The organism is Georgenia subflava (assembly GCF_009193155.1).
Lineage (GTDB): Bacteria > Actinomycetota > Actinomycetes > Actinomycetales > Actinomycetaceae > Georgenia > Georgenia subflava.
This window is the reverse complement of record NZ_VUKD01000002.1, coordinates 1-55982: the sequence shown is the minus strand read 5'-3', so window position 1 is coordinate 55982 and position 55982 is coordinate 1. Positions and strand designations below refer to the sequence as shown.

56 protein-coding genes and 1 riboswitch (1 of these 57 running past the window's edge) are annotated in these 55982 nt (G+C 73.2%); of the genes, 31 read left to right on the top strand and 25 right to left on the bottom strand.

The annotated features are described in order from the left end of the window. From GD748_RS06785 to GD748_RS19830, 3 genes are all read left to right on the top strand, one after another. A protein-coding gene (locus GD748_RS06785; RefSeq protein WP_152194476.1) for an N-acetylmuramoyl-L-alanine amidase crosses the window boundary here: on the top strand, positions 1-1813 show its 3' portion. The gene continues 323 nt to the left of window position 1, outside the view; the window shows 1813 of its 2136 coding nt (coding positions 324-2136); the start codon falls outside the window, past its left edge; the stop codon is at positions 1811-1813. Positions 1814-2020: 207 nt separating this feature from the next. Next, the gene (locus GD748_RS06780; RefSeq protein ID WP_152194475.1) at positions 2021-2260 is read left to right on the top strand and encodes a hypothetical protein; all 240 of its coding nucleotides are present in this window, start codon (positions 2021-2023) and stop codon (positions 2258-2260) included. A 136-nt stretch (positions 2261-2396) separates the two neighbouring features. Then, positions 2397-2801, top strand: coding sequence for an antitoxin (locus GD748_RS19830; protein WP_226920907.1), 405 nt, complete (start codon positions 2397-2399; stop codon positions 2799-2801). A gap of 177 nt (positions 2802-2978) precedes the next feature. Here the strand turns inward: GD748_RS19830 and GD748_RS06770 are convergent, their stop codons facing one another. Continuing rightward, positions 2979-4421 (bottom strand): amidase, encoded by a 1443-nt coding sequence (locus tag GD748_RS06770; RefSeq protein ID WP_152194474.1) that lies wholly within the window; start codon positions 4419-4421, stop codon positions 2979-2981. Positions 4422-4586: 165 nt separating this feature from the next. Between GD748_RS06770 and GD748_RS06765 the strand changes: the two genes are divergently transcribed. The 17 genes from GD748_RS06765 (at position 4587) to GD748_RS06685 (ending at position 21906) form a co-directional block, all read left to right on the top strand. Continuing rightward, complete coding sequence (locus GD748_RS06765; RefSeq protein ID WP_152194473.1) at positions 4587-4769, top strand: antitoxin; 183 nt, start codon at positions 4587-4589, stop codon at positions 4767-4769. Between the two features lie 175 nt (positions 4770-4944). Then, a complete protein-coding gene (locus GD748_RS06760) occupies positions 4945-5961 on the top strand; it encodes a DMT family transporter (protein ID WP_152195017.1) in 1017 nt (338 codons plus the stop codon). Positions 5962-6333: 372 nt separating this feature from the next. Further along, positions 6334-7575 (top strand): substrate-binding domain-containing protein, encoded by a 1242-nt coding sequence (locus GD748_RS06755; protein ID WP_152194472.1) that lies wholly within the window; start codon positions 6334-6336, stop codon positions 7573-7575. A 95-nt stretch (positions 7576-7670) separates the two neighbouring features. Further along, the gene (locus GD748_RS06750; RefSeq protein WP_152194471.1) at positions 7671-8432 is read left to right on the top strand and encodes an ABC transporter ATP-binding protein; all 762 of its coding nucleotides are present in this window, start codon (positions 7671-7673) and stop codon (positions 8430-8432) included. After that, positions 8429-9157, top strand: coding sequence for an ABC transporter ATP-binding protein (locus GD748_RS06745; RefSeq protein ID WP_152194470.1), 729 nt, complete (start codon positions 8429-8431; stop codon positions 9155-9157). The genes GD748_RS06750 and GD748_RS06745 overlap by 4 nt, the downstream gene beginning before the upstream one ends. Next, the gene (locus tag GD748_RS06740; RefSeq protein ID WP_152194469.1) at positions 9154-10032 is read left to right on the top strand and encodes a branched-chain amino acid ABC transporter permease; all 879 of its coding nucleotides are present in this window, start codon (positions 9154-9156) and stop codon (positions 10030-10032) included. Before GD748_RS06745 ends, GD748_RS06740 begins: the two co-directional genes overlap by 4 nt. Beyond that, entirely contained in the window at positions 10029-11207 is a 1179-nt protein-coding gene (locus tag GD748_RS06735) for a branched-chain amino acid ABC transporter permease (RefSeq protein WP_152194468.1), read from the top strand. The genes GD748_RS06740 and GD748_RS06735 overlap by 4 nt, the downstream gene beginning before the upstream one ends. Continuing rightward, on the top strand, positions 11204-12766 hold the full coding sequence (locus GD748_RS06730; RefSeq protein ID WP_226920905.1) for an AMP-binding protein: 1563 nt from the start codon (positions 11204-11206) through the stop codon (positions 12764-12766). Before GD748_RS06735 ends, GD748_RS06730 begins: the two co-directional genes overlap by 4 nt. Further along, positions 12763-13398 (top strand): TetR/AcrR family transcriptional regulator, encoded by a 636-nt coding sequence (locus GD748_RS06725; RefSeq protein ID WP_152194467.1) that lies wholly within the window; start codon positions 12763-12765, stop codon positions 13396-13398. The genes GD748_RS06730 and GD748_RS06725 overlap by 4 nt, the downstream gene beginning before the upstream one ends. Beyond that, complete coding sequence (locus GD748_RS06720; protein WP_152194466.1) at positions 13395-14150, top strand: 3-hydroxybutyrate dehydrogenase; 756 nt, start codon at positions 13395-13397, stop codon at positions 14148-14150. The genes GD748_RS06725 and GD748_RS06720 overlap by 4 nt, the downstream gene beginning before the upstream one ends. Next, positions 14147-15055, top strand: a complete 909-nt coding sequence (locus GD748_RS06715) for an alpha/beta fold hydrolase (protein ID WP_152194465.1) — start codon at positions 14147-14149, stop codon at positions 15053-15055. The genes GD748_RS06720 and GD748_RS06715 overlap by 4 nt, the downstream gene beginning before the upstream one ends. Further along, entirely contained in the window at positions 15052-15864 is an 813-nt protein-coding gene (locus GD748_RS06710) for a CoA transferase subunit A (RefSeq protein ID WP_152194464.1), read from the top strand. The genes GD748_RS06715 and GD748_RS06710 overlap by 4 nt, the downstream gene beginning before the upstream one ends. Further along, entirely contained in the window at positions 15864-16526 is a 663-nt protein-coding gene (locus GD748_RS06705) for a CoA transferase subunit B (RefSeq protein WP_193312859.1), read from the top strand. The genes GD748_RS06710 and GD748_RS06705 overlap by 1 nt, the downstream gene beginning before the upstream one ends. Positions 16527-16606: 80 nt before the next feature. After that, on the top strand, positions 16607-17767 hold the full coding sequence (locus GD748_RS06700) for an acetyl-CoA C-acyltransferase (protein WP_226921083.1): 1161 nt from the start codon (positions 16607-16609) through the stop codon (positions 17765-17767). Positions 17768-17983: 216 nt separating this feature from the next. Beyond that, positions 17984-19072: an alpha/beta hydrolase gene (locus GD748_RS06695; RefSeq protein ID WP_152194462.1), complete on the top strand. Its 1089-nt coding sequence runs from the start codon at positions 17984-17986 to the stop codon at positions 19070-19072. 117 nt (positions 19073-19189) lie between these two features. Further along, the gene (locus tag GD748_RS06690; protein WP_152194461.1) at positions 19190-21331 is read left to right on the top strand and encodes a prolyl oligopeptidase family serine peptidase; all 2142 of its coding nucleotides are present in this window, start codon (positions 19190-19192) and stop codon (positions 21329-21331) included. 77 nt (positions 21332-21408) lie between these two features. After that, entirely contained in the window at positions 21409-21906 is a 498-nt protein-coding gene (locus GD748_RS06685) for an HIT family protein (protein ID WP_405002673.1), read from the top strand. Between the two features lie 370 nt (positions 21907-22276). Here the strand turns inward: GD748_RS06685 and GD748_RS06675 are convergent, their stop codons facing one another. The 4 genes from GD748_RS06675 to dnaK form a co-directional block, all read right to left on the bottom strand. Then, complete coding sequence (locus GD748_RS06675) at positions 22277-22705, bottom strand: heat shock protein transcriptional repressor HspR (protein ID WP_152194458.1); 429 nt, start codon at positions 22703-22705, stop codon at positions 22277-22279. A 91-nt stretch (positions 22706-22796) separates the two neighbouring features. Further along, positions 22797-23807 (bottom strand): DnaJ C-terminal domain-containing protein, encoded by a 1011-nt coding sequence (locus GD748_RS06670; RefSeq protein ID WP_152194457.1) that lies wholly within the window; start codon positions 23805-23807, stop codon positions 22797-22799. A 73-nt stretch (positions 23808-23880) separates the two neighbouring features. Further along, on the bottom strand, positions 23881-24528 hold the full coding sequence (locus tag GD748_RS06665; RefSeq protein WP_226920902.1) for a nucleotide exchange factor GrpE: 648 nt from the start codon (positions 24526-24528) through the stop codon (positions 23881-23883). Then, complete coding sequence (gene dnaK / locus GD748_RS06660) at positions 24525-26399, bottom strand: molecular chaperone DnaK (protein WP_152194456.1); 1875 nt, start codon at positions 26397-26399, stop codon at positions 24525-24527. The genes GD748_RS06665 and dnaK overlap by 4 nt, the downstream gene beginning before the upstream one ends. Before the next feature lie 237 nt (positions 26400-26636). Here dnaK and GD748_RS06655 point away from each other — a divergent pair, with 237 nt between their 5' ends. Together GD748_RS06655 and GD748_RS06650 are read left to right on the top strand one after the other, a co-directional pair. Beyond that, positions 26637-26870 carry a type II toxin-antitoxin system ParD family antitoxin gene (locus tag GD748_RS06655; protein WP_152194455.1) on the top strand — a complete coding sequence of 78 codons (234 nt, stop codon included), beginning with the start codon at positions 26637-26639 and terminating at the stop codon, positions 26868-26870. Then, positions 26867-27157 carry a type II toxin-antitoxin system RelE/ParE family toxin gene (locus tag GD748_RS06650; protein WP_152194454.1) on the top strand — a complete coding sequence of 97 codons (291 nt, stop codon included), beginning with the start codon at positions 26867-26869 and terminating at the stop codon, positions 27155-27157. Before GD748_RS06655 ends, GD748_RS06650 begins: the two co-directional genes overlap by 4 nt. Positions 27158-27240: 83 nt before the next feature. Here GD748_RS06650 and GD748_RS06645 read toward each other — a convergent pair whose 3' ends face one another. Then, positions 27241-28197 carry an HAD family hydrolase gene (locus GD748_RS06645; protein ID WP_193312858.1) on the bottom strand — a complete coding sequence of 319 codons (957 nt, stop codon included), beginning with the start codon at positions 28195-28197 and terminating at the stop codon, positions 27241-27243. Positions 28198-28579: 382 nt separating this feature from the next. On the opposite strand from GD748_RS06645, the gene GD748_RS06640 reads away from it, so the two are divergent. Further along, on the top strand, positions 28580-29107 hold the full coding sequence (locus GD748_RS06640) for a CarD family transcriptional regulator (RefSeq protein ID WP_193312857.1): 528 nt from the start codon (positions 28580-28582) through the stop codon (positions 29105-29107). Positions 29108-29141: 34 nt separating this feature from the next. Here the strand turns inward: GD748_RS06640 and GD748_RS06635 are convergent, their stop codons facing one another. Next, a complete protein-coding gene (locus GD748_RS06635; RefSeq protein WP_152815123.1) occupies positions 29142-32075 on the bottom strand; it encodes a helix-turn-helix transcriptional regulator in 2934 nt (977 codons plus the stop codon). A 163-nt stretch (positions 32076-32238) separates the two neighbouring features. Here GD748_RS06635 and GD748_RS06630 point away from each other — a divergent pair, with 163 nt between their 5' ends. Beyond that, positions 32239-32859, top strand: coding sequence for a flavodoxin family protein (locus tag GD748_RS06630; protein ID WP_152194450.1), 621 nt, complete (start codon positions 32239-32241; stop codon positions 32857-32859). A gap of 23 nt (positions 32860-32882) precedes the next feature. On the opposite strand, the gene GD748_RS06625 is transcribed toward GD748_RS06630, so the two are convergent. Then, positions 32883-33899, bottom strand: a complete 1017-nt coding sequence (locus GD748_RS06625) for an MsnO8 family LLM class oxidoreductase (RefSeq protein ID WP_152194449.1) — start codon at positions 33897-33899, stop codon at positions 32883-32885. Between the two features lie 239 nt (positions 33900-34138). Between GD748_RS06625 and GD748_RS06620 the strand changes: the two genes are divergently transcribed. Beyond that, positions 34139-34831, top strand: coding sequence for a rhomboid family intramembrane serine protease (locus tag GD748_RS06620; RefSeq protein ID WP_193312856.1), 693 nt, complete (start codon positions 34139-34141; stop codon positions 34829-34831). 4 nt (positions 34832-34835) lie between these two features. Here GD748_RS06620 and GD748_RS06615 read toward each other — a convergent pair whose 3' ends face one another. The 3 genes from GD748_RS06615 to sigJ form a co-directional block, all read right to left on the bottom strand. Further along, positions 34836-35852 carry a DNA glycosylase AlkZ-like family protein gene (locus GD748_RS06615; protein ID WP_152194447.1) on the bottom strand — a complete coding sequence of 339 codons (1017 nt, stop codon included), beginning with the start codon at positions 35850-35852 and terminating at the stop codon, positions 34836-34838. Further along, complete coding sequence (locus tag GD748_RS06610; protein WP_226920898.1) at positions 35849-36586, bottom strand: GNAT family N-acetyltransferase; 738 nt, start codon at positions 36584-36586, stop codon at positions 35849-35851. The genes GD748_RS06615 and GD748_RS06610 overlap by 4 nt, the downstream gene beginning before the upstream one ends. 81 nt (positions 36587-36667) lie before the next feature. Beyond that, positions 36668-37576, bottom strand: a complete 909-nt coding sequence (gene sigJ / locus GD748_RS06605) for an RNA polymerase sigma factor SigJ (protein WP_152194446.1) — start codon at positions 37574-37576, stop codon at positions 36668-36670. A 102-nt stretch (positions 37577-37678) separates the two neighbouring features. Here sigJ and GD748_RS06600 point away from each other — a divergent pair, with 102 nt between their 5' ends. Next, positions 37679-38569, top strand: coding sequence for an SDR family oxidoreductase (locus GD748_RS06600; protein WP_152194445.1), 891 nt, complete (start codon positions 37679-37681; stop codon positions 38567-38569). On the opposite strand, the gene GD748_RS06595 is transcribed toward GD748_RS06600, so the two are convergent. After that, positions 38514-39443 (bottom strand): pentapeptide repeat-containing protein, encoded by a 930-nt coding sequence (locus tag GD748_RS06595; protein WP_152194444.1) that lies wholly within the window; start codon positions 39441-39443, stop codon positions 38514-38516. The genes GD748_RS06600 and GD748_RS06595 overlap by 56 nt on opposite strands. Next, positions 39440-40825 carry a dihydrolipoyl dehydrogenase family protein gene (locus GD748_RS06590; RefSeq protein ID WP_152194443.1) on the bottom strand — a complete coding sequence of 462 codons (1386 nt, stop codon included), beginning with the start codon at positions 40823-40825 and terminating at the stop codon, positions 39440-39442. Before GD748_RS06590 ends, GD748_RS06595 begins: the two co-directional genes overlap by 4 nt. Positions 40826-40993: 168 nt before the next feature. Here GD748_RS06590 and GD748_RS06585 point away from each other — a divergent pair, with 168 nt between their 5' ends. Further along, positions 40994-41341, top strand: coding sequence for a cupin domain-containing protein (locus GD748_RS06585; protein ID WP_152194442.1), 348 nt, complete (start codon positions 40994-40996; stop codon positions 41339-41341). Between the two features lie 87 nt (positions 41342-41428). Here the strand turns inward: GD748_RS06585 and GD748_RS06580 are convergent, their stop codons facing one another. Both GD748_RS06580 and GD748_RS06575 read right to left on the bottom strand, forming a co-directional pair. After that, on the bottom strand, positions 41429-43354 hold the full coding sequence (locus tag GD748_RS06580; RefSeq protein ID WP_152194441.1) for a heavy metal translocating P-type ATPase: 1926 nt from the start codon (positions 43352-43354) through the stop codon (positions 41429-41431). 15 nt (positions 43355-43369) lie between these two features. Continuing rightward, on the bottom strand, positions 43370-43609 hold the full coding sequence (locus GD748_RS06575) for a heavy-metal-associated domain-containing protein (protein ID WP_152194440.1): 240 nt from the start codon (positions 43607-43609) through the stop codon (positions 43370-43372). 308 nt (positions 43610-43917) lie between these two features. Here GD748_RS06575 and GD748_RS06570 point away from each other — a divergent pair, with 308 nt between their 5' ends. Then, positions 43918-45360, top strand: a complete 1443-nt coding sequence (locus GD748_RS06570; RefSeq protein WP_152194439.1) for a lipase maturation factor family protein — start codon at positions 43918-43920, stop codon at positions 45358-45360. A 13-nt stretch (positions 45361-45373) separates the two neighbouring features. Here GD748_RS06570 and GD748_RS06565 read toward each other — a convergent pair whose 3' ends face one another. The 4 genes from GD748_RS06565 to GD748_RS06555 all read right to left on the bottom strand — a co-directional run bounded on the left by GD748_RS06565 (position 45374) and on the right by GD748_RS06555 (position 46920). Continuing rightward, positions 45374-45757, bottom strand: coding sequence for a type II toxin-antitoxin system VapC family toxin (locus GD748_RS06565; protein ID WP_193312855.1), 384 nt, complete (start codon positions 45755-45757; stop codon positions 45374-45376). Continuing rightward, on the bottom strand, positions 45754-46017 hold the full coding sequence (locus GD748_RS19460) for a hypothetical protein (RefSeq protein WP_193312854.1): 264 nt from the start codon (positions 46015-46017) through the stop codon (positions 45754-45756). Before GD748_RS19460 ends, GD748_RS06565 begins: the two co-directional genes overlap by 4 nt. 124 nt (positions 46018-46141) lie before the next feature. Further along, the gene (locus GD748_RS06560) at positions 46142-46597 is read right to left on the bottom strand and encodes a carboxymuconolactone decarboxylase family protein (protein WP_226920896.1); all 456 of its coding nucleotides are present in this window, start codon (positions 46595-46597) and stop codon (positions 46142-46144) included. Further along, positions 46594-46920 (bottom strand): GNAT family N-acetyltransferase, encoded by a 327-nt coding sequence (locus GD748_RS06555; RefSeq protein WP_152194437.1) that lies wholly within the window; start codon positions 46918-46920, stop codon positions 46594-46596. The genes GD748_RS06560 and GD748_RS06555 overlap by 4 nt, the downstream gene beginning before the upstream one ends. Before the next feature lie 292 nt (positions 46921-47212). Between GD748_RS06555 and GD748_RS06550 the strand changes: the two genes are divergently transcribed. Beyond that, on the top strand, positions 47213-47602 hold the full coding sequence (locus GD748_RS06550) for a VOC family protein (RefSeq protein WP_152194436.1): 390 nt from the start codon (positions 47213-47215) through the stop codon (positions 47600-47602). A 47-nt stretch (positions 47603-47649) separates the two neighbouring features. On the opposite strand, the gene GD748_RS06545 is transcribed toward GD748_RS06550, so the two are convergent. Next, positions 47650-48357, bottom strand: coding sequence for a type III secretion system chaperone family protein (locus tag GD748_RS06545; protein ID WP_152194435.1), 708 nt, complete (start codon positions 48355-48357; stop codon positions 47650-47652). Between the two features lie 226 nt (positions 48358-48583). Here GD748_RS06545 and GD748_RS06540 point away from each other — a divergent pair, with 226 nt between their 5' ends. Both GD748_RS06540 and GD748_RS06535 read left to right on the top strand, forming a co-directional pair. Then, on the top strand, positions 48584-48889 hold the full coding sequence (locus GD748_RS06540; RefSeq protein WP_152194434.1) for a putative quinol monooxygenase: 306 nt from the start codon (positions 48584-48586) through the stop codon (positions 48887-48889). A 63-nt stretch (positions 48890-48952) separates the two neighbouring features. Further along, positions 48953-50638: a bifunctional 3'-5' exonuclease/DNA polymerase gene (locus tag GD748_RS06535; RefSeq protein ID WP_152194433.1), complete on the top strand. Its 1686-nt coding sequence runs from the start codon at positions 48953-48955 to the stop codon at positions 50636-50638. A 60-nt stretch (positions 50639-50698) separates the two neighbouring features. Here the strand turns inward: GD748_RS06535 and GD748_RS06530 are convergent, their stop codons facing one another. The 5 genes from GD748_RS06530 to GD748_RS06510 all read right to left on the bottom strand — a co-directional run bounded on the left by GD748_RS06530 (position 50699) and on the right by GD748_RS06510 (position 55665). Continuing rightward, a complete protein-coding gene (locus GD748_RS06530; RefSeq protein WP_152194432.1) occupies positions 50699-51286 on the bottom strand; it encodes a GNAT family N-acetyltransferase in 588 nt (195 codons plus the stop codon). A gap of 81 nt (positions 51287-51367) precedes the next feature. Beyond that, positions 51368-52417 carry an ABC transporter ATP-binding protein gene (locus GD748_RS06525; protein ID WP_226920893.1) on the bottom strand — a complete coding sequence of 350 codons (1050 nt, stop codon included), beginning with the start codon at positions 52415-52417 and terminating at the stop codon, positions 51368-51370. Beyond that, positions 52411-54090 (bottom strand): ABC transporter permease, encoded by a 1680-nt coding sequence (locus tag GD748_RS06520; protein WP_152194430.1) that lies wholly within the window; start codon positions 54088-54090, stop codon positions 52411-52413. The genes GD748_RS06525 and GD748_RS06520 overlap by 7 nt, the downstream gene beginning before the upstream one ends. Further along, positions 54090-55208 carry a thiamine ABC transporter substrate-binding protein gene (locus GD748_RS06515; RefSeq protein ID WP_152194429.1) on the bottom strand — a complete coding sequence of 373 codons (1119 nt, stop codon included), beginning with the start codon at positions 55206-55208 and terminating at the stop codon, positions 54090-54092. The genes GD748_RS06520 and GD748_RS06515 overlap by 1 nt, the downstream gene beginning before the upstream one ends. 67 nt (positions 55209-55275) lie before the next feature. Continuing rightward, positions 55276-55381: riboswitch (TPP riboswitch) on the bottom strand. Positions 55382-55401: 20 nt separating this feature from the next. Beyond that, entirely contained in the window at positions 55402-55665 is a 264-nt protein-coding gene (locus GD748_RS06510; protein ID WP_152194428.1) for a DUF4235 domain-containing protein, read from the bottom strand. Between the last annotated feature and the right edge of the window lie 317 nt (positions 55666-55982).

The window sequence follows — 55982 nt, the reverse complement described above, 5'->3', positions numbered from 1 at the left end:
CGTCGCGGTCCTCACCCCACCGATGGCCACCGACGACTTCACCGTGGCCGCCCTGACCTGGGACGTGGACGACGCCCTGGCGGCCGATGCCCAGATGTACCTGCGGGTCCAGGACGCCGGAGCCTGGACGGACTGGGCCCCGCTCGAGGTCGACGACGCCAGGGGCGACGGCGTGGAGACGACGGCGGGGTCCGAGCCGTTCATCACCGGTGCCGGCAGCGCGGTGCAGGTCCAGATCACCGGTGCCGTGACCGATCTGCCCACGAACCTGCGCCTCGAGCTGATCCCGTCCAACGCCGCCACCGCCACCGAGGTGACCACCACCGCCGCCCCGCCCCCCGCGGTCGCACCGGCCGAGGAGATCGCCGCACCCGCCGTCGACGCCGCCACGCTGGGCAACCCCGTCGCCTTCTCCCCCGCGACGACCGCGACCGCGCCCGTGGCCGTCCCCACCGTCGTCGGGCCGGCCGGCCGGCCGTCGATCATCTCGCGGTCCGCCTGGCGCGCGGACGAGACGAAGATGCGGTGGAAGCCCTGGGAGGCGCCGCTGAAGGCGGCGGTCGTCCACCACACCGCTGGGTCGAACAGCTACACCAAGGCCCAGTCCGCCGGGATCGTGCGGGGCATCTACTACTTCCACGCCGTCACCCGAGGGTGGGGCGACATCGGCTACAACTTCCTCGTCGACAAGTACGGGCAGGTCTTCGAGGGGCGCAAGGGCTCCCTGACGGCGTCGGCGTCCCAGATGGTCGTCGGCGCCCACGCCGCGCCCGCCAACACCGGCACCGTCGGCGTGTCCCTGCTGGGCGACTACACCAAGGTCGACGCTCCCCAGGTGGGCCTGGACGCGATGACCGACGTGATCGCCTGGCGGTTCTCGCTCGCCGGGATCGATGCGACCACGAGGTCGGGCATGACCTCCACCGGCGGCACCTACGCCCGGTCCGGCTACGCCCTGCCGCGCATCTTCGGCCACGGGGCGGTCTCGTCGACCGCCTGCCCGGGTCTGGACATCCTGGACTACCTGCCGACGATGACCACCAAGGTCGCCGGGAAAGTGGCAGCCGGCGGGCCGACGACGCCGCCCGCCGTGCGGCCGTCGCCCCCTGCACCGACGTCGCCCGCGCTGCCGCTGGCGACGTTCTACCTGAACAACGCGTACACGACCCAGGCCGACGTCGTCTTCCAGTACGGCCACACCAAGACCTCCCCGTTCGTCGGGGACTGGGACGGTGACGGGGTGGACACGATCGCCGCCCGCGACGCCCAGGTGTTCTTCGTGCGCAACGCGAACAGGGTCGGCAACGCGGACACGGTCTTCGCGTACGGCAAGCCCGGCGACGTCGTCCTGGTCGGCGACTGGGACGGCGACGGGGTGGACACCCTGGCGGTGCGCCGAGGCCGGGAGTACCACATCAAGAACTCGGTGACCTCGGGCAAGGCCGACCAGGTGATCTTCTACGGCAGGCCCGGCGACGAGGTGCTGGTCGGCGACTGGGACGGCGACGGCCGTGACACGCTGACCGTGCGGCGCGGCCAGTTCTACTACGTGAAGAACTCGATCAGCACCGGCGTGGCCGACACGGTCGTCGCCTACGGCCGGCCGGCCGACGCGGTGCTCTCGGGCGACTGGGACGGCGACGGCACGGACACCTTCGCGGTGCGGCGCGGCGCCCAGTACTTGGTGAAGAACTCCATGGCCTCCGGGGTGGCGGACAAGACCCTGGTGTACGGGCGACCGACGGACTCCCCGCTCGTGGGCGACTGGGACGGCGACGGCGAGGACACGTTCGGGGTGCGTCGGATCGGGTGACGTTCGGGGACGCGCCGGATCGGACGACGTTCGGGCGCGCCGGATCGGACGACGTTCGGGGGCGCGCCGGATCGGGTGACGTTCGGGGACGCGCCGGATCGGGTGACGTTCGGGGACGCGCCGGATCGGTGACGTTCCGCGTGCGCCGCACGCCTGCGGGGGCGAGGATCGAGCCATGCAGCACGCCACCGACCGAGGGAGTTCGATGTGAGCACGCTCGACAGCACCGACCCGGACGAGCCGAGGAGCCCGGGCAACCCGGCGCACGCCCACCGGGCAGACACCTCGCCGATCTCGGCGGAGTCGCCGGACGAGCCCCGCAGCCCCGGGCCGCCGCCGGGATCCATCCCCGGGGACGACCCCACGGAGGCCGTGCGCTCGGCCGCGTCGCCGGAGGAGCCGACCAGCCCCGGCCCGGCGTCCGGATCGATCCCGCGCAACACCTGACGTCCGTCGCTGCCGTCCTGGCCCGACGTCCGGCACCCGCGACACTGCGCGACACCACGGCACAGCGGCACAGCTACGGCTCCACGGCACCACAACGCCGAGCACAGCCACGGCCCCGCCGGAGAGAGGAACGAGCATGGGACTGGACGACCTGGCACGCAAGGCCAAGGACGCCTGGCAGAACGAGAAGGTTCAGGACGCCCTCCGCTCGGAGAAGGCCGAGGGGGTGAGCGACTCCGTGCTGGACCGCGCGGCCGACGCCGCGGACCGCGTCACGGGCGGCAGGTACGCCGACAAGGTCTCCGGTGCTCGCGATGCGGCCGACGCCCGGATCGGCACCGATCAGCGGCCCGGCGCCGAGACCGAACCTCCGTCGACGCCGGACCCCTCCACCCCCGAGCCCGAGCCCGAGCGCAACCCGACGGCCCCGGACCAGCCGCCCGGGCCGCAGACGCCTGGCGCACCGACGGACCCGACGACGCCGCCGACCGCCCCGCCGACGACGCCACCGACGACCCCGGGCCCCGTCGGCGAACGCTGAGCGAACGCCGAGCGACACGGACCGGTCGCCCCACCAGCACCAGCACCGTGCAGAACGTGTCACTCGACACCCTCACCCGCCGAGCGACACGAACCGGTCGCCCCACCAGCACCAGCACCGTGCAGAACGTGTCACTCGGCCCACTCACCCGCCGAGCGAGCTCAGGTCCGCTTGCGCTCAGCCGGGCAGGCCCGGCGCGAACAGCGGCCACGGGTCGGCTGCCTCCAGCTGCGCCGCGAGGGCCAGGAGCGTCTCCTCCTGCCCCGGCCGCACCCCGCCGAGCATGACGCCGAACGGCAGCTCGACCTCGTCGACGGTCGCTCGGTGCAGCGGGACGGAGATGGCCGGCGAACCGGTGATGTTCCAGGTGGAGGTCCACGGCGTGAACGCCTTCTGCGCCGCGAAGTCGGCGGCGGGGTCGGTGTCGTCGCGCATGCTCCCGATCGGCACCGGCGGCTGCGCCAGCGTCGGCGTGAGGACGACGTCGAAGCGCGAGAAGGCGAGCGCGACCTTCCGGGTGATGTGCTGCAGGGCTGCGACGGCGTCGGCGTACTGCACGCCGGAGTAGCTCCGGCCGACCTCGCGCATCCACCGTGTCAGCGGCACGAGCTGCTGCTCCGCCTCCGGCGGGAGCGGTGCCTGGAGCGGTCCGACGGACCACACGGGCATGAAGGCGTCCCACTCCTGCGCGGCGTACGGCACCGGGGCGGCCGCGACGTCGTGCCCGAGCTCCTCGAGCAGGCGCGCCGCCCGGGCGACGGCGGCGAGCGCCTCGGGGTGGACCGGTGCGTCCGCGGCCGCGATCGGCTCCGTGAGCACCCCGACCCGGAGCCGTCCGGGGCCGCGGTCGCAGCTCTCGAGGTAGGTGGTGCGGGGGCCGGGCAGGAGGTAGGAGTCGCCGGGCCACGGCTGGGACAGCACGTCGAGGAACGCGGCGGTGTCCCGCACCGTGCGGGTGAGCACGCCGTCCACCGTCAGCCCGGCACCGTCCACCCCGTGCGGTCCCTTGGAGACGCGTCCGCGCGAGGGCTTCAGGCCCACCAGACCGCAGGCGGCGGCGGGGATCCGGATGGACCCGCCGCCGTCGTTCCCGTGCGCCGCGGGGACGATCCCGGCGGCGACGGCGGCAGCGGCCCCGCCGCTCGAGCCCCCGGCCGTGCGGGACAGGTCCCACGGGCTGCGTGCCGGCGGGGCGACGTCGGGCTCCGTGTACGGCGGCAGCCCGAGCTCCGGCGTCGTCGTCTTGCCCACCATGAGCGTGCCGGCGGCGCGCAGCAAGGTGGTCACGCCGTCGTCGACGGGGGCGACGTACCCGTGCATTGCGGCGCTGCCGCACTCGAAGGGCAGCCCGGCCACCATGGTGAGGTCCTTGACCGGCACGGGCACCCCCAGGAACGGCGGGAGGTCGGCGGTCGCGGAGCCGACGGCGTTGAGCTGCTCCGCCGCCTCACGTGCCTGGCTGCGGGCCCGCTCGTCGGCGACGTGCACGAAGGCACCCACCTCGGGACCGAGGCGATGGGCGCGCTCGAGGGTGTGCTCGGCGATCTCGACGGGACCGACCTCACCGGCCCGGACGGCGGCGGCAAGGTCGAGGGCGCTGAGCTCGTGGATCTCCGGCATGGACCGACCGTAACGGCACCTGCGGAGGCGGCGCACCGGTGCGGTCGCGAACGTCGGCGAGCCGTCGGTCCGGACGGTCCGCTCCGGTTGCCGGGCCGCCGGGGCGCCGCGAGACTCGATCTGGCAGTGCCGCATCTGGCGGCGCGTCGATCGGAGGAGACGACCATGGGTATCGGAGACCTCGGAGACAAGGCCAAGGACTTCGCGAACAGCGACAAGGGCGAGCAGATGAGCGACGACGCCCTGGAGAAGGGCTCGGACTTCGCCAGCGACAAGACCGGCGGCAAGTACGACGAGCACCTGGACAAGGGCACCGGCGCCGCCGACAAGAAGATCGGCGACGAGTAGCCCGGCCGGCCGGCAGGTCCGCGAAGGCGGCCGTCCCCGCGGGGTGGCCGCCTTCGTCGCGCCAGCGTGTCGAGCCGCCGCCTTCGTCGCACTCGCGTGTCGAGCCGCCTCCGCGCGAGCCGTCACGGTGGGTAGATTGATCGGTCTGATGAAGGGCGGGTCGACCGCCTCGGGCATGCTCAGTTCCCCTGGAGGCCGTCAGGTGAGAGGCACCCCCGGCGGCATCGCCGCCGTCCTGGCGGCCGCGGTCCTGTGGGGCACGACCGGCACCGCCGCGACGTTCGCCCCCGGCGCCGGCCCGCTGGCGATCGGCGCTGCGGCCCTCGGGGTGGGCGGGCTGCTGCAGGCGCTGATCGCCGTGCCCGCCCTGCGCCGTGCCCGTCGGGAGCTGCGCGCCCGTGCGGGTCTGGTGGCGGTCGGGGCGTCGGCGGTGGCGCTCTACCCGCTGGCGTTCTACAGCTCGATGCACCTGGCCGGGGTCGCCGTCGGCACCGTCGTCTCGCTCGCCTCGGCGCCGCTCGCCTCGGGCCTCCTCGAACGCGCGCTGGAGCGCAAGCCCCTCAGCGGGTGGTGGATGCTGGCGGCGACCCTCGGCGTGCTCGGCGCCGCGATGCTGTGCCTGTCCCGTGCCGGCGACGCGGCGGCGTCCGTCACGGCAACCGTGGCCGGGGTGGGTCTCGGCCTCGTGGCCGGCGCGACGTACGCGCTGTACTCCTGGGTGGTGCACCAGCTCATGCAGCACGGGGTGGGCCGGGCTGCGTCGATGGGTGCCGTCTTCGGGGCCGGCGGGGCCATGCTCATGCCGGTCCTGCTGCTCACCGGCGCACCCCTGCTCGCCACGGGCCAGTCGTTCGCCGTGGCTGCGTACATGGCCCTGGTGCCGATGTTCGGCGGGTACCTGCTGTTCGGCGTCGGGCTCGCCCGGGTGCGTCCGAGCACAGCGACCACCCTCACCCTCGCCGAGCCGGCCGTCGCCGCGCTGCTCGCGGTCGCCGTGGTGGGCGAACGGCTGAGCGCCGTCGGCTGGACCGGCCTGGCCGTCATCACCGCCGCGCTCGTCGTCCTGGCCCTCGCGCCGGCGAGCTCCGCCCACCTCCGGCCCGGGGCACCCGGCGCGGCACCGGCACCGGCCCCGGTCGGTGCCGGTGCCGAACCGGCCGCCGAGCTCCACCGCACCACACCCGGCGCCTGAAACGGCGCCGGCCGGCGCGCCGCCCCGGGCGCACACCGAGCAACACCCACGTGCGCACGCCGGACTTCTGATCGTGTCGACGCTCCCAGGAGTGCCCGGCACGTGGCGGTGCGCCTGGCCGCTCCGAGGCACCCTGGCCCGTCCGCGTGTGGCGAGACGCCTTGCCGTCCCGAGGCGCCCAGGCATGCCCGCGTCTGTCGGGACTTCTGGCCACCCCGACGCACCCAGCCACGCCGCACGGCGGGGACCCTCTGGCCCTCCCAGGCGACCACAACCGGGGGGAACCGCTTGACAGGGCGTGGCGTGCGCCACATGATTCCACTACCTGAATCACCTCTCAGGTTGAGAGGTTCAACCAAGAAAGGCGGTCTCATGCGAGTCACGAAGAAGTCCCTCGCCCTGACCTTCGGCGTCGCGACCATGATGGCCGTCGCCGCGTGCGCTCCCTCGACGGGCGGCGGGGAGGACACCACGTCCGAGTCCAGCGAGGGCTCGACCACCGAGGGGGCGGAGGAGCCGGCGGGCGACCCGATCGACGTCGCCCTCATCACCTCCACCACCGGGCCGCTCGCGGCCTACGGCGAGACCTTCATCGACGGCTTCGAGGCCGGCCTCGACCACGCCACCGACGGCACCGGCGAGGTCAACGGCAGCGAGATCGTCGTCGAGTTCATCGACGACGGCGGCGACACCGACCGCGCCGTCGCCCAGGCCCGCGACGTCATCGGCCAGGGCTACACCATCCTCACCGGCACGGCGTCCTCGGGCATCGCGCTCTCGCTGGCCGAGCAGGCCGAGCAGAACAAGGTCCTCTACGTCTCCGGCCCGGCGGCCGCCGACGCCGTGACCGGCATCAACGACTACACGTTCCGCTCCGGGCGCCAGTCGATGCAGGACGTCGCCACCGCCGGCTCGTTCATCGACGTCGAGGGCCAGCAGGTCCTCGTCTTCGCGCAGGACAACGCCTTCGGCCAGGGCAACCTCGCCGCCGTCGACGGCCTGCTCGGCGCGGCCGGCGCCGAGGTCACGTCCGTCATGGTCCCCGAGGACGTCACCGAGTTCACCCCCTTCGCCGCGCAGGTCCTCGACGCCGCACCCGAGATGGTCTTCGTGGCCTGGGCCGGCGCCACCTCCGGCGCCATGTGGCAGGCGCTCGACCAGCAGGGCGTCCTGGACGACATCACGGTCGTCACCGGCCTCGGCGACACCTCGACGTACAACGCCTACGGCGCGGCGTCGGACAAGATCGACTTCCTCAACCACTACTTCCCGGGCGCCGCGGACAACGAGATCAACGCCGCGATGATCGAGCACGTCGAGGCCAACGGCGGCACGCCGGACCTCTTCACCCCGGACGGCTTCACCGCCGCCCAGATGATCGTGCACGCGATCGAGGAGGCCGGCGGCGCCGACGACGTCGACGCGATGATCGCCGCGCTCGAGGGCTGGTCCTTCGACGGCCCCAAGGGCAGCTACACCATCCGCGAGTCCGACCACGCGCTCATCCAGCCGATGTACCAGGCCAAGCTCGTCTCCGACGGCTCCGGCGGCTGGGTGCCCGAGCTCGTCGGCGAGGTCGCCGGCGAGGACGTCGCCCCGCCCGAGGCCGGCTGACCCCGTCCGCTCGACCACCGCGACAGGCCCTGGCCCGGGCGCCCACCGGGTCCGCCCGGGCCGGGGCCTGTCGCACGCCCCACCGGAAGGCCACCATGTCTCCCAGCTCTGCCGCGCTGACCGTCGAGAAGCTCAGCTTCGCCGTCGGCGGCGCGAAGATCCTCACCGACGTCGACCTGGAGGTCCCGGCCGGCGAGATCATCGGCGTCATCGGTCCCAACGGGGCCGGCAAGACGACCCTGTTCAACATGGTCTCCGGGATCCACGCCCCCACCGCCGGCCGCATCCTCCTCGACGGCAAGGACATCACGCACGAGCCGATCCACCGACGCGCCCGTGCCGGCCTCGGCCGCACCTTCCAGACCTCCAACCTCTTCCCGGGCCTGAGCGTGCTCGAGAACGTGCGACTGTCCGCGCAACGCCGCCTGGGCGGCAACCTCTCCGTGCTGCGCTTCCCGCGCCGGAGCGACGACGCCACCCGCATCGCCCTGGCGCACCTCGACGAGGTCGGGCTCGTCCCCCTGGCCGACGCCACCGCCGGCGGGCTCAGCCACGGCGACAAGCGCAAGCTCGAGATCGCGGTCCTCCTGGCGATGGACCCGTCCGTGATCCTCCTCGACGAGCCGATGGCCGGCGTCGCCCGCGCCGACGTGCCGGGCCTGTCCGAGGTCATCCGCGGCATGCACCGCAACCACGGCTGCACCGTGCTCATGGTCGAGCACCACATCGACGTCGTCATGGACCTGGTCGACCGCGTCGCCGTCCTGCACCAGGGCACGATCCTGGCCCTGGACGAGCCGCAGAAGATCATGGCCGACCCGCTCGTGCAGAGCGCCTACCTGGGAGCCGCCGCATGAGCGCCATCCTGGAGGTCGAGCACCTCTCCGCCACCATCGACGGCCAGCTCGTCGTCGAGGACGTCACCTTCTCCGTCCCGGCGACCGGCGTCACCGCCGTCCTCGGCCGCAACGGCGTGGGCAAGACCTCCACGATGAAGGCGATCATGGGTCTGATCGGCCGGTCCGGCCGCGTCGAGTTCGCCGGCGAGCGCATCGACCGCGAGGACACCCACAAGATCGTCCGCCGCGGCATCGGCTACGTCCCGGAGGACCGCGAGGTCTTCGCCGGCCTCACCGTGGCGGAGAACCTCCGGCTGGCCGCCCGTGACGCCACGCCGCGTCGCGAGCTCGTCGACCAGCTCTTCCCCGACCTCGTCCGCCGCTCGGGGCAGAAGGCCGGCACGCTCTCGGGCGGTCAGCAGCAGATGCTGTCGCTGGCCCGTGCCCTGCTCAACACCAACCGGCTGCTGCTCGTGGACGAGCCCACCAAGGGGCTGGCGCCGAAGATCGTCACCGAGGTCGCCGAGGCGCTCGAGGAGGCGGCGCGCACGGTGCCGATCCTGCTCGTGGAGCAGAACCTGCCCGTGATCGAACGGCTCGCCGGGGACGTCGTCGTCATCGACGCCGGCACTGTCGTGCACACCGGTGACGCCCGCACCCTGCTCGACGACGACGAAGCCGTCCACCGCCTCCTCGGCGTGCACGCCGACACCGCCACCACCGCACCGGGGGGAACCCAGTGAGCACCGTCTTCCTGCTGCTCGTCACCGGCCTGGGGCTGGGGGCGCTGTACTTCCTCGTCGCCTCCGGCCTGTCGCTCATCTACGGCCTCATGGGCGTGCTGAACTTCGCCCACGGCGTCTTCCTCTCGCTCGGCGCCTTCGTCGGCTGGGAGGTCGCCCTTCGGCTCGGCCCGAGCACCTGGACCGGGTTCCTCGCCGCCATGCTCGTCGGCGCCCTCGCCGGTGCCCTCGTCGCCGCCCTGACCGAGCTCCTGCTCATCCGGCCGCTGTACAACCGGCACATCGAGCAGGTGCTGGTCACGGTCGGGCTCGGCCTCGTCGGCATCGCGCTCTTCGAGGGATTCTGGGGCACGGACGCCATCATCATCTCCGGCCCGGCGTGGATGGCCGGGACCACCGAGATCCTCGGGGCGCGCATCCCCAACAGCAACTTCCTCGCCATCGCGGTCGCCGCCGCCCTCCTCGGCGGCCTGGTCCTCTTCCTCAGGCACACCCGGTACGGCCTGATCATCCGGGCCGGCGTCGAGAACCGGTCGATGGTCACCGCGCTGGGCATCGACGTGCGCAGGTCCTTCACCCTGGTCTTCTCCATCGGCGGCGCCGCCGCCGGGCTCGGCGGCGTACTGGCCTCGCAGTACTACAACTACGTCTCCGCACACCTCGGCCAGACCCTGCTGATCTTCGCCTTCATCGTCACCGTCATCGGCGGCCTGGGCTCGATCGGCGGCGCGGCCGTCGCGGCGATGCTCGTGGCGATCCCGCAGCAGCTCGCCAACTACTACCTGTGGGGCTACGGCGACCTCATCGCCGTCCTCGCCCTCGCCGTCGTCCTGCTCCTGCGACCGACCGGACTGATGGGAGCGAAAGCAGCATGAGCACCCCCACCTCCACCCAGACCCCCGTCGAGACCGCCGCGCCGGCGCCCGCGCCCCGTTCCGCCCCGCGGCGGCGGGCCGTACCCGGCTGGCTCGTCGGCGTCGTCGCCGTCGTCGTCGCCGCGTGCCTGCCGCTGCTGAACATCCCGCTGCCGGGCATCCTCCCGGGACCGACCTACACGCCGGGCAGCCTGCACCTGATGGCGCTGTGCATGATCTTCGCCGCTCTCGCGCTGAGCTACCACCTGCTCTACGGCGTGGCGGGCATGCTCAGCTTCGGCCACGCCCTGTACTTCGCCGCCGGGGCGTACGGACTGGCCATCCTGCTCGAGCGCACCGGGCTGCCGCTGCTGGTCGCCGCCGCGATCTCCCTCGTCGCGGCGATCGTCCTGTCCACGCTGGTCGGGGCCGTCTCCCTGCGGGTCTCCGGCGTCTCCTTCGCCATGGTGACCCTCGCCTTCGCCCAGGCCGGCAACGTCATGGTCCGACGCGACCCCGGCGGCGCGACCGGTGGCGAGGAGGGCGTCGGCCTGACCACCACCCTCGTGCCCGACGCCCTCATCGGTGTCGTCAACACCCGGAACATGTTCTGGGTGGCGCTGGCAGCGTTGGTGCTCGTCTACGTCGTCGTCACGTGGACGCAGCGCTCCCGCGCCGGGCACGTCGTCGAGGCGACCCGCGAGAACGAGATGCGCGTGCGCGTCATCGGGCAGCCGCCGTACCTCATCCGGCTGCTCACGTTCGTCATCGCCGGCGGCCTCGCCGCGCTGATCGGCATGGTCTACCTGCTGCTGCAGTCCCAGGCGGTGCCGACCATCACCTCCGCGGACTTCACCATCCAGGTGCTCATCATGGTCGTCCTCGGCGGCGTCGGGTCCCGGTGGGGCGCGGTGGTCGGCGCGATCGTCTACACCCTGCTCGACCAGCGTCTGGGCGTCCTCGCGTCCTCGGAGCTCGTGGACTCCCTCCCCACCCTGCTGCACGTGCCGCTGAGCGAGCCGGCCTTCATCGTCGGGGTGCTGTTCATCCTCGTGGTGCTGTTCATGCCCGGCGGCATCGCCGGCGGTGCGCACCGGCTGCGTCGCCGGCGCCCGGCGACCGCCCGGTCCGCCGGCTCGCACGCGGAGACGGCCGAGGAGTCCGCCGAGCGCCGTCGCCTGGAGGAGCTGGCGTGAGTGCCCTGCCCGTCCCGCCCGGCGAGCCCGGCTGGCACACCCTCGGCCGGTGGACCCGCGACCGGGCCCGCCTGGCCCCCGACAAGGTGGCCGTCGACCACCGCGGCGCCACCACCACCTACGCCGAGCTCGACGCGCGGGCCACCGGGCTGGCCGAGCGGCTGCTGCGCGCCGGGTACGCCCCGGGCGACCGGATCGCGACGCTGACGCACAACAGCACCGACCACGTGGTCCTGTTCTTCGCGTGCGCCAAGGCCGGGCTCGTGCTGGTCCCGATGTCCTGGCGGCTGGCGACCGAGGAGCTGGCCTACCAGCTGCGCCACGCCCGGCCGGCGCTCGTTGCCGTCCAGGCCGGCCTCGCCGCCGACGCCCGCGCGGCCCTGGCCCAGCTCGACGTCCCGCCGCCCGTGGAGCTCCTCGGGCCCGACGGCGTCGAGCAGCACGTCCCCGGCCCGTCCCGGCCCGACGGCGTGCCGGCGTCGGCCCCGCGCAGCGTCGCCGACGACGACCCGCTGCTGCTGATCTACACCTCCGGCACGGCCCGGGCACCGCGCGGCGTGCTGCTCTCGCACGAGAACTGCTTCTGGACCAACCTCTCGCTCTCCCTCGCGACCGGCATGACCAACCAGGACGTGGTGCTCTCCGTCCTGCCCCAGTTCCACGTCGGCGGCTGGAACATCCAGCCGCTGCTGGCGTGGTGGACCGGCGCGACGGTGATCCTCGAGCCGGACTTCGATGCCGGGTCGGTGCTCCACCTGCTCGACCGGCGGCGGGTGACCACCATGATGGGCGTGCCGACCACCTACCAGCGCCTCGCCGAGCACCCCGGGTTCGCGGCGGCGGACCTCGCCGGCCTGACCCACGCCGTCGTCGGCGGGGCGCCGATGCCCGAGCCGCTGCTGCACACCTGGAACGAGCGCGGCGTGCGCATCATCCAGGGGTACGGGCTCACCGAGGCGTCCCCGAACGTCCTGGCCCTGCCGTCGGCGGAGGCTGTCGACCACGTCGGGTCGGTCGGCAAGCCCTACCCGCACGTCGAGGTGGCCCTGACCGACCCGTCCTCCGGCGCGCTGCTGCACGGCGCGGCCCGCGGCGAGCTGGTGGTGCGCGGGCCGGCCGTGTTCGCCGGCTACTTCCGCGACCCGGAGGCGACCGCGACCGCCCTCCAGGGCGGCTGGCTGCACACCGGCGACCTCGCCGAGCGAGACGCCGACGGCTTCTACCGGATCGTGGACCGCCTCACCGACATGTACATCAGCGGCGGGGAGAACATCTCGCCCGCGGAGGTCGAGGCCGCCCTGGCCAAGCACCCGGACGTCGTCGACGTCGCCGTCGTCGGCGTGCCGGACCAGCGCTGGGGCGAGGTCGGCCACGCGTTCGTCGTCCGCGCGCCGGACGCCACGGTCAGCGCCGACGAGCTGGTCGAGCACTGCCGCGCGCACCTGGCGACGTTCAAGGCGCCGCGGTCGGTGAGCTTCGTCGAGCACCTGCCGCGGACCGCGCTGCACAAGGTCCGGCGCAGCGCGCTGCGCACCGGGCGGACGGAGGCGTCGTCATGAGCACCCAGCCCAGGACCGAGCGCGGGACGCGCACGCGGGCCAGGATTCTCGCCGTCGCCACCGAGGTCTTCGCCGAGCGCGGCTACCACGACGCCTCGATCGTGAAGATCACGGAGGCCGCCGAGGTGGGCCAGGGCACGTTCTACCTCTACTTCTCCTCGAAGCAGGAGATCTTCGAGGAGGTCGTGCGGGACCTGAACTCGCGGGTGCGCCGCGCCATGTTCGAGGCCTCCAGCGCCGAGACCGAGCGGCTCGACGCCGAACGGGCCGGCTTCCGCGCCTTCTTCCGGTTCACCGCCGAGAACCCCGCGCTCTACCGCATCATGCGCCAGGCCGAGTTCGTCGCGCCCGAGGTGCTGCACATGCACTACGAGACGATCGCCCGCGGGTACGTCGCCGGCCTGACCGGGGCCCAGGACAACGGCCAGGTCGCCCCCGACGTCGACACCGAGGTCGCCGCCTGGGCCCTGATGGGCATCGGCGAGATGGTCGGCATGCGCTGGGTGCTCTGGGGCCGCGACGGTGCGGGCGCCGGCACCGACGGCGCCGCCCCCGACGGCCTGCCGGCGGAGATCTTCGACCACGTCATGCGCCTCGTCGAGCGCGCCCTCTCCCCCGAAGGAGCACCATGAGCGAAGACCGACCCCTCGACGGCCGACGGGCGGTGGTCACCGGCGGCGGTGCCGGGATCGGCGCCGCCTGCGCCCGGGCCCTCGCCGGCCGGGGCGCCTACGTCGTCGTCGCCGACCGGGACGAGGCGGCGGCCGCCGTCGTCGCCAAGGAGGTGGCCGGCGAGGTCTGGGCGGTGGACCTGGACGACACCCGGGCGCTGGACGAGCTGAGCCTCGAGGCGGACATCCTCGTCAACAACGCCGGGATCCAGGTGGTCAGCCCCATCGAGGAGTTCGCCCCGGAGGACTTCCGCCGCATCCAGCGGATCATGGTCGAGGCACCGTTCCTGCTGGTGCGCGCCGCGCTGCCGCACATGTACGCGCGCGGCTGGGGCCGGGTCGTCAACATCTCCTCGGTGCACGGCCTGGTCGCGTCGCCGTTCAAGTCCGCCTACGTCACCGCGAAGCACGCCCTCGAGGGGCTGAGCAAGGTCACGGCGCTGGAGGGTGCCGCGAGGGGCGTGACGAGCAACTGCATCAACCCCGCGTACGTGCGCACCGCCCTGGTCGAGAAGCAGATCGCCGACCAGGCCAGGGTGCACGGCATCACCGAGGACGAGGTGCTCGAGAAGGTCCTGCTGACCGAGCAGTCGGTCAAGCGCATGGTGGAGCCGCACGAGGTGGCCTCGCTCGTGTGCTGGCTGACCGGCCCCGACGCCGCCATGGCCACGGGCTCCTCCTACACCCTGGACGGGGGGTGGCACGCGCGATGAGCACGCTCACCTACTCCCAGCTCGACGTCGCGGTCGACGGCGGCCTGCTGCACGCGGGCGTCTGGGAGCCGGCCGCGGTCGCCGACGACGCGACGGTCCCCACGGTCCTGGCGGTGCACGGCATCACCGCCACCCACCAGGCGTGGAACTTCCTGCCGCCGGCGCTCCCCGGGGTGCGCGTGGTCGCTCCGGACCTGCGCGGGCGTGGCCGCAGCAACGCCCTGGCCGGGCCGTACGGCATGGGCCGGCACGCGGACGACCTCGCCGCGCTCTTGCGGCAGACGAGCGCCGGGCCGGTCGTCGTCGTCGGCCACTCCATGGGCGGCTTCGCCTCCGTGGTCCTCGCCCACCGCCACCCCGAGCTGGTGTCCGCGCTCCTGCTGGTCGACGGCGGTCTGCCGCTGGACGTCCCGACCGACCTGGACCCCGACGTGGTGATGCAGGCGGTGCTGGGGCCGGCCGCCGAGCGGCTGTCGATGACGTTCCCCGACCCGGAGGCGTACCGGGACTTCTGGCGCGGGCACCCCGCCTTCGTGGGGCAGTGGTCCGAGCGGCTCGGCACCTACTTCGACTACGACCTCGAGGCCGTCGACGGCGTGTGGCGCCCCTCGTCCCGCCTCCCCGCGGTCACCGGCGACCAGCGCGAGCTCGTCACCGGCGAGTCCCTGCTGCCGGCGCTCGACGGGCTGTCCGTACCCACCCACTTCCTGCGGGCACCACGCGGCCTGCAGGACGGCGACCCGCTCTACGCGCCGGAGCACGTGGCACGCTGGTCGCAGCGGCTGCCCTCGCTGACGACGGCGGACGTGCCGGACGTCAACCACTACACGATCGTCATGAGCACCGCGGGCGCGGGCGCCGTGGCGGAGAAGATCACGAACGTCCTGGAAGGAGCTCGACGATGACCAGCACGACGACGGAGCCGCGACCCACCCGCGGTCTGGAAAAGGTGGTGGGTTCGGCCGCGGAGGCGGTCGCGGACATCGGGGACGGTGCGTCGCTGGCCGTGGGTGGCTTCGGCCTCTCGGGCAACCCGATGGCGCTGATCGAGGCGCTGCTGGCGCAGGGCGCCAAGGACCTGTCGGTGGTGTCGAACAACTGCGGCGTGGACGACTGGGGCCTGGGGCTGCTGCTCGGTGCGGGCCGGCTGGCGAAGATGACGGCGTCGTACGTGGGTGAGAACAAGGGGTTCGAGCGTCAGTTCCTCTCCGGCGAGCTGGAGGTCGAGCTGACCCCGCAGGGCACGCTGGCGGAGAAGCTGCGGGCCGGCGGGTCGGGGATCGCGGCGTTCTTCACCACGACCGGGGTGGGCACCCAGGTGGCCGAGGGCGGTCTGCCGCAGCGTTACGACGGCGCGGGCGGGGTGGCGAAGGCGTCGCCGGTCAAGGAGGTGCGCTCCTTCTCCCTGGGCGGGCAGAGCGGGGAGTACGTGCTGGAGGAGGCGATCGCGACGGACTTCTCCCTGGTGCACGCGTGGAAGGGTGACCGGTACGGGAACCTGGTGTTCAACAAGGCGGCCCGGAACTTCAACCCGCTGGCGGCGATGGCCGGGCGGGTGTGCATCGCGCAGGTCGAGGAGCTCGTCGAGCCCGGTCAGATCGGCCCGGACGAGGTGCACCTGCCGGGGATCTACGTCCACCGCCTGGTCCACGTCGGGACCGGGACCGAGAAGCGGATCGAGAAGCGCACCGTGCGTAGTGAGGGGATGAGCTGATGGCACTGACGCGTCAGGAGATGGCCGCGCGGGCGGCCCTGGAGCTGTCCGACGGGTCCTATGTCAACCTCGGGATCGGGATGCCGACGATGGTCCCGAACTATGTGCCGGCGGGCATGCAGGTGGTGCTGCAGTCGGAGAACGGCATCCTCGGGGTGGGTCCGTACCCGTACGAGGAAGCGGTCGACCCGGATCTGATCAACGCCGGGAAGGAGACGGTGACCACGCTGCCGGGGGCGGCGTTCTTCGACTCGGCGACGTCCTTCGGGATGATCCGTGGCGGGAAGATCGACGTCGCGATCCTGGGCGGGATGCAGGTCTCGAAGGATGGGGACCTGGCGAACTGGATGATCCCGGGGAAGATGGTCAAGGGCCCGGGCGGCGGGATGGACCTGGTCCACGGGGCGAAGAAGGTCATCATCCTGATGGACCACAACGCCAAGGACGGCTCGGCCAAGATCGTCGACGCCTGCTCGCTGCCGCTGACCGGGCGTGGGGTGGTGGACCGGATCATCACCGACCTCGCGGTCATCGACGTCACCGACCGGGGCCTGGTCCTGATCGAGCTCGCTCCCGGCGTGACGGCCGGTGAGGTCAAGGAGCGCACCGAGCCCGAGCTGATCGTCTCCGAGCACCTCAGCGCCGTGGAGGTGGACGCGTGAGCACCGAGACCACACCCGCACCGGGCGCGGCGCACTCCGCTGCCGGAGCCGGCGTCCCGGCCGGCTCCGACGTCGTCGTCGTGGCGGCGGCCCGGACCCCGCAGGGCCGGCTCAAGGGCCAGCTCGCCCCGCTGACCGGTGTCCAGCTCGGCACTACGGCGATCGCCGGCGCCCTGGAGCGCGGCGGTATCGACCCCGGCGAGGTCGAGGCCGTGTACATGGGCCAGGTGCTCCAGGCCGGCGCCGGGCAGGCCCCGGCCCGCCAGGCCGCCGTCGGCGCCGGGATCCCGTGGTCCGCGCACGCCACCACGGTCAACAAGGTCTGCCTGTCCGGGCTGAGCGCCATCATCGACGCCGCCCGCCTGATCCGCTCCGGCGAGGCGACCGTCGTCGTCGCCGGCGGGATGGAGTCGATGACGGGCGCCCCGCACCTGCTCATGGGATCGCGCGCCGGGTGGGCCTACGGCAACGTCGAGGCCGTCGACCACATGGCCCACGACGGCCTGACCGACGCCTACGACCGCGAGGCCATGGGCCTGGCCACCGACAAGAAGACCGCGTCCACCTACCCGCTGACCCGCGAGCAGCAGGACGAGGTCGCCGCCGCGTCGCACCAGCGCGCCGCGAAGGCGTGGGACGACGGGGTCTTCGCCGCCGAGGTCGTCCCGGTCACCGTGCCGGGCCGCAAGGGCGAGACGGTCGCCGAGCGGGACGAGGGCATCCGCCCCGAGACCACCGTGGAGTCCCTGGGCAGGCTGCGCCCGGCGTTCACCCCGGAGGGGTCGATCACCGCCGGCAACGCCTCGCAGATCTCCGACGGCGCCGCCGCCGTGGTCCTGACCACCCGTGCCCACGCCGGCGAGCGGGGGTGGACCGTCCTGGCCACGCTGCGCTCCCCCGGCCAGGTCGCCGGCCCCGACGCCTCCCTGCACGCCCAGCCCGCCCGGGCCATCGCCCAGGCGCTGCAGCGGCAGGGGTGGGACGTGGCCGACCTCGACCTCATCGAGATCAACGAGGCCTTCGGCGCCGTCGTCGCCCACTCCACCGCTGAGCTCGGCGCCGACCCGGCCAAGGTCAACCCGCACGGCGGCGGCATCGCCGTCGGCCACCCCATCGGCGCCTCCGGCGCCCGGCTCGTCGTCCACGCCGCCCACCAGCTCGCCCAGGCCGGCGGAGGCCGCGCCGCCGTCGGGCTCTGCGGCGGCGGCGGACAGGGCGAAGCACTCCTCCTCGAGGGCTGAGGCGCCTCCGGGCGCCGATCGGACGCCCGGCGGGCCCTCGTGGCACCGCCGGCGGGGGCGGAGATGCGAGGGCACCGCCGCCACGGCGGGGCGGGCCGCCGCCGGCGGGCAGAGCGACGGCGGGACATCCACCAGCAGGCAGAGCGACGGCGGGACCACCGCCGTCGAGCAGGGCGACGGCGGGACCACCGCCGTCGGGAGACGAAGGGGTTTTCCATGGGCCAGGTCACCGAGCACGACGTCGCGACGACGCGGGCACGCATCCACGTGCGCGACACCGACCCGGGCGGGGCGTCGTCGCCGGCGGGCACCGTCGTCCTGGTGCACGGGAACTGCTCGTCGTCGGCGTTCTTCCACCGGCTCCTCGGCGAGCTGCCCGCCGGCTGGCGCGGGATCGCGCCGGACCTGCGCGGGTACGGCGACACCGAGCCGCTGCCGATCGACGCCACCCGCGGCATGCGTGACTTCGCCGACGACCTCGCGGCGCTCATGGACGCGCTGGGCATCGAGAGGGCCGCCTTCGTGGCGCACTCGGCCGGGGCGGGGGCGGTCATGCAGCTCGCGGTCGACCACCCGGAGCGGGTGGGTGCCGTGCTGCTCGAGGCGCCGGCGTCGCCGTTCGGCTTCGGCGGGACCGGGGACGCCGAGGGGACCCCGATCTGGCCCGACCACGCCGGCTCCGGCGGCGGCACGGCCAACCCGGACTTCGCCGCCGCCATCGCGGCCGGCGACCGCACCACCGACCACCCGCACTCGCCGCTGAACGTGTTCCGGGCGCTCTACGTGGCGCCCGGCACCGAGCTCGCCGACGAGGACCTGCTGCTGGACTCGGTGCTGTCCACCCGCATCGGAGAGGTCCACTACCCCGGCGGCACCGTGCCGAGCGAGAACTGGCCGGGGACCGGTCCGGGGACGACCGGCATCAACAACGCGCTCTCGCCGAGGTACTACGACCTCAGCGACTTCGCCGACGTGCCGCAGGTCGGCCCGGTGACCTGGGTGCGCGGCGACGTCGACGCCATCGTCTCGGACACCTCGCTGCTCGACCTTGGCCACCTCGGGTCGATCGGCGCAGTCCCCGGCTGGCCGGGCGCCGACGTCTACCCGGCGCAGCCTATGGTCACGCAGACCCGCACGGTCCTGGACCGGTACGCGGCCGCCGGCGGTCGCTACGAGGAGGTCGTCCTCGAGGGCGTGGGGCACAGCCCGCACCTGGAGGCGCCCGTGCGGTTCGTCGAGCTGCTCACCGAGCTGCTCGCGCGTGCCGGTGCTCCAGAGCCGTCCCTGCCCGACGGCGCGTCGTAGCGCGCGGACCGTGGACCGCGGTCACCGCCGGGGTGCCGGCGAGGACTGCGGCACCGCGCCCCACCCACCAGAGAGCTGCCCTACGCTCCCTGGACCACGACGTGATGGGATAGCCCGATGACCCGCGCCACTGATGCCACCGCTGCCCTCGACGCCGCCGGGACGGCCGTCACCATCGAGCCCGAGGACCGCTACGCCTGGTTGGAGGACGTCGAGGGCGACGAGCAGCTCGCCTGGGTGCGCGAGCGCAACGCCCACGCCGAGGAGGTGCTGGCGGGCGCACGTTTCGAGGAGATCCGCCGCGGCACCCTGGAGGTGCTGGACTCGACCGACAAGATCCCCGCCGTGGTGCAGCGCGGGGAGTTCCTCTACAACTTCTGGACCGACGCCGACCACGAGCGTGGCCTGTGGCGCCGCACCACCTGGGACTCCTACCGCACCGCAGAGCCCGAGTGGGACGTGCTGATCGACGTCGACGCGCTCAACGCGGCGGAGGGCGCCAACTGGGTCTGGCACGGCGCCCACGTCCTGCGTCCCTCGTACGACCGGGCGCTGGTGCAGCTCTCGCGCGGGGGCTCGGACGCGGACATCACGCGCGAGTTCGACCTCACCACCCGGACGTGGGTGCCGGACGGTTTCACCCGCGAGGAGTCCAAGGGCGGGATCGGCTGGGCCGACTCCACCGGCGACGTCGTGTTCGTCTACACCGATGTCGGCGAGGGCTCGATGACCACGTCCGGCTACCCGCGCACCGTGCGCCGGTGGCGGCGCGGCACGCCGATCGAGGAGGCTCCGGAGCTCTACGCCGGCGAGACGACCGACATGCTCATCGGCGCCGGGCACGACTTCACGCCGGGCTTCGAGCGCGACCTGGTCTTCCGGCACCGCGCGTTCTACGACTCCGACCTCTACCTGCTCGGCCCGGACGACACGCTGACGCTGCTCGACCTCCCGGCGTCCGCCGAGCCGGACCTCTTCCGCGAGTGGCTCACCGTCGAGCTGCGCGAGGAGTGGGAGGTCGGCGGGCGCACCTATCCCGGTGGCAGCCTGCTCGCCGTCGCACTGGAGAGCTTTCTGACCGGCGGGCGGGACTTCGAGGTGCTGTACACCCCGAGCGCGACGACGTCGTTGGCCGGGGCGAGCTGGACCCGTCACCACCTGGTGCTCAACATCCTCGACGACGTCGCCAACCGGCTCGAGGTGCTGACCCCGCCGGCGGACGGGGCGGCCGGTGTGTGGCGCCGTCGTCCGCTCGACCTCTCCGGCGGGACGGCGACCGGCGAGGTGCCGGCGCTCGCGACCATCGCCGTCGGGGCCGTGGACCCGGACGCCGAGGACGCGCTGTGGCTGACCACCACGGGCTTCCTCACGCCGACCACGCTCTCCCGCCTGGACCTCGACGACGACGGCGCAACGGTCGGGCTGGAGCGGCTCAAGTCGCTGCCGGCCTACTTCGACACCACCGGGCTGCACGTGGAGCAGCACTTCGTCGCCTCGGCGGACGGGACCCGCGTGCCCTACTTCCAGGTCTCGCGCGAGCCGGTCGCCGACGACGCCGAGGTGGCGCCGATGCCCACGCTCCTCGCCGGCTACGGCGGGTTCGAGATCTCCCGCGTGCCCGCCTACTCGGGCGGGATCGGCCGGGCCTGGCTCGAGCGCGGGGGTGTGTACGTCGTGGCCAACATCCGCGGCGGCGGCGAGTACGGGCCGCGCTGGCACCAGGCGGCCCTGAAGGCGAACCGGCACAAGGCCTACGAGGACTTCGCCGCGGTCGCCCGCGACCTGGTGGCCCGGGGGGTCACCGACACCGAGCACCTGGGTGCGCAGGGCGGCTCGAACGGCGGGCTGCTCATGGGCAACATGCTCACCCAGTACCCCGAGCTGTTCGGCGCCATCGTGTGCCAGGTGCCGCTGCTGGACATGAAGCGCTACTCCCACCTGCTCGCCGGAGCGTCCTGGATGGCCGAGTACGGCGACCCGGACGACCCCGAGCAGTGGGACTTCATCCGGCACTTCTCGGCCTACCACCTGTTCGACGCGGCCGGGGACTACCCGCCGGTGCTGTTCACGACGTCCACGCGCGACGACCGCGTGCATCCCGGCCACGCCCGGAAGATGGCGGCCCAGATGATCGACGCCGGCAAGGACGTGACCTACTACGAGAACATCGAGGGCGGGCACGGCGGGGCGGCGACCAACGCCCAGGCCGCCCTGATGCAGGCGCTGGCCTTCGAGTTCCTGTGGCAGCGGATCGGATGACAGCGCACGCCGGCGGTGACGGGGATGACGGCGCGTCCGACCCGTCTGGCGCAGCCGGCGCGGCGAGCGAACCCGGCATCTCCGGCGCGGCGAGCAACCCCGGCGGCCCCGTCGCGCCGAGCGAACCCGGCGGCAGCGCCGACTGCCTGTTCTGCCGCATCGTGGCAGGGGCGGAGCCGGCGAGCATCGTGCACGCCGACGACGCCGTGGTGGCGTTCCTCGACGCCGTGCCGGTCAACCCGGGCCACGTGCTGGTGGTGCCGCGGGTGCACGCGAGCGGCCTGGTGGACCTGCCTGTCGACGTCGGTGCAGCGGTCTGGCGCGTCGCGCACCGCATCGCGGCGTTCATGCGCAGCGACCCGGCCTGGTCGGAGGGCGTGAACCTGCACCTGTCCGACGGCGCTGTCGCCGACCAGAGCGTTGGGCACGTGCATCTGCACGTGATTCCCCGGTTCAAAGACGACGGCCTGCGCATCGTGCAGGACCGCGATCCCGCGCGGCCGTCGCGAGACGAGCTGGACGCCGTTGCGGCCCGGCTCTCACGCGACTTGACGAAGGCGGCGAGCAGCTCGTAGCGGCTCATACAGGAACCGGTCATCGACGCCTGTTGGGAGCGGTCCGTCGACGACATCCGCACGGAAGGCGAGTACGTTGTTCATGAGGAACCCGAAGGCGGCGAAGGAGGTGCGCCCGATGGCAACGAGCGTTAGCCCGGACCGGGAAGCTCCCCACCAGACGTCCGCCAGGACAGCGACCAGACGCGTCCGGGCAACGCCGACCGAGGTCTCAGCAGCGAAGTTGCGTCTCGTCCTTGATGAGCGCCTGGGCCGAGCCACGCCTGAGTGGGTCGTGCGCCTCGCCAACGCGGAGCGCCCCAGCGCCTGACCCGCGCCAAGCGTTCCCGATCCACGTTGGGTGGACCGGTCCCCCAACCAGCCCCGGTGATTACCTCCCCGGCGGACGCCAGAGCACGAGCGCGCCGCCGCTGGTCGTCGACACACGCCGGACGCGTGTCCCGCGCGGCACCGCCACGACGTCTCCGGTGGCGTCGGCGGCGAAGATGCGGTGTCCCGGTTCGGCCAGCGAGCGGAGCCGGTCGTTCTCGGCACGGACCCGGGCGAGCTCGCGCTCCAGATCCATGATGCGCTTGATGCCGGCGAGGTTGACCCCCTCGTCCTGGCTGAGCCTCTGGACCTCACGCAGGATCGCGACGTCGCGCAACGTGTAACGACGACCGCGCCCGCGGGTGCGCTGCGGCTCGACGAGGCCGAGGCGGTCGTACTGGCGCAGGGTCTGCGGGTGCATGCCCGCCAGTCCGGCGGCGACGGAGATCGTCAGGATCGGCGCGTCCTCACGCCGGTCGTTCGTGGCCATCGTCCGCTCCTTCCCTGATCGGCTCGTCGCGCCGTCGTGATGTCCGAGATGCAGGGGCCGGACGGGATGCTTCCCGTCCGGCCCGGTGCCGCTACCGGGCTGCCTGCTCGACGAGCCCGTCACGGGGATTGACGCCGTCGTTGGCCTCGGCGAACGCCTTGACGGCGGCCTTCGCGGCGCTGGAGAGCCGGCTCGGCACGACGACGTTCACGGTCACCAGGAGGTCACCGTCCGGCGCGAGCGGCACGTCCAGGCCCTTGCGTCGCACGCGCAGCGTGCGACCCGAGGGCGTACCGGCCGGCACCTTGACCTTGACCGTGCGACCGTCCAGCGTCGGCACCTCGATCGTGGCCCCGAGGGCGGCCTCGTCGAAAGTGATCGGCACCGTCATCCGTACGTTCTTGCCGTCGATGGTGAAGACGGGGTGCGGCTCGACCTGCACCGTGACGATCAGGTCGCCGGGCTCGCCCCCGTTCTGGCCGGGCCTGCCCTTGCCGCGCAGCCGGATCTTCTGACCGTCGTGCACCCCAGGCGGGATACGCGTGGTCATCGTCCGGCCGTCGACAGTGAGCTGGACGGTCGAGCCGGAGACGGCCTGTCGGAAGGGCAGCGTCGCGCTCGTGGTGACGTCGGCCCCCCGCTGCGGGCGCCGTCGGGAACCGAAGCCGCCGCCGGAGCCGCCGAACATCCCCTGCAGGATGTCCTCGAACCCGCCTGCGCCTCCGGGCATGCTCTGCCCGGAGCCGGGTGTGGAGTAGCGCACGCGCGTCCCGCCCGGCTCGCCCTGGCCGAACATGCCGCCGAAGAGGTCCTCGAAGCCCGGTCCCGCCGATCCGCCGGGACCGGCGGAGAAACGTGCCCCGCCGCCGGCCATCGCGCGGAGCGCGTCGTACTGCTTGCGCTGCTCCGGGTCCGAGAGCACCGCGTAGGCCTCACCGATGGACTTGAACCGCTCCTCCGACTTCGCGTCCCCCGGGTTGTGGTCGGGGTGGTACTGCCGCGCGAGCTTGCGGTAGGCCTTCTTGATCGCGTCGGCGTCGGCGTCCTTCGCGACGCCGAGAGTGGCGTAGAAGTCCTTCTCCAGCCAGTCCTGTCCGGTCATCCCGCCTCACCTCCTCGATCGTGCGGTGCCGCGGCGGATCGTCCGCCGCGGCACCGCGTCAATGTTCCAGCCCTCATTCGGGGCTGCTCACCGCCACCCGCGCGGCCCGCAGCACCCTCTCCCCGGCACGGTAGCCGGGCTGCAGGACCTGCGTGACCGTGGTGGCCGTGGCCTCCGTGTCGGTCGTGTGCATGAGCGCCTCGTGGACGGCCGGGTCGAACTCCTCGCCGACGGCGCCGTACCGGACGACCTCGAAGCGCTGGGCCAGCGTGGACTCCAGCTTCTCCGCGATCGACGCGAACGGGCCGGTGAGGTCCCCGTGCTGCCGGGCGAGCTCGATCTCGTCGAGCACCCCGAGGAGCGCCTCGGCCACGTCCTGGACGCCGGCCTGCCGATGGGCGGCGGCCTCGGTCCGGGATCGGCGCACGAAGGCGTTGTACTCCTGCTGCACGTTGTAGACGTCCGCGTTGCGGCGAGCGAGCTGGTCGGCGAGGTCGAGAGCCTCGGCCTTCGCCGTGGCCAGCTCGTCCGCACCCTCGGTCGTCACCTGCTCGACGGTCGGCTGCCCCGCCTCGCCGGACACGTCCGACGGCGCAGCCTCCGACGCGTCCGGCACCGCCCTGCGGGCCTTCCCGGTCTCCGGGTCGATCCGCCGCCTGTCCGTCACGATCGGCTTCTCGTAGCCCTGCTCCTCGGGGCGGTCGCTGTCTGCGGCTGTCACTTGGTCTCCTCGTCGTCCACGATCTCGGCGTCGACGACGTCGTCGTCGGAGGAGGAACCGGTGCCGGCGTCAGCCGCGGACTCCTCGAAGCCGGGTGCACCCTGCGGGCCGTCGGCCTGCTGCTGGGCGTACAGGGCCTCGCCGATCTTCTGGCTCTTGGTGGTGAGCTCGGACTGGGCGGACTTGATCGCCTCGATGTCCTCGCCCTCGAGCGCCTTCTTCAGGGCGTCGACGGCCTCGCGCACCTCGGCGGAGACGTCCTCGGGGAGCTTCTCCGCGTTGTCGGTGAGCAGCTTCTCGGTGGAGTACACCAGCTGCTCGGCCGTGTTGCGGGTCTCGGCCTCCTCGCGCCGCTTGGCGTCCTCGGCGGCGTGCGCCTCGGCCTCCTTGACCATGCGGTCGATCTCGTCCTTCGGCAGGGCCGAGCCGCCGGTGATCGTCATCGACTGCTCCTGGCCGGTGCCACGGTCCTTGGCGGAGACGTGCACGATGCCGTTGGCGTCGATGTCGAACGTGACCTCGATCTGCGGCATGCCACGGGGAGCCGGGGCGATGCCGGTCAGCTCGAAGGTGCCCAGCGGCTTGTTGTCGCGGGCGAACTCACGCTCACCCTGGAAGACCTGGATGAGCACGCTCGGCTGGTTGTCCTCGGCGGTGGAGAAGACCTCGGAACGCTTCGTGGGGATGGCCGTGTTGCGCTCGATCAGCTTGGTCATCACCCCGCCCTTGGTCTCGATGCCGAGGGACAGCGGGGTGACGTCGATCAGCAGGACGTCCTTGCGGTCACCCTTGATGACACCGGCCTGCAGCGCGGCGCCGACGGCGACGACCTCGTCCGGGTTCACACCCTTGTTCGGCTCCTTGCCACCGGTGAGCTCCTTGATGACCTCGGTCACGGCAGGCATGCGGGTGGAACCACCCACGAGCACGACGTGGTCGATCTCGGAGACGGAGATCCCGGCGTCCTTCATCACGTTCTGGAACGGCTGCTTGGTGCGCTCGAGCAGGTCCGAGGTCATCTCCTGGAACGCCGCCCGGGTGAGCTTCTCGTCCAGGTGGATGGGGCCGGACTCGGACATCGAGAGGTACTGCAGCGAGATGTTGGTGCTCGTCGCGGACGAGAGCTCCTTCTTGGCCTGCTCGGCCGCCTCGCGCAGTCGCTGCACGGCGATCTTGTCCTTGGAGAGGTCGACGCCGTCCTTGTTCTTGACCTGCTTGACGAGCCAGTCGACGATCCGCTGGTCCCAGTCGTCACCACCGAGACGGTTGTCGCCGTTGGTGGCGCGGACCTGGATCGTGGAGAAGTCGTCCTCGTCCTTGCCGACCTCGAGGAGGGAGACGTCGAACGTACCGCCACCGAGGTCGAAGACCAGGATGAGCTCGTCCTCCTTGCCCTTCTCCAGGCCGTAGGCGAGCGCCGCGGCGGTGGGCTCGTTGACGATGCGCAGGACGTTCATGCCGGCGATCTGGCCGGCGTCCTTGGTCGCCTGGCGCTCGGCGTCGTTGAAGTAGGCCGGCACGGTGATGACCGCGTCGGTGACCGGCTCGCCCAGGTAGGACTCGGCGTCCTTCTTGAGCTTGCCGAGCACGCGCGCGGAGATCTCCTGCGCGGTGTAGGTCTTGTCGTCGATCTCGTGGTTCCAGTCAGTGCCCATGTGGCGCTTGACCGAGGAGATGGTCCGGTCGACGTTGGTCACGGCCTGGCGCTTGGCGACCTCACCGACCAGGACCTCGCCGGACTTGCTGAACGCGACGACCGACGGGGTGGTGCGGGCACCCTCGGCGTTCGCGATGACGGTGGGCTCGCCACCCTCGAGGACGGACACCACCGAGTTCGTGGTGCCCAGGTCGATTCCGACCGCTCGTGCCATGTGCGTTGCTCCTTCGTCTCGGCACCGGCGCGTGCCGCCGATGCCTGGTTGAGTCGTATGCACTCAAGTCTGCGCGCCCACCGACGGTAGGTCAAACGGAGCGACGCAAACTTGAGTCTGTCTCACTCAACTATGAACTCTTTCGCTTCATTCCCGGAACCTGTGTCGATGACCTCTGCCGGTCCGAGCAGCCGCCCTGCCAGGGGCCGCGCTACCAATTCTTGGTAGCCTCGTGTGATGGCTCACAACACCTCGATCAGCCTGGATGATCACTTCTCGGACTTCCTGTCCCGGGAGGTCTCCTCGGGCCGCTACCGGTCCGCCAGCGAGGTCGTTCGCGCCGGCCTCCGGCTGCTGGAAGATCAGCAGACGCTACTGGCCGCACTGCGGGCCGCACTCGTCGAAGGCGAGGACAGCGGCGCGCCGGAGCCCTTCGACTTCGACGCCTTCGTCGCGGCGAAGAAGGCGTGAGCCGGTACAGGCTCACCCCGGCCGCGCAGCGCGATCTCTCGTCGATCTGGGACTTCACCGAGGAGCGCTGGGACGTCCGTCAGGCCGAAACCTACATCGCCGAGATCAGAGCTGCAGTCGAGCGCGTGGCCGACGATCCCCGCCGCGGCCGCGCCTGCAACGAGATCCGCGAGGGGTACCGCCAGTACGGCATCGGCAGCCACCTGCTCTTCTACGTCGAGAGCGCCGAGGGCGTCGACGTAGTGCGGATCCTGCACCAGCGGATGGACCCGACGCGGCACCTGTGAGCCCACCGCAGGTCAGCGCCGGCTCCTGACGCTCACCCGTTCTTGCGCCCGCTGGTGAACCACCCGTCGCCGCTGATCGGCGGTCAGCGACCGACGTCCGCCCGCTCCGTGGCCGGCTGGAGGCGGCCGGAGGCGACCATCCCCTCGAGAACCCGCGCGACGCCGTCGTCCGCCGACGGCGGCGCGGTGCGGGTCGCGGCCGCGATCGCCGTGGGGTGGCCGCCGTCCATCGCGAAGCCGTGACCGGCCCAGCCGAGCATCTCCACGTCGTTGGGCATGTCGCCGAACGCGGCCACCTGCGAGGCCTCGATGCCCAGACGTGCGGCGACCGTGGCAAGCGCGGCACCCTTGGACACCCCAGGGGCGGCCAGCTCGACGATGGCGTTGCCGGGGCTCGAGGCGGTGACCGCGAGGTCCGGCTCGAGCGTGTCGCGGGCCGCCGCCAGGAACTCGTCCATGGTCAGGGAACCGGTGATGGCCAGGACCTTGAACGTGCCGTCCCGCTCGGGGACGTCCTCGATGTGACCGGCGAGGCGCGGATCGCCCGGCGCCTGGGCGGGCGTCAGCCCCTCGGGACGGCCGCCGCCCCGCAGCGCCAGGTAGCCGTCCTCCACCCAGAACGACGTCGTGGTCTCGACCGCGAGCCGCACGTCCGGGACCGCCCGGCGCAGCGCCGCGGCGGCGTGCCCGACGAGGTCGTCGACGATCGGCACCAGGTCGACGACCGCGCCGGTCGCCGTCTCGACCACGATCGCGCCGTTGGCACAGATGGCGAGGCCCGCCTGGCCGGTGGCCTCGACGATGGGCGGCATCCACCGCGGCGGCCGGCCGGTGGCGTACACCAGGTGCGCGCCGCGCTCGACGACGGCGGCCAGGGCCGAGCGGGTCCGTGGGCTCACGGCACCGCGGTACGGGAGGATCGTGCCGTCGATGTCGGTGGCCACCAGGCGGACCGGAGTGCGGTCCTCGGGTGCGGCGCCGTCGTCGGGCACCGGGTCGTCGAGGTGATGGAACGTCAGGGACGAGGCGCTCGCCGGCACAGCTTCCTTTCGCAGATGGCTGAGCTCGCACCATATCAACGTGCCCGTCGCCCCAGATCGCGGTCGCCCGCGTCGCCTCGGGTGCCGACCTCGTCGGGTGCGATTTCACTTTTCCGCCTTCCGCCGACCGCCACCTCTGCAGCTCCAAGAACGTCACTGGAAATTCCGGGAAATAAATGAGACAATGCCTGGGCCGGCTCGCGGAGGTCGGGCGCTCTCATCAGTTGTGACTGCGAACTCATCCGTGTTCTCGACCGCTCGAAGACATCGGTTTCACCTGAGGCGAAGAATGCCGACGAGCGGCCGGGGCAGCTGTCGCTCGCCGCCTGTCTCGGGCGCTGACCGACGCCGAGCGTGGCGCTCTCTCGTCGAAGGGTCACGCATGAATCTCGCCCGAGGCCAGGTCCTCATCCATCCGCACCACGGCCCGGCAACGGTCGCGCAGGTCACCACCCGCACGATCCGGAACCGTCGCACCAAGTACCTCACGCTCACGGTGCACGACACCGAGCTCTCGATCCTGGTGCCGATGGACCAGGCCGAGGAGATCGGCGTGCGGCCGGTCATTGATGTCAAGGACGCCCGCGACATCTTCAAGCTCCTTCTCGAACCCGGCGAGAAAAAGGAGAAGGTCTGGTCGCGCCGCATCAAGAACAGCACGGACCGGCTCCGCTCGGGCGACATCCTCACCATTGCCGGACTCATCCGCGACATGACCCGGTGGAACGACGAGACCCGGCTTTCTTTCGGAGAGATGAAATTGCTCCGGGACGCCCGCGGACCGTTCGAGAGCGAGCTCGCCATCGCCTTGTCGGCAACCACGGACGAGGTCAGCGCCATGATCGACGCAGCCGTTCTGGAGGGCATCTGGCCCGCCATCCCGGAGTCCGTGCTCGCCGCCGCGAGCTGACCGTCCGGCGTCCCCAGGGCCGGACATCCGTTGCTCACCGGGGTCGGTCGAGGAGCCCCCGGCGACGGGCGACGGCGGCCGCCTCGGTCCGTCCGGACGCACCGAGCTTCGCCAGGATGTTGGAGACGTGGACGCTGGCGGTCTTCGTGCTGATGAACAGTTGCTGGGCGATCTGCCCGTTCGAGCGCCCCTCGGCGACGAGGGCGAGCACCTCGCGCTCGCGGGGCGTCAGCTCCGGGCCGCTCCCCCGGGAGGCGTCCGCGGCTGACCGCCCCGTGAGGTCGCGCAGCTCGGCGAGCAGGGGCCGGGCGCCGAGCGCCTCCGCGGTGCGGTGCGCCGAGCCCGCCAGCCGGCTCGCCTCCTGCGTGCTGCCCGCCGCCCGGAGCACGCGGGCCAGCCGGGCCTGCGACCGTGCGCGCTCGTACGGCTGGCCGAGGGCCTCGAAGTCCTCGACCGCCCGCCGCCAGGTCCCGATGAGCTCGTCGTCGCCCGGCGGGTCGATCCCGGCGGCCCAGCGCAGGTGGAGCAGCTCCGCGCGGGCCCGCGCCCACCACGCCCTGCCCTCGATACCGTACGGACGGCCGGTCGCAGTGGCCCGGGCGACGGTCCGCTCGACGGCGTCGGCCTCGGCGACGCCGACGTCGAGAAGGTGCTCGACCTCGGCCCCGGCCTGTGCCGCGGCGTCCGCGAGCCGGCCGAGGAGCACGGCACCGAGGCGCACCCGGGCCTGGAAGAGCCCGTCGTCGGCGTGCCACAGCGCCGAGAGCGTCCGGACCGCCTCGTCGTGCACGGCGACCGCACCGGCGACGTCCCCACGCTGCCCGTACAGGTCCACGGCGGCGCCGGCGGAGTGCACGCAGACGAGGCCGTCCCGCGGCCACCACGGGTGCACGCGGTCGAGCATCCCCGCCGCGTCGTCGTCCCCCCGCGCGACGGCGCGGGTGAGCCCGATCGCTCGGAACATCGCCTCGATCAGCGGCGGCGGCGACTGGCCGGACAGGTCGGACTCCACCGCGACCGCGTCCCAGTCGCCGGTCATGTAGGCCGTGAGGCAGGCGAGCAGCCTCGCGTCGAGGCCGTTCGGCGACCACTGGTGGCCGTGCTCGACGGCGATGGCGGCCGCCTCGAGGTACACCTGCCGCGCCCGGGCTAGCTCGCCGATCTCGAAGTGGATGGTGCCGGTCAGGTGAAGTCCGCGGACCAGGGCGACGACGTCACCGTCCCGCCGCGCCCGCGCGACGACGTCGCCGAGCGCCACGAGCGAGCCCTCGGGGTCGCCCGACCGCTCCTTGAGCCGGCCCAGCAGCGTCGCCGCGTCGGACGCCACCCGCCGCTGGTCCAGTGCCGTCGCCACCTCCAGCGCCTCCTCGGCGAAGCGGGTCGCGTCGGCGTCGCGGCCGCGGTCATAGGTGGCGTACGCGTGCGCGGTCAGCGCCCGCGCCCGCAGCGGTGTGGGCTCCTCCCCGGCCAGCGTGAGCGCCTCCGTCGTGACGTCCAGCGCGTCGTCGACGTCGACGTCGATCTCCCGCAGCGCCGCCGCCCGGGCAAGGAGCAGACCGGCACGGTCCGGCCCGGCCGGTCCGTGCCGTCGCTGATCGAGCAGGTCGGTGACGAGGTCCGCCGACCGGTGCGGGTGGCCGGCCGCGAGCAGGGCGTCCGCCGCCCGGAGGGTCAGCTCCGTGACGTCGACCTCGGGTGCGCCCGGTCGGCCGAGGAGCTCCAGCACCCGGAGGTAGTGGGCGGCCGCCTCCTGAGGTCCACCGACGGCGACAGCGTCGTCGCCCGCCTGGATGCCGGCGGTCACCGCCGTCGCGACGTCCTGCGCCGCGAGGGCGTGGTGCGCGAGCTCGGCCGCCGAGCCGTCGACACCGCCGGCCCGCAGCGCCGCCACGTAGCCCGCGTGCAGGCGCTGGCGCTCCCCGGGCAGGAGGTCGTCGTGGACCGCCTCGGCGAGGAGCGCGTGGCGAAACGCGTAGGCGTCGCCCTCCACCGTCACCACCACGTTGCTGTCGACGGCGGACCGCACGGCGCGCTCCAGCTCGTCGTCCCCGAGGTCGACGACGCGGGCGAGCAGCTCGTGCGTCACCCGGCGGCCGGCACACGCGACGGCCCGGACCACGGTCCGGGCGGTCCCGTCGAGCCGGTCCAGGCGCAGCAGCAGCAGGTCCGCGAGGTCAGCCGGCAGGGCGGCGTCGCCCGCCGTGCGCGCGTGCGCGAGCTCCTCGGCGAAGAAGGCGTTGCCCTCGGCCCGGCGCACGATCTCGCCGACGTCGCCCTCGGCGTCGAGTCCCGGACCGAGACCGCGTACCAGGAGGCGCACGTCCGCGTCGGGCAGCGGGCCGAGCTGGAGCCGTTCCACCCCGGGCAGCCGCGCCCACTCCGCCGCCCGCGCCCGCAGCGGGTGTCTCCGGTGGAGGTCGTCGCTGCGGTAGGAGGCGACGACGGCGACGCGGGCGGCGAAGCCGCGGGTGAAGAGGATCGTCAGGAGGTCGCGGGTGGACGGGTCTGCCCAGTGCAGGTCCTCGACGACGACGAGGAGGCCGGATGCCGCAGCGAGCCGCTCGAGCGCGGCGTGGACGGCGTCGAGGACGTCGGTGCGCCCGACGTCGTCCGGCCCGTCCGTCTCGGCGGCCCGGCCGGGACGAAGCCTCAGGAGCGCCGGGTGGCGGGCGGCCAGGTCGGCGAAGCGTGCCGGCTCGGACGCCTCGAGCCTGCCGAAGATCTCGCCGAACGGCAGGAACGGCAGGGCGCCGTCGCCGATGTCGGTGCAGTGGCCCACCACCACCGGCACCCCGGCCGCCTCGGCACGTGCGGCGAGCTCGGTGAGCAGGCGGGTCTTGCCGACGCCGGCGTCCCCGGCGACGACGACGGCGCGCGGCGGCGCGTCACCGGACAGGCCGGTCAGCGCCTCGAGCCGCTCGAGCTCGGACACCCGGCCGACCAGGGGTACCGCACGTGTGGAGGCCACCCCGACATGATGGCCCCCGTCGACCACATCGCGGTATCCGCGGGTCACGCAGGGGCCCGCGCGCCACCGGCGGGCGCGGACCCACCTGCGCCGGCGTCCGGCCCACCTGCCCGACCCGCCCCTCGCCGGTGCGCACCTCGGGCGGACGGCCTACGGTGCCACTATGACCGTCGAACCCGCCCCGCTGTCCGCGCTCCTGCTCAACTGCACCCTCAGTCCCTCGCCGGCCGGGTCGAGCACCGACGTGCTGGGCCGGCAGGTGCTCGCCGCGCTCGCCGAGCACGGCGTCACGGGCTCGCAGGTGCGTGTCGTCGACCATGACGTACGGCCGGGTGTCGAGCTCGACATGGGTGAGGGCGACGAGTGGCCCGCCATCCGTCGGCAGGTCATGGACGCCGACATCCTCGTGCTCGCCACCCCCACCTGGCTGGGGCAGCACTCGAGCGTGGCGCAGCGGGTCTTCGAGCGTCTCGACGCCGAGCTGTCCGAGACCGACGACGAGGGTCGGCTCCTGACGTTCGGCAAGGTCGCGCTCGTGGTCGTCGTCGGCAACGAGGACGGCGCCCACCACATCACCGCGGTGGCCTACCAGGCCCTGAACGACGTCGGTTTCACCATCCCGGCGCAGGGCGTCACCTACTGGAACGGTGAGGCCATGCACACGGTCGACTACAAGGATCTCGAGGAGACCCCGGAGGCGACCGCGTCGGCGACGGCCACGATGGCCGCCAACGCTGCGCACCTCGCACGTCTGCTGCGCCGCGACGGCTACCCGGCGGTCTGACCGCCGACGGCGGCGGCCTGCACCTACCGGTCGGGCTGCAGCGCCGCGAGCGCGGCGTCGGCCTCGGCGAGCGCCGAGCGGTCGTAGGTGGAAGTGGTGGCGAGGATCTCCGCGGCACCGGTGCGCGCCACGAGATCGGCGAGCCGCCCCAGCACGTCCGCGGACGTCCCGTAGACCGCCTGGTCGAGCTGCGCCTCGACCACGGACTCCTGCTTGGCGGTGAGGCGGGTCGGCGGCTCGGCGCGCAGGGGTGGGAACGCGCCGGTCGCCCGTGACTCCACCATCGCCCACGCCTCGGGGAGCAGCAGCTCGCGCGCCCGTTCCGCCGTCGGGGCGATCATGATGTCGACGCTGACCACCACGTACGGCTTCGGGCAGGCGCGGCTGGGCCGGAACTGGCGCCGGTAGTCGGTCAGCGGTGCGAGGTCGCCATGGAGGACGGGTCCGCCGACGACCACCGGCAGGCCGCGCTCGGCGGCGACGACGAGCCCGGCGCCGGTGGCGAGCACGAAGACCGGTGGTGGTTCCACGGCGCGCGGCATGGCCGTCACCGGTCCGGCGTCGTCGAGGAAGTCCTGCAGAGCCGCGAGGTCTTCCCCGAAGCGGTCCGACCCGTAGCTGCTGACGCCGAGGGCCTCGCGCACCGGGGCCGTGAACCCCAGGGACCGCCCCACCCCGAGGTCGATCCGGCCGGGATGCAGGGCGGCCAGCATCCGAGCCTGCTCGGCGACGACGAGCGGGCGGTGGTTCGAGAGCATCACCCCGCCCGAGCCGACCCGGATCCGCTCGGTGCGCGCAGCGATCGCGGCGATGAGCACGGGCGGGCTGCCGCTCGCGATCCCCGGCACGGCGTGGTGCTCTGCCACCCAGAAACGGCGGAACCCGAGCTGTTCGGCGCGTCGGGCGCGCTCGACGGTGGCGGTCAGGGCCGCGGCGGGCGGCTCGTCGGTGCGGGTGCGGGAGCGGTCCAGGAGGGAGACGGGGACGGGCAGGCTCCCCACCGGGCGGTGCCCGCTCGGACGATCAGCCGCTCCGGTCATGATGACGTCGACCATACGTCAGGGACGGCCCCACCATTCGTCACGATGTGGGCAGGGGTGTCGGTGCTCGACGGCGCTCATGACGGCCGGGACGAGCCGACCGGCGTGCAGCGACGTCGTGGACCTGCCCCGCCCGTGCCGGTGGGGAGAGACTGGGTGGGGAACGGCCCACGTGCGGGCTCTCGGGGTTCGAGCCACGCACGCCGGCTCGACAGGTCCACCAGAAGGGCTGGTCCGCGGTGCACGAAGCTGTCGCGAGATCGCGGCTGACGCTGACGGTGCTCATCGTCACCGCGGTGCCGAGCCTGCTCCAGATCCCGTTCCCCGCAGTGCTCACCGCGCTGCAGCGCTCGCCCGCCGTGCGTGACGGTGAGGTCTGGCGGCTGCTGACCTCTCTCGTCGTCCAGGACGGTGGCTGGCTCGGTACGGTCTCGAACCTGCTGTTCCTGCTGGTGGTCGGTGCGACGGCCGAGCGCGTCCTGCCCCGCCGCCTCTGGTTGGCGTCCTACGTGGTCGGCGGGCTGACCGGCCAGCTGGTGGGGCTCGCCTGGCAACCGGTCGGTGCCGGCAACTCGGTCGCGGTCTGCGGGCTGGCCGGCACGCTCGCCGTCGCCCTGGTCGTCGGCGTCGAAGCTCCGCGGTGGACCCCGGTGGTCGTGATCTGGTGGTGCGGCGCCCTGGCTGCCACGATCTCGGTGACGGCCCTGGTCATCGGGACGGCCGCAGCCCTGGGCACGCAGGCAGCCGTCATGGCGGGCGGCGAGGCGGGTCGGGGCCGCCCGACGGTCGCCCGCCTGGTGTGCTGGGCGACGCTCGCGTACGCGGCCCTGCTGACCGCCGTCGGCAACGTCCACGGGCCACCGATCCTCGTGGGCGCCGCCATGGCCCTGCTCGCCCGCGGCGGCGGTCGATTCCACCACCGGCGGCGATGACCGCTCAGCCCTGCCAGCGGACCGTGATCGACCCGACGTCGGGCAGCGGCAGGGACGCCGCCTCCGCCTCGACGGCGTCTCGCTCGGCCGGGGCCGGCCGGCGCCAGGGCTCGATCGTCACGGTCGCCTGGGAGCGGCGCCACGTGCCGACGATCTCACCGTCGACGAGGACCGCGCCGGGCCAGACGCGGGAGGTCCACAGCGCGCTGCGTCGCGACTCGTCGGGGACGAGCAGCGCCCGGTCGACGCCCTGGAGCAGGTAGTACGGATCACCGCTGGGGAGCAGCCGGGCCGGGGTGGCGGGACCGGGCGCGACGTCGAGGCCCGGCTCGTCCTCCGCGAGGACCCAGGCGTCGCCGACAGGTGTGCGGACCGGTGTCAGCGACGGGAGAAGGCTCTCGAACGTGGCAGCGGCCACCGCCGGACGGATCCCGGCCCACGCGCCCCACCCCTCGGGGGTGGCCGGGCCGAAGACGTGGAGATACCTGCGGGCGAGCTCGGCGCGAGCCTCGGCCGGCTCGACGTCGGGTGGCGGGACGGTCCAGACCTCCGGCCGGCGGGCACCGTCCCAGCGGATCCGCAGCCGGCCCGTGGGTGCGGCGTACCGGAGCTGGTTGGGGTTCACCCCGAGCGCGTGCCCGGCGTCGCCATAGCTCATCCGGCTGCCGTCGAGGTACGCGTGCAGGCGGTCGGCGAGGTCCTCGGCGATCTGCCGTCGACGTCCGGTCTCCGCGAGGCGCCCGAGCGTGAAGGGGGCGACGTCCTGCGCGGCGACGACGTAGGCGCTGTAGCGCGGCCCCCAGACCTGCGCGAGGGCGGGGTCCTCCCACACGGTCGGTGACGTCCCCTTGACGCGGGCGTGGACGGACAGCACCGCCGCCCGCGGCATGCTGTCCTGCAGGCCGGCCCAGGCCGCGCGCCGCAGCGAGTCGCTGCCCGCCGGGAGCCGCTCGTCGAGGGCGCCGACGCGGCGTCGGAACGCCAGGATCTGCGCCCGTCCCAGGTCGAGCCGCGCGGTCATGACGGCTCACGCTCGTCGCGTGCAGGCGCATCACGCCCGTCGTACGCAGGCGCGTCACGCCCGTCGTGCGCAGACGCGGTCCCAGGCTCGAGCCCCGGCTCGAGCCCCGGTTCGGGCCCCGGCTCGGCGAGGTCGAGGCGCATCACGACCCGGCGAAGCGTCGGAGCGCTCACCTCGTGGAAGCCGGCGGCCGCGAACGTGGCGCGGGTCCCGACGTGCAGCTCCTCCTCGATCGCGTTCGTCGTCGTCATCGGATATCCCTCGATCGCCCGGGCGCCGCGCTCCCGGGCGAAGTCGACGGCGGAGCGCACCAGGGCACGGCTGAGGCCACGGCGCCGGAAACCCGCCCGGACGAAGACGCACGTGACCGCCCACACGCCGGCGTCGCCCCTGTCCTCCGTCCGGCCCTGCCACGGCACGCGGAAGGTGCGCACGAGCCCGGCGTAAGCGGGGCGCGGCTCGCACGCGCACCAGCCGACGGGCTCGTCCCCGACGTAGGCGACCAGTCCGCTGGTGGTGGTGGCCTCGGGGTGGCCGGCGTCGGTCTGGCCGCGTAGCCGCAGCGCGCGCTCCTCCGCCGGGGAGGACGCGAACGACTCCCCCGGCCGCAGCTTGTACCGCTGGCACTGGCACACCCGGGCCGTGCCGCGCGTCCCGAAGACCGTCTGGAGGTCCTCCCAGCGGGCCTCGTTCGCGGGCACGATGATGACGTCGGCAACCTCGCGCGTCTCCACACCGCCAGTATCCGGGGTGCCGGGCCCGCCGTCACCAGCGATGTGGTTCCCTCTGCGCCGACGTGGTCGCCGCGCCGGGCGTCAGCCGCCCAGGCCGTCGCTCCCGGTCCCGTCGGCGAGCGGTGGGAGGTCGAGGTCGCTCAGCCGCTCCGGGTCGGCGAGCACGTCGATGGCGGCGATGCGCCCGTCGGCGACCGTGAAGGCCATGACGGACAGCACGCGGTCACGGGAGGCGACCACCACACCGGCGGCCCCGTTGATGAGCGCCGGGTGCGCGAGCGGGAACAGCCGGCCGAACGTGATCGCCTGCCCGGCCACGGTCCGCGCGCCGTGATAGGTGACGGAGAGCGGGTGCCCCGCTCCGCCGTCGGAGCGGAGCACGACGTCCGGGTGCAGCACGGCGACGAGGGAGTCGAAGTCACCGTCGCGGGCCGCGGCGAAGAACGCGTCGACGACCTCGCGCTGGCGGCCCCGGTCCCGGTCGGGCTGCGCGGAGCCCTGCACCCGGCGACGTGCCCGGCTGGCGAGCTGCCGGACGGCGGCGGGGGACTTCTCGAGCATCCCGGCGATGTCGTCGAAGGGCACGGCGAACATGTCGTGCAGCACGAAGGCGAGGCGCTCCGCCGGCGCCAGCGTCTCGAGCACGACGAGCATGGCGAGCCCCACCGAGTCGGCCAGCACCGCCTCCTGCTCCGGGTCCGCACCGGGCTCCGCGGTCACGACCGGGTCGGGCACGTGCGCGGCCTCCAGGGACTCCTCACGGCGCGTGGCCCGCGAGCGCAGCATGTTCAGGCACACGCGCGAGACCACCGTGGTCAGCCACGCGGCCAGGTTCTCCACGGCGTCGGGATCCGCGCGCGTGAGGCGCAGCCAGGCGTCCTGGACGGCGTCCTCGGCCTCCCCGGTCGAGCCGAGCATGCGGTAGGCCACCGCCTCCAGCCGCGGCCGCTGCTCCTCGAAGCGCTGCGCCAGCCACTCGTGGTCCTCCATGTCACATTCCTCCCGTCACACGTGTCGTACCCAGTAGACCCGCGAACCACCGTGGGTGTGACCGGGAGACATCCCTCCCGGTCCGGACAAGGGAGGACCATCATGACCACGACCGTCCTGCTCACCGGAGGAACCGGGACCCTGGGACGCCTCGTCGCGCCGCTGCTGCGCGACGCCGGACTTCAGGTGCGCGTGCTGAGCCGGAACGACCACGAGCCGTCCGACGGCCTCAGGTTCGTCACCGGCGACCTGAGCACCGGGGAGGGCCTCGAGACCGCGATGACCGGTGTCGACACCATCGTCCACCTCGCCGGGAGCGCCAAGGGCGACGACGACAAGACCCGCAACCTGGTCCGGGCGGCCACCCGGGCCGGCGCCCGGGGACGGGCGAGGATCGGGCACCTGCTGTACATCTCGGTCGTCGGCGCCGACTCCGTACCGGTGGTGAGCCGGCTCGACCGCGCCATGTTCGGCTACTACGCCGCGAAGGGCGCGGCCGAGCGCATCGTGGCCGAGTCCGGCATCCCGTGGACGACGCTGCGTGCCACCCAGTTCCACGACCTGACGCTGCTGACCGTCCAGGCCATGGCGAAGCTGCCCGTGGTGCCGGTCCCGTCGGGCTTCACGTTCCAGCCGGTGGACACTGGTGAGGTAGCCGCGCGGCTCGTCGAGCTGGCGCTGGGCAAGCCGGCCGGTCTCGTGCCCGCCCTCGGCGGTCCGCGGGTGTACGGGATGGACGAGCTCGTCCGCAGCTACCTGGCGGCCACCGGACGTCGTCGGCTGCTGATGCCGATGCACACCCCCGGCGGGGCGGCCCGCGCGATGCGCGACGGCGCGAACCTCGCGCCGACCCGCGCCGTGGGCCGCCGCACCTGGGAGGAGTTCCTGACCGACCGGTTGGCTCCGGCCGACGTCGCTCCGGCCGACGTCGGGACCCTCACGGACGCCGGGGGCGCGGACGGTCGTCACCCGTCCAGTGCGACGGCCGCATGAGCGACGGCGGCAGCCGGGTGCCGCCGTCGCCCCTGGCGGCGTTGACCTGCGGCTGGGTGAGGAAGAGCGCCCCGGTCAGGTCGGCGTCGGCCAGGTCCGCGTCCCGCAGGTCCGCACCGATGAGGTCCGCCGACCGCAGGTCCGCGCCGCGCAGGTTCGCCGCGATCAGGTAGGCGCCGCGCAGGTCGGCGCGGCGCAGGTCTGCGCCGGCGAGGTCCTTGCCGATGAGGTCGGCGCCCCGGAGGTCTCGCCCGCGCCGACGTGCCGCCTCGGGGTCTCCGGCGCCACGGGCCTCGGGGACCGGCTCGCCGCGGACCGTCTCGCTCGTCCGCAGCAGCAGCTCGTTGACCCCGGCGCGGTGCGCCCCGACGTCGAGCCCGAGGAGCGCCTCGGGAGCCTGCCGGCCGAGCTCCTCGGTCGACGCCACCGCCGCCGTCAGCTCGTCGCGCAGGCCTGTCGCGGTGGGTCTGCGGGCGACGAGCGAGACCGCCTCGTTCAGGTAGAACAGCATCTCGTGGAGCTGCCGCATGACCGGGAAGACGGCGAACATCTGCTTCGCCGTCGCCGGGTCTTGGCGCCAGTCCCGCCCGCCGAAGGTCTCCTGGGAGACGCGCTGACCGGCCCCGAAGCAGTCGTACACGGTGCAGCCGGGGAAGCCGCTCTGCCGGAGCCGGGAGTGGATGCCGCAGCGGAAGTCCTGCTGCAGGTGCCGGCACGGCTCGCCGGCCGCCTTGTCGACGGCGAAGTCGGCGGAGGCGGTGAAGGGCAGCGCGACGCAGCACAGCCCGAAGCAGCTGGCGCAGTCCGCGGTCAGGCTCAGCCGGGTCCGGCCGTCCGGTGCCGGTGGTCCTGCGGGTGTCACGGCCCCGCTCATCCCAGGGCGTCGAAGAGGAGGTTGAGCCCCTCCCCCATGCTCGGGTGGGTGATGACGGCGTCGCGGACCTGCTGGTAGGTGAGCCCGCCGAGCATCGCCATCTGCACGGCGGCGACGACCTCGCCGGAGCCGTGACCGAGGAGGGCGACGCCGAGGATCCGGTCCGTCGCCGCGTCGACGACCGCCTTCCACATGCCCGTCGTGTCGTGGAGGGTCTTGGCCCGCGGTATCGCCGCGAGGGGCAACGTCGCGACCTTGACGTCGTAGCCGTGCTCGCGGGCCTCGGTCTCGCTGAGGCCGACCCTGGCGAGCTCGGGGGTGGTGTAGACGGCGTAGGGCACCAGGCGCCCGACGGTGACGGCGTCCCCGCCCGTGAGGTTCGCCCTGAGGACGCGGAAGTCGTTCCAGGAGGCGTGCGTGAACTGCGGGCTGCCGGCCACGTCGCCGACGGCCCAGACGTGGTCTGCGCCGGTGCGCAGGCGCTCGTCGACGACGACGAAACCGCGGTCGTCGAGCTCGACGCCGGCCACGGCCAGCCCGAGGTCCGCCGTCACCGGCCGCCGGCCCGTGGCGACGAGCAGCTCGGCCCCGCGGACCTCTGAGCCGTCGTCGAGCGTGACGACGACGGCCCCGTGCCCCGGCTCGCGGCGGACAGCACTCGCCCGCGCACCGAGCCGCAGCTCCACCCCCTGGCGCCGGAGGACCTCGGCCACCTCGCCGGCGACGTCCGGGTCCTCCCGCGGCAGGACCTGGTCACGTCCTTGCAGCACCGTGACCCGGGTGCCGAAGACGGCGAACATCGACGCGAACTCGCACCCCACGTAGCCGCCCCCGAGCACGAGGAGGGACTCGGGCAGCCGCTCGAGGTGCAGGATCGTCTCGGAGTTCCACACGTCGGCGTCCGCCAGCCCGGGAAGGTCCGGCTCAGCCGGCGCCGTCCCGGTGTTGACGACGACGTCGCGCCCCCGCAGGCGCCGCTTCCCGCCGTCGGTGCTGACCTCGACCGTGCGCTCGGCGACGAAGCGTGCGGTGCCGAGGACGAAGTCCATGCCGGAGTCGGCGAAGAGCTTCTTGTGGGCGTCGACCATGCCGCCGACGACCGACTCCTTGTGCTCGCGGAGACGCTCGAGCGAGATGGTCGGCTCGCCGGGCAGGTCGACGCCCATCTCGGCGGCGCCGCGGGCCGTCAGGAGGGTGCGGGCCGAGCCGACCAGCGCCTTGGTGGGGATGCAGGCGACGTTGATGCAGGTGCCGCCGATCTTGTCCCGCTCGACCATGGCGACGTCCCAGCCAGCCTTGGCACGATCCATGGCGAGCGACTTGCCGGCCTTGCCGCCGCCGATCACCAGCAGCTCGACGTCCTCGGTCTCGATCGCGCTCATCGCTACCTCCAGCTCCTCCCGGCCCACCCGGTCCCGGAAACCACTCTCCCGCTTCGCCGCACGTGACGCGAACCCCGGCGGTGCCCCGCACGCACCCGACCGGCCTAGTGGGTCACGCGCCCGAGCGGCATAGTGGGTGTCGTCGTCCTACCGAACCTGGAGGAACTCGTGGCCGATCTGTCCAGCCTCGCCGCGTCCCACCTCGCCACCGCCAAGGCCGAGTCCAACGGTCGTAGCGCCGAGCTGATCCTGCACGACGGCGTCCTGCGCCAGTCGATCCTGGCCCTGCGCGAGGGGGTCGAGCTGGCCGAGCACAACTCCCCCGACGCCGCCAGCATCCAGGTCCTCCTCGGCCGGGTCCGGGTCACCGGGCTCGACACCGCGGAGATCGGCGCCGGCGAGCTCGACGTCCTCACCCACAAGCGGCACGCGGTGCTTGCCCTGGCGGACTCGGTGTTCCTGCTGACGACTGTCACCAGCGTCGGCCAGGGCGACGGCCCGCAGCGCGCCCGGTAGCCCCGGCAACTTCCGCCCCCGGTCACCGACCCCGTCACCGACGGGGTCGGTGACGGGGCGGCGTCGGGTCCGTGGGACCGCCGGGGCTCAGGCCTCCTGGGGGACGCGCGGTGCGGGGACGGTTGCCGCGGCCACCCGGGCGGCGGCGTGCTCCGGCCGACGTCGCAGCAGCCGCATGGCGTTGAGGATCACCAGCAGCACCGACGCCTCGTGGACGAGCATCCCGACCGACATCGTGACGCCGCCGAGGAGGACGCCGGCGAGCAGCAGGGTCACGGTGACCAGTGCGACGGCGATGTTCTGCCGCATGGTGCTCACCGTGCGCCTCGCCAGCGAGATCGCCTCGGGCAGCTTGCGGAGGTCGTCACCCATCAGGGCGATGTCCGCGGTCTCGACGGCGACGGCGGAGCCGGCCGCCCCCATCGCCACGCCGACGTCGGCGGTCGCGAGCGCCGGGGCGTCGTTGACGCCGTCGCCGACCATGGCCACGACGTACCCCTGCTGCTGCAGCTCGCGGACGGCGTCGAGCTTGTCCTCCGGGAGGAGACCGGCCCGGACGTCGTCCACCCCGGTAACCGCACCGACGGCGTGGGCCACGAGCGGGACGTCGCCGGTGAGCATGACCACCTTCTTGACACCGGCGGCGTGCAGGCGGTCCACCATGTCGGCGGCGTCCGCGCGGACCTCGTCGGCGACCGCGACCACGCCGAGCACGGCGTCGTCGACCACCACGATCATCGGGGTGCGCCCGGCGGCGGCGAGCTCCTCGGCGACCGCCGCGGCTCCGCCGTCGTCGAGGCCGTGCTGGGCGAGCAGGGCAGCGTTGCCCACGAGGACGCGCCGCCCGTCGGAGGTGGCGGTGATGCCCATGCCGGGGACCGGCTCGGTGTGCTCGGGCAGGCCTGGGGTGGCCAGGCCCTCGGCGGCTGCGCCGTCGAGGATCGGGCGGGCGAGGGGATGCTCGGAGCCGGCCTCGGCGCGCGCGGCCCAGGTGAGGACGGTCACCCGGTCGGCCGCGGGATCGAGCACGACGACGTCGGTGAGCCTGGGCGTGCCCTTGGTCAGGGTGCCGGTCTTGTCCACCGCGACGGCGGTGATCCTCGCGGAGGTCTCGAGGAACTCACCGCCCTTGATGAGGATGCCGTCCTTGGCGGCGCGGCCGATGCCGGCGACGACCGAGACCGGGATGGAGATGACCAGCGCCCCGGGGCAGCCGATCACCAGCAGGGTCAGGGCGAGCACGACGTCGCCGGTCAGCAGCCCGACCACGAGGGCCAGCACGATGATGGCCGGGGTGTACCAGGCGGAGAAGCGGTCCATGAACGCCTGGGTCCTGGCCTTGGCGTCCTGGGCCTCCTCCACGCGGTGGATGATCCGGGCCAGGGTCGTGTCGGCGCCGATGCCGGTGGCGCGGACCTGCAGGAATCCGCCGCGCGAGACGGTGCCGGCGAACACCCTGTCGCCGCTCACCTTCTCCACCGGGATGGACTCACCGGTGATGGAGGCCTCGTCCAGCGCGCCGGTGCCGCCGACGACCTCACCGTCGACCGGCACCTTCGCGCCGTTCTTGACGAGGACCGTCTCGCCCACGACGACGGCGCCGGCCGGGACCTCGACCTGCTCGCCGTCGCGCAGGACCACGGCGACGTCGGGGGCGACGGCGACGAGCTCGGCAAGTGCCGAGCGGGTCCTGCTGAGCGTGGCCGCCTCGAGGGCGTGCCCGACGGCGAAGAGGAAGGTGACCGCTGCGGCCTCCCAGTACTCGCCGATGATGACGGCACCGACGGCGGCCACGGAGACCAGCAGGTCGATGCCGACGACCTTGGCCGTCAGGGCCCGGACCGCCTTGACGACGATCCCGGCGCCGGCCACCACCGCGGCGGCGACCATGGCGGCGTCGGAGACGGCGTCCGAGCCGAAGGCCCGGGCGATGACGATCGAGGCGAGGATCAGGAGGCCGGAGACGACCGGGACCGTCCACCTGCCGCGCCACCACTGCCGGAGCGTGTTCATGGCTGCGCTCCGAGCTCAGAACGCCGACGGCCGGGCGACGTAGCCGGCCCTGCCGACGGCGGCCACGAGGTCGTCGGCGCCGACCCTGGCCGGGTCGTGGTCGACCTCGATGCGCGAGGAGGCGAAGTGGACCTTGACGGCCGAGACGCCGTCGAGGCGGTTGACCTGCTTCTCGATCTTCGCCACGCAGGACGGGCAGGAGAAGCCCTCGGCGCGCAGCACGGTGCGGGTGGTGGTGGGAGCGGTGGCGCTCATCGTGATCATCCTCTCGGGACCGCCCCGGCTGCTCCGGGGCTCTGACACCGACGTTATGGACGGCTGGCTCCGCGAACCATGACGCGCGTCAATCAACGGCAGATCCGGCCCCGACGTAGCGATGTGCCCCGCTCCTGCGGTGCGTGGACCTGCGCTCCTGGCGGTGCGCGGACCTGCCCGCTCTCGTGCTGCGTGGTCGTAGGTGGACATGCCCGCTCTTGTGCTGCGTGGCCGTGCGCCAGCTCTTGCGCTGCGTGGCCCTGCACCCGGGTGTGCAATGGCTGGTGGGCTCGGGAGGAGGCGCGGCCATGGACTGGTTCGGGGCGGAGACCTACGACGCCGCCCGGTTCGTCCTGCAGCGCGGGATCGCTGCGGTCTACCTGGTGGCCTTCGTGGCGGTGCTGCGTCAGTTCCGGCCGCTGCTGGGCGAGCACGGGCTCCTGCCGGTGCCGCGCTTCGTCGACCGGGTCGGCGCCCGGGCCGGACCGACCCTGTTCCGCCGGTGGTACTCCGACCGCCTGCTGCTCGTCGCCGGCTGGGTGGGTGCGGTGCTGGCGGTCAGCGTGGTCGTGGGGCTCCCGCAGTCCGGTCCGCCGTGGGTCCCGATGCTGGTGTTCCTGGCGATGTACGGGATCTACCTGTCGATCGTCAACGTGGGCCAGGTGTTCTACGGCTTCGGGTGGGAGTCGCTGCTCCTCGAGGCCGGCTTCCTCGCCGCGTTCCTCGGCTCGGACCAGGTGGCGACGCCGATCACGGTGATCGTCATGTTCCGGTGGCTGGTGTTCCGGGTGGAGTTCGGCGCCGGGATGATCAAGATGCGCGGCGACGTCGTCTGGCGCGACCTGACGGCTCTGTACTACCACCACGAGACGCAGCCGATGCCGGGACCGCTGAGCTGGTTCTTCCACCACCTGCCCCGGCCGCTGCACAAGGTCGAGGTGGCCGCGAACCACGTGACCCAGCTGATCGTCCCGTTCCTGCTCTTCGCCCCGCAGCCGGTCGCCTCCGTCGCCGCCGCGATCGTCGTCGTGACCCAGCTGTGGCTCGTGCTCTCGGGGAACTTCGCCTGGCTGAACTGGCTGACAATGCTGCTCGCGTTCTCCGCCGTCGGGGACGAGGCGCTGGCCACGCTCGTGCCGGCGACGGCGAGCCCCGCCGCGCACGGACCCACGCCCGTGTGGTTCGTCGTCGTGGTGCTGGCGGTGACCGCGCTGGTGCTGGTGCTGAGCTGGTGGCCGGCGAAGAACCTCCTGTCGAAGCACCAGGCGATGAACGCCTCGTTCAACCGTTGGCACCTCGTCGGCGCGTACGGGGCGTTCGGGTCGATCACCCGGCGGCGGTCCGAGGTGGTGGTGGAGGGCACCGACGACGACGACCCGTTCACCACCGACTGGCGCGAGTACGAGTTCCGGGGCAAGCCCGGCCCGACCGGTCGGTGGCCGCGCCAGTTCGCGCCGTACCACCTCCGACTGGACTGGGGGATGTGGTTCCTGGCGCTCGGCTCACCGTCCCAGCACGGCTGGTTCACGGCGTTCCTGCTGCGGCTGCTCGAGGCGGACCCGGCCACGCTCCGGCTCCTGCACCGGGACCCGTTCGACGGCGCACGGCCGCGCTACGTCCGTGCGCGGGTGTTCCGCTACCGGTACACGACCGTGGAGGAGCTGCGGCGGACCCGCCAGTGCTGGGTGCGCCGTGAGGACGGCATCCTCGTGGCACCGCAGGACCTGGCGTCGATGCGCGGGTTCCGCTGACCGGCGGCGGGTCTCAGGGGAGCGTCGTGAGGCCCCGGCTACGGGCAGCGTCGCGAAGCGAGCCATCGAGGGTCGCGAGTGGCGCCCGATGTCTCGCCGCAACCTCGAGGGCGCAACAGTCCGGCATCTTCAGTCTCGTCTGCACGCGAAGGGTCGCCAGGGCCAGCGCCTCACCCTCTCCCGGCTCGGCGGCAACGATGCCGAGACCGGCGAGGTCCGCCGCCAGCTCAGCGGCCCGGCCCGCCCGAGCAGCACCGACGAGCACCTCGGCGAGGTTGATGGTGTGCATGAGGAACGGAGCGTGACGTGGGTCCGCCAGGACTTCCACCGCGTCGGCGTGCCGGGCCTCGCGTGGGTTGAGCGCCGCGATGATCACGCTTGCATCAAGGACGATCACGCGGGCCAGTCCTGCCTCAGCTCGGCGAGCTGTTCGCGCGATACGAGCCCGTCGTACTCCTCGGCGATGGCCTTGAGAGCTTCCTTGCGCCCGGTCTGCTCGACCTGCAGCTCCCGGTCGAGATGTGCGGAACCGATCTCGATCAGCCTGAGCAGTGCTCTCGAGCGGGACTCGCCGGGCCAGCGTCGCAACGCGGTCTCGATGGCGCGCTCCACGGCGGAGGTCTCGGTGATCTGATGGCGCCGCCGGGTGGTAGGCATACCGAAGTGTATCACCGAGGTATTCGGTGACACACCGAGTCTACGGGTGCGGAGCACGCCAGCGTCGTGGGTACGGAGCTGGAAGAGCTGGACGACCCGTGAGCCTGGCGGAAGGATCCGGCGGTCAGTCGCGGTGGCGTGGCTGGTGGCCGCTGAGGATCGAGACCCGGTTGTAGGAGTTGATGGTGATGGCGATCCAGGCGACGAGGGAGAACCGCTCGTCCCCGAGCACCTCGCGCAGGCGTCGACGGTCGTCGTCGGCCAGATGGCCGGAGTCCTGGGTGACCGACTCGGTGATCTCCAGCGCGGCGCGCTCGACCTCGTCGAAGAGCCGGGTCTCCCGCCAGGCGGGCAGGACGCCGATGCGCTGGATGGTCTCACCGGCCTCGAGCGCCCTGGGGATGTGCTCGTCGAGGCACCGGGCGCAGCCGTTGAGCTGGGAGGCGCGGACGTTGACCAGCTCCATGAGGCGGCGGGAGACTCCCTGCCGTTCCGCCGCCATGCGCACCTGCGCGACCAGTCCGGCGAGGGCCTTGCTGGCGCCGCGGTGCGTGGTGTCGATCGGGACGTGCGCGGTCACCGTGCGGCCGCCTGGTGCTCACGGACGAGCTGGACGGCCTCGTCCGTGACCGGGTCGACGATGTCGTCGTACTCGTGGTGCCGCTCGACGTAGCCCTTGACGTAGGGGCACACGGGCACCACCCGCAGGCCCTGGGTGCGGGTCTCCTCCAGCGCCTGGCGCACGAGCTTTCCGGCGAGTCCCTGGCCCTCGTAGGCGTCGGCGACCTCGGTGTGGAAGAAGATGCGCCGGCCGCCGTCGTCGAGGTAGAGGGCGACGCCCACGACCTTTCCGTCGGCGGCGATCTCGTACCGGCCCGTGCCCTGGCGAACTGTGGTCTCCATGTCCGGTCGAACACCGACGGCGACCGGACCATTCCGGACGGCGTCCACGCCGGCGCCGGCATGGCTGCTCCCCGCCGCACGGCTGCTCCCCGCCGCACGGCTGCTCCCCGGCATGGCCGCTCCCCACCGCATGGCCGCTCTCCACCGCACGGCTGCTCCGCGCCACGCCGGTGGCTTCGTCATTGGGTCATGGGGGCCGCACCAGGGATCGGTTCGGACGCGGCGCTCGACCACGTCCGTGATCGCCGGAATGTCCTGGCCCGCGCCGGCCGACAGGGGCAGGATCGAGAGCATGACCTCAGTCATCGCCGCCCTGGCCATCGATGCTCACGACGTCCACCGCGTCGCCGACTTCTGGGCGGCGGCGCTCGGCTGGGCGGTGGTCGAGGAGGACGAGGGCGTGGTGAGCATCGCCCCGACCGGTGGTGGCCTCGGCATCGACGTCGTCCCCGTCCCCGAGGCGAAGACGGTGAAGAACCGGCTGCACCTGGACCTGCGTGCCGACGGCTCGACCCAGGCCGCGGAGGTCGAGCGGCTGCTCGGTCTCGGAGCGACGCGTGCCGACGTCGGTCAGGGCCCGGACGTGAGCTGGGTGGTCCTCGCCGACCCGGAGGGCAACGAGTTCTGCGTGCTGTCCCGCTCCGTGCAGGACGTCGCGGCAGAGACGGGCTCCCGAGGCTAGCTCGGGACGGCCCTGGGCTCGTTCGGGCGGGCCCGGTCAGCCGTCCGCTAGCCCGGCAGCGGCCGGTGGCGGGCGCGCGCGTCGTCCCAGACGAAGCCGGGGACCAGCGCGACGAGCTCGGTCAGGGTGCGCAGAGCCGCGTCGATGGCGTCGAGGTCCGTGCTCCCGCTGCGCCACCAGAAGATGCGCCCGTCCTCGATCAGCAGGTTCTTCCCCTGCAGGTCCGGGTGCATGAGCCGTTCCATCGTGCGGGGATGGATCACGTCCGACAGCGTCTTCGGGTGCTCACCGGTCACGTGCCAGGCGTCGTTGAAGGCGGCGTGCTCGAAGTCGACGTCCCCCCAATTGAAGATGCGCCGGCCGAGGTTCTCGGGCCGCAGCTCCATCGTGGGCAGCGGCACCGGCAGGACGATCGAGACGACGTGGTGGTGGTAGGTAGAGGTCCGCCGGTTCTTCCCGCTCCCGGTGGTGACCTTGTAGGTGTAGCGGAAGGAGGCGGCGTGCTGCCCGGAGTAGCCGCCGGAGACGATCTCGTTCGCGTTGCGGGAGTGTCCCCGCCCGAAGGGTCCGCCCGAGAGTCCTCTCGTCAGCCCGGTGTCCCGGTCGGCGTAGTTCCAGCCGTGCCGGGCCGCCCACTCCTGCAGCAGACGCCGGCGCTTGCGGGTGGCGACGACCGAGAGGACCATCGCGCCGATCACGCCCGCCACCAGGAGGAAGAACAGCACTGGCATCAGCGCCTGCACATCGAAACCCACGTCGCTCCCTTCCCGGCGCCGGTCGCTGCGGCGCACACCCCTCACAGTCGGCCCGCGCAGGCGCGCCCACCTTGCCGGGCCGCCGCGCAGCGGCCGACCCACCACGGCCCGCGGGTGACGACCCCGACGGCCGGCCGCGCGGAACGACTCCGCATGGCAGGTCCGCCCGGCGTGGCGGGACGACCGTACCGTGATCGTGTCGGCCCCGGGCCCTAGCGTGGGCACCGTGACCTACGGACTCTTCGGGAAGCTCACCGCCCAGCCCGGCCGACGCGACGAGCTCGTCGAGATCCTGACCGGAGCGGCAGCGGCCCTCGAGGCGGACCCGGGCTGCCTGCACTACGTGGTGGCCACGTCCGCCGAGCCGGACGACATCTGGGTCTGGGAGGCGTGGACCGACAAGGCCGCGCACGACGCCTCGCTGGAGCCTCCCGAGGTCCGCGAGGTCATCACCCGGGCGATGCCGCTCATCGCCGGGATGTCCGGCTCGACCGAGGTCGACATCGTCGGCGGCAAGGGCCTGCCCGCATAACGATCACTCGGGCGTGACCCCGGCAGCATCGGCGGTGTCCCCGCTCCGAACTACGATGCGGCGGTGAAGGTCGTCCTGGCCGCCGCCCGCGGTGGCGTGCAGCTGAGCGTCTCGGGGCCCGACGGCGTCACCACCTCGACCGTCACCGACGACGACCTCCCGGCCACGGTGCGTGCACTCGAGCGGGACCACCGGCCGCGCTGGGTGTGGGCAGACACCTCCGCCGTCTACCCGCGGCTCCTGCGAGGCGGCGTCCGGGTCGAGCGTTGCCACGACCTGCGGCTGTGCCACGTGATCCTGCGCCGCGCCCGGGCGACGGCGGACTCCCCCCTCGCGACCGCCGACCCGGGCCCGTGGGACCTGGCGTCCGACCCGACGGGCGAGCCGACGCTGCTGGACGACATCGGCCCCGCGCTCGACCCGGCGGAGGTGCACGCCGAGCACGCCCGTCAGCTCGAGGCTGTGTCGCTCTCGGCCGCGCCCGGCCGCCTGCGCCTGCTCCTCGCGGCCGAGTCGGTCGGGGCGCTCGTCGCGGCAGAGATGGCGCACGACGGACTGCCGTGGGACCGCGCCGTCCACGACCGCCTCCTGACCGAGCTCCTCGGACCCCAGCCCCGTCCCGGCGCCCGGCCGGTCGTCCTCGAGGAGCTCGCCGGGCGGATCCGCCGCCATCTCGGGGCGCCCGGCCTGAACCCCGACTCACCGGTGGAGCTCCTGCGCGCCCTGCACTCCGCCGGGATCGAGGTCCGCACCACCCGGAAGTGGGAGCTGGCCGAGGTGGACCACCCGGCGATCGCCCCGCTGCTCGAGTACAAGAAGCTCGCGCGCCTGCTGAGCGCGAACGGCTGGGCCTGGATGGATGCCTGGGTGCGCCCGCCCGGCGACGGCTCCCGGGCCCGGTTCCGGCCCGACTACGTGCCCGGCGGCGTCGTCACGGGCCGGTGGGCGACGAGCGGGGGCGGGGCGCTCCAGCTGCCCAAGCAGATCCGGGCCGCCGTGGCCGCCGACCCCGGGTGGAAGCTCGTGGTGGCCGACGTCGCCCAGCTCGAGCCACGCGTGCTCGCCGCCATGTCCGGCGACGAGCAGATGGCCCGGGCCGGCCGGGGCACCGACCTGTACCAGGGCCTGGTGGACCAGGGCATCGTCGACACCCGCGCACACGCCAAGATCGCGATGCTCGGCGCCCTGTACGGCTCGACGACCGGTGAGGCCGGGCAGCTCATGCCCCGGCTGCTGCGGGCCTACCCGCGTGCCACCGGCACGGTCGAGCAGGCGGCCCGCACGGGTGAGCGCGGCGGTGTCGTGAGCACCTGGCTGGGGCGCACGTCCCCTGCGCCGTCGGAGACGTGGCACGCCGCCCAGCGCCGGGCCAGCGAGGTCGACGCGACCGAGACGGACGTGCGCCGGGCACGCCAGCAGGCGCGCGACTGGGGCCGCTTCACGCGCAACTTCGTGGTCCAGGGCACCGCGGCGGAGTGGGCGCTGTGCTGGATGGCGGACCTCCGGCTGCGGCTGCGCACTCTGGGCGACGGCGACGCGTCGACCGGCGACGCCCGGACCGGCGTGCCGCACCTGGTCTTCTTCCTGCACGACGAGGTCATCGTGCACAGTCCCGAGCACGTGGCCGACCAGGCGGCGGAGGCGGTGCGCGCGGCCGCGGCCCGCGCCGGCGAGCTGCTCTTCGGCGGCTCACCGGTCGACTTCCCGCTCGACGTCGCCGTCGTGGACAACTACGCCCAGGCAGAGTGACGGGCGTGTGCCGCCGGCCGACGAGGTGTGGGGAACCCGTCGAGCGACTCGGTGGCCCAGCTATCCGTCGGGCAGCCACTCGTGGGCGAGTGCGGCCATGTGGATGTCGTCGATCCACCGGTCGTCGGAGCGGAACGCCTCGCGGGCCACCCCCTCGACGACGAAGCCGGCCTTCTCGTAGGCACGTCGTGCCCGCGGGTTGAACGCGAAGACGGTCAGTGACACCCGGTGCAGGCCGAGCGCGCCGAACGCGTGGCGCAGCGTCAGCCGGGTCGCCTCCGTCCCGAGACCCCGGTCGCGTCCGGCCGGGCCGATGAGGATGCGGAAGTTGCAGCTGGCGCTCTCCCTGTCCCACTCGTTGAGGACGACCTCCCCCACGCACCGTTGCGCAGCGTTGTCGACGACGACGAGGTCGAGGCGGTCATCCTGGTCGTTGCGGGTCGTGTACCACCGCCGGAGCACGTCGGGGTCGTCCGGGGCTCCGGCGTCGGCCTCGGCGGTGCTGTGCACGCTGCCGGTCAGCCGCAGCACCTCGGGATCGGCGAGCACCTCGGCCATGACGGGAACGTCCTCGTCACGGAAGGGGCGGAGCGTCACCCGTTCGCCGACGAGCGTGGGCTTGGTCGCGAAGTCGGGTGTGCGCGGCATGTTCGCGATCGTGTCACGGACGCTGGACGTCGTGTCAGCGCGGTGAGATCACGTCGAGACCGGCGTCTCGGGCGGGAGCGGTCACGCCGGGACGACGACGGCGGCGTCCGGGTCCAGGCGGACCTGGGCACGATCCGCGACGGCGGTGGCCCCTGGGGCGACGGCGGTGGCGGCGCTCCCGTCGGGCAGCGTGACGTCGACCTCGGTGCGGCCGCGCACGAACCGGGTGGCGACCACGGGCACGTCGAGGTCGTCGCCACCGGTCCAGCCCTCGCCGGTCACGACCTGCAGGGCGGACGGCCCGACCCCCACGACCACCGGGCCGGCGATCGGCTCACGCACCGGTACCGGACCCAGGAGGGTGTGTGCCGCGTCGCCGCGGACCTCGGCGGCGAGGAACGGCCCGTAGCCGAGGAACGCTGCCACCTCCCGGCTGACCGGCGCGTGCCAGAGCCGGCCCGGGGAGTCAACCTGCGCGAGGCGCCCGTCCACCATGACGGCGACCCGGTCCGCGACCGTGAATGCCTCGTCGTGGTCGTGGGTGACGTACAGGGCGGTGGTGCCGGTGGAGCGCAGGACGTCGTGCAGCTCGCCGGTGAGGTGCTCGCGCAGCCCCCGGTCCAGCGCGGAGAGCGGCTCGTCCAGCAGCAGCAGCTGCGGGGCCGGCGCGAGCGCCCGGGCGAGCGCGACGCGCTGCGCCTGCCCGCCGGAGAGGGTGCTCACCGCGCGGGACCCGTAGCCCGCCAGGCCGACCGTCTCGAGCAGCAGCTCCACCCGGCGGCCACGCTCGGCCCGCGGCACCTCCGCCATCACCAGCCCGTAGGCCACGTTGCCGGCGACCGACCGGTGCGGGAAGAGCTGGCCGTCCTGGAACATCAGCCCGAACCCGCGGCGGTGCACGGGCACCGACGTGACGTCCCGACCCGACCAGGTGACGCTGCCGGCGGCGGGCGGCTCGAGCCCCGCGACCGCGCGCAGCAGCGAGGACTTCCCCGAGCCGGAGGGCCCCAGCAGCGCGAGCACCTCGCCGTCGGCGACGTCGAGGTCGACCCGGTCGACCGCCGTCGTCCACCCCCGCCCGGGTCCCTCGTAGCGGACCACGAGGTCGCGCACGCTCAGTCCGGTCACCACTCCGAGGCCTCCTTCGTGCGCAGCCGCTCGGCCACGCCCATCACCGTGGCGGTCAGGGCCGCCAGCAGCACCGCGGCGGCCATCGCCATGCCGTAGTTCTCCGCGCCCGGGCGGCCGATGAGCCGGAAGATCACCACCGGCAGGGTGGGCCGGTCGGGCCTCGAGAGGAACGACGTCGCCCCGAACTCCCCCAGGGACACCGCGAAGGCGAAGCCGATGGCCAGGCCGAGCCCGCGCACGAGGAACGGCCCGTCGACGGTGGCGAGCACCCGGCCCGGCGAGGCGCCGAGGCTGGCCGCCGCCTGGCGCAGCCGCGGGTCGATCGCGCGCAGCACCGGCAGCACGGTGCGCACCACCATCGGGATCGCGACCACCGCCTGGGCGATCGGCACCAGGATCAACGACGAGCGCAGGTCCAGCGGCGGACGGTTCAGGGTGATGAGGAAGCCGAAGCCGACCGTGACGGCCGAGACGCCCAGCGGCAGCATGAACACCGCGTCGAGCAGCCCCACCGCCCGGCGGGCCGCGCGGGCGCGCGGGCGGCGCGAGACCACGAGCGCCACGAGGGTGCCGACGACGACGGCGATGACGGTCGCGTCGACGGCCACCCGGAGCGAGTTCGCCGTCGCCTCCCACACGGTCACCGTCAGCGCGTTGTCCCCGCCGGTGGTCCCGAGGTTGGCGTAGTTGGTCAGCCCCCACCCGCCGTCGGGGGTGCGCAGCGACCGTGCCACCAGGCCGGCCAGCGGCAGGCCGAGGAGCCCGACGACGACGGCGGCGGTCACGACGGCGGGAGCCAGGTCCGGGCCGGGGCGCGGGGCACCGCCGCGGCGCACCACCAGGCTCAGGCGGCGACCGGCGTCGGCGTCGGTCCGCAGCTGCAGCGCCCGCTCCCGGCTCCGGCGGGCACGACCGGCCACGGCCAGTGCGGACGCGACGACGACCAGCTGGACCACCGAGAGGACGGCGGCCGCCCGCAGGTCGAGGAACTGGGTGGTCTGGACCCAGATCTCGGTCTCGATCGTGCCGAAGCGCAGCCCGCCGAGCACGAGCACCACCCCGAACGCCGTGGCGCAGAAGAGGAAGACGATCGAGGCGGCCGAGGCGATCGCCGGGGTGAGGGCGGGCAGCGTCACGGTGACGAACGCCCGACCGGGCGAGGCACCGAGCGCCCGGGCCGCCTGCTCGGCGCGCGGGTCGAGCCGCGCCCACATCCCGCCGACCGTGCGCACCACCACCGCGTAGTTGAAGAACACCAGCGCGAGGACGATGGCGGTGAACGTCCCGTCCAGGCCGAGGAACCCCAGCAGCCCGCCCTCGGCGAGCAGGGCCCGGAACGCGACGCCGACCACGACCGTCGGCAGCACGAAGGGGACGGTGACCAGGGCACGGACGACGCCGCGGCCACGGAACCGGCACCGATAGAGCACGTAGGCGCCGGGCACGCCGAGCAGCACCGAGAAGGCCGTGCCGAGCGCCGCCTGCGCCAGGGTCAGCCCCAGGATCCGCCAGGTGCGCGGGCGGGCGAAGACCTCCGCGAAGCCGCCCAGGTCCAGCGCGCCGTCGACGACGAACCCCCGACCCACGAGGGCGAGCACCGGCCAGGCGAAGAAGACGGCGAGGAAGGCCAGCGGCACGCCTGCCGCGAACGCCCAGCCCAGCCGCCGCGCCATCAGCCGATCACGATCTCGGTCCAGGTGGCGATCCACTCCTCACGGTTGGCGTCAATCACCTCGGCCGGCACGTCGTGCGGGTCCTCCGCGAGCGGCGCGTGCGCCGCCCAGGCCTCGGGCAGCTCGACGGCGTCGTCGACCGGGTACATGTACATCTGGCCGGGGATGTCCGCCTGCACCTCGGCCGAGAGCAGGAAGTCGATGAATGCCTGGGCTCCCGCCTCGTTGCCGCCGCCGGCGATGATCCCCGCGTACTCGACCTGGCGGAAGCAGGTCTCGAGCAGCGCGCCGGTGCGTGGCTCGCTCGCCCCCTCGGGGACCTCAGCGGCCGGCGAGGACGCGTAGGACAGCACGATCGGTCGGGGGCCGGCACCCTCGGACCCGGAGAAGTCCACGTAGTAGGCGTCCGACCAGCCCTCGACGACCTTGACGCCGTTGGCGGCCAGGTCCTGCCAGTACTGCTGCCAGCCGTCCTGCCCGAAGGCACCGACCGTGGCGAGGAGGAAGGACAGACCCGGCGACGACGTCGCCGGGTTCGTCACCACGAGCAGGTCCTTGTACCGCTCGTCGGTGAGGTCGGCCAGCGTCGTGGGCTCGGGGATGCCGGCGTCGGCGAACCACTGGTGGTCCACGTTCAGGCACACGTCGCCCATGTCGACGGGGGTGAGCGACCCGGCGTCGTCCACGGCGTACTGCTCGGCGGAGGCGGGCAGCTCCGGCGAGGTGTAGGGCGTCAGCACCCCCGCGTCGATCGCGCGGGCGGCGAAGGAGTTGTCGATGCCGTAGACGACGTCGCCGAGCGGCGAGTCCGCCGTCAGGACGAGCTGGTTGACCAGGGCCCCGCCGTCGCCGGGGGCCACCATGGTGAGCTGGTAGCCGCTCTCGGCCTCGAAGGCGTCGAGCAGCTCCTGGTCGAGGTTGAAGGAGTCGTGGGTGACGACCGTCAGCTCGCCGCCGCCGGCCGTCCCGGCGGTGGTCGGCTCGTCGTCGCCGCCCCCGGTGAGGCTGCAGCCGGCGAGCGCGAGCAGCGTGGCTGCGGCCGTCGCGGCCAGGCGGACGGTCCTGGGGCGCCGTCCCGCGGTGGGCCGACGGTGGTCGTGCGTGGTCGTGCTGGTCATGGGTTCCTCCCGAGTGCAGGAGGGCCCGCGGCATCCGCGCTGCGCCGGGGCACCGTGCATGCCGCAGGGAGAGACGTTCCCGACTTCCTTCGCCGGTGCTAACCGGTGCAGGTTCGAGGGTCTGCGGCTGTCCGCACTCTCAGCGCCACCTCGGCGCTCCCCTGTCGTTCACGTCGACCCTAGCACCGCGACGTCAGACCTGGCTGATGCGCTTGTCCACCGGTCCGCCGTACCACTTGGTCGCGCCGCGCAGGGCGAGGTGTCGGGCCAGGCCGAGGACCGCCCCGGAGACCACGGTGAAGGCGATGACCTCCCAGACCTCGACGGCAGGGTCGTCCTCGTCGGTGGGCGGCTCGTGACCGGTGAGGGCCTTCCAGCCCGCGGCCACGATGCGGGTGGTGAGCAGCGTCGCACCGATCGTGGCTCCCGTGCTGACGATCTTCCAGCCGATGTCCATGAGCTCTCCTCCACGTCAGTCGTCCCTGCGCGCCGCACGCGCGCCCGTGCCGATCATGCCTGACGAGGTGGCCCGGCGCACCCTCCCCCCCCGGGCCGTCGCCGCTGATGGCAGCCCCAGCGCGCCTCCCCCTGGGCACCGCCGAGCGACACGTTGCGCACCACTCGCGGGCCACCGCGGCGACCAGTACGTGATGGCATGAAGGAGCGGGGCCTCCGCTCCTCGGGAGTCCCTCCAGAGGTAGATCCTGGAGGTGGCTTCACTCTCAACGACGATGGAGGCCCCTGATGGAAGGGTACGCAAGTAGTCAGCAGTTC

Bases quoted from the DNA above. Each gene is read 5' to 3' on its own strand.
- GD748_RS19830 (WP_226920907.1), top strand. From the start codon at position 2,397: ATGGGACTGGACGACCTGGCACGCAAGGCCAAGGACGCCTGGCAGAAC.
- GD748_RS06770 (WP_152194474.1), bottom strand. From the start codon at position 4,421: ATGCCGGAGATCCACGAGCTCAGCGCCCTCGACCTTGCCGCCGCCGTC.
- GD748_RS06765 (WP_152194473.1), top strand. From the start codon at position 4,587: ATGGGTATCGGAGACCTCGGAGACAAGGCCAAGGACTTCGCGAACAGC.
- GD748_RS06760 (WP_152195017.1), top strand. From the start codon at position 4,945: ATGCTCAGTTCCCCTGGAGGCCGTCAGGTGAGAGGCACCCCCGGCGGC.
- GD748_RS06755 (WP_152194472.1), top strand. From the start codon at position 6,334: ATGCGAGTCACGAAGAAGTCCCTCGCCCTGACCTTCGGCGTCGCGACC.
- GD748_RS06750 (WP_152194471.1), top strand. From the start codon at position 7,671: ATGTCTCCCAGCTCTGCCGCGCTGACCGTCGAGAAGCTCAGCTTCGCC.
- GD748_RS06745 (WP_152194470.1), top strand. From the start codon at position 8,429: ATGAGCGCCATCCTGGAGGTCGAGCACCTCTCCGCCACCATCGACGGC.
- GD748_RS06735 (WP_152194468.1), top strand. From the start codon at position 10,029: ATGAGCACCCCCACCTCCACCCAGACCCCCGTCGAGACCGCCGCGCCG.
- GD748_RS06725 (WP_152194467.1), top strand. From the start codon at position 12,763: ATGAGCACCCAGCCCAGGACCGAGCGCGGGACGCGCACGCGGGCCAGG.
- GD748_RS06720 (WP_152194466.1), top strand. From the start codon at position 13,395: ATGAGCGAAGACCGACCCCTCGACGGCCGACGGGCGGTGGTCACCGGC.
- GD748_RS06715 (WP_152194465.1), top strand. From the start codon at position 14,147: ATGAGCACGCTCACCTACTCCCAGCTCGACGTCGCGGTCGACGGCGGC.
- GD748_RS06710 (WP_152194464.1), top strand. From the start codon at position 15,052: ATGACCAGCACGACGACGGAGCCGCGACCCACCCGCGGTCTGGAAAAG.
- GD748_RS06705 (WP_193312859.1), top strand. From the start codon at position 15,864: ATGGCACTGACGCGTCAGGAGATGGCCGCGCGGGCGGCCCTGGAGCTG.
- GD748_RS06695 (WP_152194462.1), top strand. From the start codon at position 17,984: ATGGGCCAGGTCACCGAGCACGACGTCGCGACGACGCGGGCACGCATC.
- GD748_RS06690 (WP_152194461.1), top strand. From the start codon at position 19,190: ATGACCCGCGCCACTGATGCCACCGCTGCCCTCGACGCCGCCGGGACG.
- GD748_RS06675 (WP_152194458.1), bottom strand. From the start codon at position 22,705: ATGGCCACGAACGACCGGCGTGAGGACGCGCCGATCCTGACGATCTCC.
- GD748_RS06670 (WP_152194457.1), bottom strand. From the start codon at position 23,807: ATGACCGGACAGGACTGGCTGGAGAAGGACTTCTACGCCACTCTCGGC.
- dnaK (WP_152194456.1), bottom strand. From the start codon at position 26,399: ATGGCACGAGCGGTCGGAATCGACCTGGGCACCACGAACTCGGTGGTG.
- GD748_RS06655 (WP_152194455.1), top strand. From the start codon at position 26,637: ATGGCTCACAACACCTCGATCAGCCTGGATGATCACTTCTCGGACTTC.
- GD748_RS06640 (WP_193312857.1), top strand. From the start codon at position 28,580: ATGAATCTCGCCCGAGGCCAGGTCCTCATCCATCCGCACCACGGCCCG.
- GD748_RS06630 (WP_152194450.1), top strand. From the start codon at position 32,239: ATGACCGTCGAACCCGCCCCGCTGTCCGCGCTCCTGCTCAACTGCACC.
- GD748_RS06625 (WP_152194449.1), bottom strand. From the start codon at position 33,899: ATGACCGGAGCGGCTGATCGTCCGAGCGGGCACCGCCCGGTGGGGAGC.
- GD748_RS06615 (WP_152194447.1), bottom strand. From the start codon at position 35,852: ATGACCGCGCGGCTCGACCTGGGACGGGCGCAGATCCTGGCGTTCCGA.
- sigJ (WP_152194446.1), bottom strand. From the start codon at position 37,576: ATGGAGGACCACGAGTGGCTGGCGCAGCGCTTCGAGGAGCAGCGGCCG.
- GD748_RS06600 (WP_152194445.1), top strand. From the start codon at position 37,679: ATGACCACGACCGTCCTGCTCACCGGAGGAACCGGGACCCTGGGACGC.
- GD748_RS06595 (WP_152194444.1), bottom strand. From the start codon at position 39,443: ATGAGCGGGGCCGTGACACCCGCAGGACCACCGGCACCGGACGGCCGG.
- GD748_RS06590 (WP_152194443.1), bottom strand. From the start codon at position 40,825: ATGAGCGCGATCGAGACCGAGGACGTCGAGCTGCTGGTGATCGGCGGC.
- GD748_RS06580 (WP_152194441.1), bottom strand. From the start codon at position 43,354: ATGAACACGCTCCGGCAGTGGTGGCGCGGCAGGTGGACGGTCCCGGTC.
- GD748_RS06575 (WP_152194440.1), bottom strand. From the start codon at position 43,609: ATGAGCGCCACCGCTCCCACCACCACCCGCACCGTGCTGCGCGCCGAG.
- GD748_RS06570 (WP_152194439.1), top strand. From the start codon at position 43,918: ATGGACTGGTTCGGGGCGGAGACCTACGACGCCGCCCGGTTCGTCCTG.
- GD748_RS19460 (WP_193312854.1), bottom strand. From the start codon at position 46,017: ATGCCTACCACCCGGCGGCGCCATCAGATCACCGAGACCTCCGCCGTG.
- GD748_RS06555 (WP_152194437.1), bottom strand. From the start codon at position 46,920: ATGGAGACCACAGTTCGCCAGGGCACGGGCCGGTACGAGATCGCCGCC.
- GD748_RS06550 (WP_152194436.1), top strand. From the start codon at position 47,213: ATGACCTCAGTCATCGCCGCCCTGGCCATCGATGCTCACGACGTCCAC.
- GD748_RS06530 (WP_152194432.1), bottom strand. From the start codon at position 51,286: ATGCCGCGCACACCCGACTTCGCGACCAAGCCCACGCTCGTCGGCGAA.
- GD748_RS06520 (WP_152194430.1), bottom strand. From the start codon at position 54,090: ATGGCGCGGCGGCTGGGCTGGGCGTTCGCGGCAGGCGTGCCGCTGGCC.
- GD748_RS06515 (WP_152194429.1), bottom strand. From the start codon at position 55,208: ATGACCAGCACGACCACGCACGACCACCGTCGGCCCACCGCGGGACGG.
- GD748_RS06510 (WP_152194428.1), bottom strand. From the start codon at position 55,665: ATGGACATCGGCTGGAAGATCGTCAGCACGGGAGCCACGATCGGTGCG.